42 protein-coding genes, 1 other RNA gene and 2 pseudogenes are annotated in these 43,576 nt (G+C 43.6%); 33 read left to right on the plus strand and 12 right to left on the minus strand.

The features are described from left to right. From NXS07_RS11095 to NXS07_RS22195, 4 genes and pseudogenes are all read left to right on the plus strand, one after another. Positions 1-116, plus strand: a 116-nt coding sequence (locus NXS07_RS11095; RefSeq protein ID WP_258086762.1) for a tail fiber assembly protein, incomplete at its 5' end; no start/stop codon positions are given. Between the two features lie 326 nt (positions 117-442). After that, a complete protein-coding gene (locus NXS07_RS11100) occupies positions 443-754 on the plus strand; it encodes a DUF1902 domain-containing protein (RefSeq protein ID WP_258086748.1) in 312 nt (103 codons plus the stop codon). Between the two features lie 18 nt (positions 755-772). After that, positions 773-1,063, plus strand: a complete 291-nt coding sequence (locus tag NXS07_RS11105) for a type II toxin-antitoxin system HicA family toxin (RefSeq protein ID WP_258086749.1) — start codon at positions 773-775, stop codon at positions 1,061-1,063. Between the two features lie 210 nt (positions 1,064-1,273). Then, positions 1,274-1,661 (plus strand): annotated as a pseudogene (locus tag NXS07_RS22195) (DUF2829 domain-containing protein); the annotation flags it as partial. Positions 1,662-3,193: 1,532 nt separating this feature from the next. Here NXS07_RS22195 and ssrA read toward each other — a convergent pair. Both ssrA and smpB read right to left on the minus strand, forming a co-directional pair. Continuing rightward, positions 3,194-3,557: a transfer-messenger RNA gene (ssrA, locus tag NXS07_RS11115) on the minus strand. 50 nt (positions 3,558-3,607) lie between these two features. After that, a complete protein-coding gene (smpB, locus tag NXS07_RS11120) occupies positions 3,608-4,090 on the minus strand; it encodes an SsrA-binding protein SmpB (protein ID WP_038198148.1) in 483 nt (160 codons plus the stop codon). A 157-nt stretch (positions 4,091-4,247) separates the two neighbouring features. On the opposite strand from smpB, the gene NXS07_RS11125 reads away from it, so the two are divergent. Both NXS07_RS11125 and NXS07_RS11130 read left to right on the plus strand, forming a co-directional pair. Beyond that, positions 4,248-4,682, plus strand: coding sequence for a type II toxin-antitoxin system RatA family toxin (locus NXS07_RS11125; protein WP_038187003.1), 435 nt, complete (start codon positions 4,248-4,250; stop codon positions 4,680-4,682). Further along, positions 4,675-4,968, plus strand: a complete 294-nt coding sequence (locus NXS07_RS11130; RefSeq protein ID WP_038187001.1) for an RnfH family protein — start codon at positions 4,675-4,677, stop codon at positions 4,966-4,968. Before NXS07_RS11125 ends, NXS07_RS11130 begins: the two co-directional genes overlap by 8 nt. A 64-nt stretch (positions 4,969-5,032) precedes the next feature. Here NXS07_RS11130 and bamE read toward each other — a convergent pair whose 3' ends face one another. From bamE to nadK, 3 genes are all read right to left on the minus strand, one after another. After that, a complete protein-coding gene (bamE, locus tag NXS07_RS11135) occupies positions 5,033-5,377 on the minus strand; it encodes an outer membrane protein assembly factor BamE (protein WP_038216286.1) in 345 nt (114 codons plus the stop codon). Between the two features lie 113 nt (positions 5,378-5,490). Beyond that, positions 5,491-7,164 (minus strand): DNA repair protein RecN, encoded by a 1,674-nt coding sequence (gene recN, locus NXS07_RS11140; protein ID WP_038198150.1) that lies wholly within the window; start codon positions 7,162-7,164, stop codon positions 5,491-5,493. 96 nt (positions 7,165-7,260) lie between these two features. Further along, positions 7,261-8,139: an NAD(+) kinase gene (nadK, locus tag NXS07_RS11145; RefSeq protein ID WP_155271450.1), complete on the minus strand. Its 879-nt coding sequence runs from the start codon at positions 8,137-8,139 to the stop codon at positions 7,261-7,263. 123 nt (positions 8,140-8,262) lie between these two features. On the opposite strand from nadK, the gene grpE reads away from it, so the two are divergent. Further along, on the plus strand, positions 8,263-8,844 hold the full coding sequence (gene grpE / locus NXS07_RS11150; RefSeq protein ID WP_012989541.1) for a nucleotide exchange factor GrpE: 582 nt from the start codon (positions 8,263-8,265) through the stop codon (positions 8,842-8,844). Between the two features lie 67 nt (positions 8,845-8,911). Here the strand turns inward: grpE and ung are convergent, their stop codons facing one another. Beyond that, the gene (ung, locus tag NXS07_RS11155; protein WP_038207167.1) at positions 8,912-9,592 is read right to left on the minus strand and encodes a uracil-DNA glycosylase; all 681 of its coding nucleotides are present in this window, start codon (positions 9,590-9,592) and stop codon (positions 8,912-8,914) included. Between the two features lie 318 nt (positions 9,593-9,910). Here ung and NXS07_RS11160 point away from each other — a divergent pair, with 318 nt between their 5' ends. After that, positions 9,911-11,062, plus strand: coding sequence for a Tle-like phospholipase domain-containing protein (locus NXS07_RS11160; RefSeq protein WP_258086751.1), 1,152 nt, complete (start codon positions 9,911-9,913; stop codon positions 11,060-11,062). 96 nt (positions 11,063-11,158) lie between these two features. Here the strand turns inward: NXS07_RS11160 and srmB are convergent, their stop codons facing one another. Continuing rightward, complete coding sequence (srmB, locus tag NXS07_RS11165; RefSeq protein WP_038207173.1) at positions 11,159-12,502, minus strand: ATP-dependent RNA helicase SrmB; 1,344 nt, start codon at positions 12,500-12,502, stop codon at positions 11,159-11,161. 143 nt (positions 12,503-12,645) lie between these two features. Between srmB and trmN the strand changes: the two genes are divergently transcribed. The 12 genes from trmN to acpS all read left to right on the plus strand — a co-directional run bounded on the left by trmN (position 12,646) and on the right by acpS (position 23,051). Next, the gene (trmN, locus tag NXS07_RS11170; RefSeq protein ID WP_038186987.1) at positions 12,646-13,386 is read left to right on the plus strand and encodes a tRNA(1)(Val) (adenine(37)-N(6))-methyltransferase TrmN; all 741 of its coding nucleotides are present in this window, start codon (positions 12,646-12,648) and stop codon (positions 13,384-13,386) included. A 288-nt stretch (positions 13,387-13,674) separates the two neighbouring features. After that, positions 13,675-14,250, plus strand: a complete 576-nt coding sequence (rpoE, locus tag NXS07_RS11175) for an RNA polymerase sigma factor RpoE (protein WP_038186983.1) — start codon at positions 13,675-13,677, stop codon at positions 14,248-14,250. A gap of 32 nt (positions 14,251-14,282) precedes the next feature. Then, positions 14,283-14,933 (plus strand): anti-sigma-E factor RseA, encoded by a 651-nt coding sequence (gene rseA, locus NXS07_RS11180; RefSeq protein WP_258086752.1) that lies wholly within the window; start codon positions 14,283-14,285, stop codon positions 14,931-14,933. A gap of 21 nt (positions 14,934-14,954) precedes the next feature. Beyond that, positions 14,955-15,914: a sigma-E factor regulatory protein RseB gene (rseB, locus tag NXS07_RS11185; RefSeq protein ID WP_258086753.1), complete on the plus strand. Its 960-nt coding sequence runs from the start codon at positions 14,955-14,957 to the stop codon at positions 15,912-15,914. Then, positions 15,914-16,378, plus strand: a complete 465-nt coding sequence (rseC, locus tag NXS07_RS11190; RefSeq protein WP_038205287.1) for a SoxR-reducing system protein RseC — start codon at positions 15,914-15,916, stop codon at positions 16,376-16,378. The genes rseB and rseC overlap by 1 nt, the downstream gene beginning before the upstream one ends. A gap of 191 nt (positions 16,379-16,569) precedes the next feature. Beyond that, the gene (gene lepA / locus NXS07_RS11195; protein WP_038198160.1) at positions 16,570-18,366 is read left to right on the plus strand and encodes a translation elongation factor 4; all 1,797 of its coding nucleotides are present in this window, start codon (positions 16,570-16,572) and stop codon (positions 18,364-18,366) included. Positions 18,367-18,386: 20 nt separating this feature from the next. Beyond that, positions 18,387-19,355 carry a signal peptidase I gene (gene lepB, locus NXS07_RS11200; RefSeq protein WP_038198161.1) on the plus strand — a complete coding sequence of 323 codons (969 nt, stop codon included), beginning with the start codon at positions 18,387-18,389 and terminating at the stop codon, positions 19,353-19,355. A gap of 186 nt (positions 19,356-19,541) precedes the next feature. Beyond that, positions 19,542-20,222: a ribonuclease III gene (rnc, locus tag NXS07_RS11205; protein ID WP_012989530.1), complete on the plus strand. Its 681-nt coding sequence runs from the start codon at positions 19,542-19,544 to the stop codon at positions 20,220-20,222. Further along, a complete protein-coding gene (era, locus tag NXS07_RS11210; protein WP_012989529.1) occupies positions 20,219-21,124 on the plus strand; it encodes a GTPase Era in 906 nt (301 codons plus the stop codon). Before rnc ends, era begins: the two co-directional genes overlap by 4 nt. Positions 21,125-21,133: 9 nt before the next feature. Then, a complete protein-coding gene (recO, locus tag NXS07_RS11215; RefSeq protein ID WP_258086754.1) occupies positions 21,134-21,871 on the plus strand; it encodes a DNA repair protein RecO in 738 nt (245 codons plus the stop codon). Between the two features lie 68 nt (positions 21,872-21,939). Then, positions 21,940-22,671, plus strand: coding sequence for a pyridoxine 5'-phosphate synthase (pdxJ, locus tag NXS07_RS11220; RefSeq protein ID WP_038198164.1), 732 nt, complete (start codon positions 21,940-21,942; stop codon positions 22,669-22,671). Further along, the gene (gene acpS / locus NXS07_RS11225) at positions 22,671-23,051 is read left to right on the plus strand and encodes a holo-ACP synthase (RefSeq protein WP_038216278.1); all 381 of its coding nucleotides are present in this window, start codon (positions 22,671-22,673) and stop codon (positions 23,049-23,051) included. The genes pdxJ and acpS overlap by 1 nt, the downstream gene beginning before the upstream one ends. 2 nt (positions 23,052-23,053) lie before the next feature. Here acpS and NXS07_RS11230 read toward each other — a convergent pair whose 3' ends face one another. Next, positions 23,054-23,314, minus strand: a complete 261-nt coding sequence (locus NXS07_RS11230; protein ID WP_258086755.1) for a YfhL family 4Fe-4S dicluster ferredoxin — start codon at positions 23,312-23,314, stop codon at positions 23,054-23,056. Between the two features lie 502 nt (positions 23,315-23,816). Between NXS07_RS11230 and NXS07_RS11235 the strand changes: the two genes are divergently transcribed. The 5 genes from NXS07_RS11235 to NXS07_RS11255 all read left to right on the plus strand — a co-directional run bounded on the left by NXS07_RS11235 (position 23,817) and on the right by NXS07_RS11255 (position 27,899). Next, positions 23,817-24,494, plus strand: a complete 678-nt coding sequence (locus NXS07_RS11235; RefSeq protein ID WP_258086756.1) for a hypothetical protein — start codon at positions 23,817-23,819, stop codon at positions 24,492-24,494. 367 nt (positions 24,495-24,861) lie between these two features. After that, entirely contained in the window at positions 24,862-25,548 is a 687-nt protein-coding gene (locus NXS07_RS11240) for a hypothetical protein (RefSeq protein ID WP_238099138.1), read from the plus strand. Positions 25,549-25,696: 148 nt separating this feature from the next. Then, positions 25,697-26,146 (plus strand): phage tail protein, encoded by a 450-nt coding sequence (locus NXS07_RS11245; protein ID WP_258086757.1) that lies wholly within the window; start codon positions 25,697-25,699, stop codon positions 26,144-26,146. Further along, positions 26,146-26,577 (plus strand): phage tail fiber protein, encoded by a 432-nt coding sequence (locus tag NXS07_RS11250; RefSeq protein WP_238099142.1) that lies wholly within the window; start codon positions 26,146-26,148, stop codon positions 26,575-26,577. Before NXS07_RS11245 ends, NXS07_RS11250 begins: the two co-directional genes overlap by 1 nt. Before the next feature lie 425 nt (positions 26,578-27,002). Continuing rightward, positions 27,003-27,899, plus strand: coding sequence for a DNA-3-methyladenine glycosylase family protein (locus NXS07_RS11255; protein ID WP_258086758.1), 897 nt, complete (start codon positions 27,003-27,005; stop codon positions 27,897-27,899). A gap of 10 nt (positions 27,900-27,909) precedes the next feature. Here the strand turns inward: NXS07_RS11255 and NXS07_RS22200 are convergent. Together NXS07_RS22200 and NXS07_RS22205 are read right to left on the minus strand one after the other, a co-directional pair. Continuing rightward, a pseudogene (locus NXS07_RS22200) lies at positions 27,910-28,029 on the minus strand (glutathione transferase); the annotation flags it as partial. Position 28,030: 1 nt separating this feature from the next. Beyond that, the gene (locus NXS07_RS22205) at positions 28,031-28,159 is read right to left on the minus strand and encodes a VOC family protein (protein ID WP_434474352.1); all 129 of its coding nucleotides are present in this window, start codon (positions 28,157-28,159) and stop codon (positions 28,031-28,033) included. A gap of 19 nt (positions 28,160-28,178) precedes the next feature. Here NXS07_RS22205 and NXS07_RS11265 point away from each other — a divergent pair, with 19 nt between their 5' ends. Beyond that, positions 28,179-28,823: an HD domain-containing protein gene (locus NXS07_RS11265; protein ID WP_258086759.1), complete on the plus strand. Its 645-nt coding sequence runs from the start codon at positions 28,179-28,181 to the stop codon at positions 28,821-28,823. Positions 28,824-28,901: 78 nt separating this feature from the next. After that, the gene (gene tadA, locus NXS07_RS11270) at positions 28,902-29,426 is read left to right on the plus strand and encodes a tRNA adenosine(34) deaminase TadA (RefSeq protein ID WP_038196760.1); all 525 of its coding nucleotides are present in this window, start codon (positions 28,902-28,904) and stop codon (positions 29,424-29,426) included. A 28-nt stretch (positions 29,427-29,454) separates the two neighbouring features. On the opposite strand, the gene mltF is transcribed toward tadA, so the two are convergent. Further along, on the minus strand, positions 29,455-30,951 hold the full coding sequence (gene mltF / locus NXS07_RS11275; protein WP_258086763.1) for a membrane-bound lytic murein transglycosylase MltF: 1,497 nt from the start codon (positions 30,949-30,951) through the stop codon (positions 29,455-29,457). Positions 30,952-31,215: 264 nt separating this feature from the next. Here mltF and purL point away from each other — a divergent pair, with 264 nt between their 5' ends. The 6 genes from purL to glnB all read left to right on the plus strand — a co-directional run bounded on the left by purL (position 31,216) and on the right by glnB (position 41,756). Beyond that, complete coding sequence (purL, locus tag NXS07_RS11280; protein ID WP_258086764.1) at positions 31,216-35,103, plus strand: phosphoribosylformylglycinamidine synthase; 3,888 nt, start codon at positions 31,216-31,218, stop codon at positions 35,101-35,103. A gap of 910 nt (positions 35,104-36,013) precedes the next feature. After that, a complete protein-coding gene (locus NXS07_RS11285; protein WP_038196761.1) occupies positions 36,014-37,453 on the plus strand; it encodes a sensor histidine kinase in 1,440 nt (479 codons plus the stop codon). A 32-nt stretch (positions 37,454-37,485) separates the two neighbouring features. Further along, positions 37,486-38,334, plus strand: a complete 849-nt coding sequence (gene qseG / locus NXS07_RS11290; RefSeq protein WP_258086760.1) for a two-component system QseEF-associated lipoprotein QseG — start codon at positions 37,486-37,488, stop codon at positions 38,332-38,334. A 2-nt stretch (positions 38,335-38,336) separates the two neighbouring features. After that, the gene (gene glrR / locus NXS07_RS11295) at positions 38,337-39,674 is read left to right on the plus strand and encodes a two-component system response regulator GlrR (protein WP_038196764.1); all 1,338 of its coding nucleotides are present in this window, start codon (positions 38,337-38,339) and stop codon (positions 39,672-39,674) included. Positions 39,675-39,779: 105 nt separating this feature from the next. Then, positions 39,780-41,402 carry an NAD+ synthase gene (locus NXS07_RS11300; protein WP_258086761.1) on the plus strand — a complete coding sequence of 541 codons (1,623 nt, stop codon included), beginning with the start codon at positions 39,780-39,782 and terminating at the stop codon, positions 41,400-41,402. A gap of 15 nt (positions 41,403-41,417) precedes the next feature. Beyond that, entirely contained in the window at positions 41,418-41,756 is a 339-nt protein-coding gene (gene glnB, locus NXS07_RS11305) for a nitrogen regulatory protein P-II (RefSeq protein ID WP_012989424.1), read from the plus strand. An 83-nt stretch (positions 41,757-41,839) separates the two neighbouring features. Here the strand turns inward: glnB and hmpA are convergent, their stop codons facing one another. Continuing rightward, positions 41,840-43,045: an NO-inducible flavohemoprotein gene (hmpA, locus tag NXS07_RS11310; protein WP_258086765.1), complete on the minus strand. Its 1,206-nt coding sequence runs from the start codon at positions 43,043-43,045 to the stop codon at positions 41,840-41,842. Positions 43,046-43,576: the final 531 nt, after the last annotated feature.

Here is a 43,576-nt window from a genome sequence, read left to right on the forward strand (position 1 = left end):
TGGCCACCGATAGAGAAATAGCATTATTGCGCGAATGGGAAATTTACAGCGTAAAATTGACAGAGATTGATACATCGACAGCACCCGATGTCAAATGGCCAGAGCAGCCGAAGTAAATACAGGGGGCTTGATGCCCCTATCTTCATTCAATAAATAGCCAATAGGGGAGATTAGCGGGTAGTTGGGTGGATTGGGGGCGGATGTTGGGGGGAGTTTGGGGGATGTGAGGCGGGGGGAGGTGGACAGTTTGGGGCCTTGATGAGAAAAAGCCCTCAAGGAAGGGCTAAAAACTGAAACATTTTGATACATTTTAATCATCAACGAAACAAAAGAAATACAACCTACGCTGTTGAACCTTGGGTTCAAACGGTCTAATATCACCTCAAGGCATATTTATCAATTTGATAATTGTGTTGTTGATACCCCTACAGGAGATTATAAAATGCGATTACGTTGCATGGCTTATCAACAGGGTGATGTGTATATTGCCGCCTGCTTAGATCTGTCACTGGCAGCGCAAGCTAACTCGATTGATAAAGCAATTAGTAAACTTGAGGGTCAGGTGAGTGATTATCTTGAAGAAGTCACTTCTGAACCTGAATATGCAAAGCAACTGATAAATCGAAAAGCCCCCTTATCTATGTGGCTTAAGTATTGGTATATTGCTTGTATGTTAAAAGTGAAACGTGCCTCCTCTCGAAATAAAGAAACTATTTCAGCTAGATTGTTTGATGAACAATACAAGCCAGCCTGATAAGGGATATGGCGCAACATGATTCTTTATAGATTAACACCACTCAAATATAAAGAAGTTGTAACAGCTCTGGGGGCTTTGGGTTTTGAAATAAAACCGAAGAAAGGAACCTCTCACGAGCAGTGGATCAAGAAAGAAAATGGATATAAATGGGTAGTCACAGTTGATAAGCACCATGCGCCATTTTCACGCGATCTAATCAAATCAATGGCTAAGCAGGCAGGGATGGATTATAAAAAATTCCATTCTCTGTGCAAGGGTAATATTAGTCACAAAGAAGTCCTTGCTGCTGGTCTATCGCGATACTGATAAGTCAATTTATTTCCTAACCCGCCCCGCGCGGGTTTTTCATGCAGGCAACATCCCTTAGCACTCTTCTTTCCCACTTGTACAAACTCTCACACAACCCCAATCAATTCATTCAACTATAAACATTCGTTAATATATTCGGGCTGTTACAGCGGAGGGAGGCTAACTCTTTGGGTTGCTTCCAATAATTTATAAATATAAGGAAATAGTATGTCTGATGTTATTAATCCCGAACATGAATGTCCGTTTGACCCGAAACACTATCAATGTGACTGCTTTATTGCACCGGTGGGTTCATTCTCTTGGGCTTTGATTCAATTAAAACTACGCAAGCGTGTCGCCCGTTCTGTCTGGGGTGACAAAGGGATGTATCTGGCTATTACTCCACGAGTAAATGATTTAACCGTGGAAGAAAGCAGCGCTTATGCGATTGATGGTGTAGCAGTTGGAACCAAGTACGATTACCTGACACATATCGATTTGCGCAATGAACACGGTAACTTTGTACCGTGGCAGCCAACACAAGAAGATATGATGGCGTGTGATTGGGAGTTTGTAGTAGAAGAGAAAGAGGAACCAATTAAACCCAAGCCATCTGTCGAACCTGTATATCAACTGAAAACTCGATTAACTGTCGATGAATATACTAACCCTTCAGCTGGATTAAAATATTGGGGTTATGCCAATAATGTGATGGGGGAATGGGAAGAAATTAGTAATAATGTACTGCTTACAAAAGGAATCGGCCAATTCAGTTTGATTCAGTCTGATCATGACTCTCATCGTTATTTTCTTCTTCATAGTGAAAATCCTAATGAAGCTGAAAAACAACTTAGCTCGAAAAGATTAGTCGTCAGGTACTTAAATAAAGAATATGATTTAGGAGTAGCTGAAATAGATAGTGCTACCAACCTGTTATATAGTCAACCTGAAAGCTCATCAGCACTAGAAGAATTATTTGTTGCATCAGTTGGTAAGACACTTGAACTTGAATTGGCTTTTTTTGATGCATAATCAAAATAGATAATCTATTAGTAACAAGTTATTAAAGCATTCCAAGGCTGCGCAATGCGCGGCCTTCCTTCCAACTTCTTGATATCCCTTATTTTCGGCAGAGAACCGGAATTCCTGTCCTGTGCGGTAATTAAGCAAAATCAACAAGTTACCTAAAAGCGGGATTTCCCGTCTTTAACCCCTGCATGGTGCCGGCACGCTTCCGTTTCAAACGTAGGCGTGAAATTAACTGTAGGGATTCTTTGAGGCTAAGGAATCATCAATCTCAGAGGCTCAACTACGAAATTTTCGTAGTTTATATTTTCACCAATTGGGATTTGAAAGCCCATTTAAGTGGGAATTCCCACTTTGGCAATAACTCATTGATATTTAATCAGACGCCAGATTTGGCTTCTGCTTATAATTTGAGCGCTAGTGATACTGACTCACAAACTTTGCACAACTCAATAAGAGGTGTGCCCAAAAGAGTGAGCTAGAAACAAAGGGTTAAGTCCTTTTGTCCAGCACATAAAGTAACCATTGGGATTTCCCCAATGGTTGGGTCAAAGTGAGGACCTCGGATAAATCAATGAGTTAATCAACTAGGGTGGAAATCACCATACCTTTTGTTTGTGCAGGTACCTCATATGTCAAAGGTCAGATTTCTGCCTTATAGTGACAACAGCTTCCCTTCCCACCTCTCCACAATCTCGGGACTCTTCATTTTTTGGCAAAAAGTGTACGTCAGCTAAATATCATCAAAAAATCTGAATATTTAAAAGCACTGTTTATGTGTACAGAAATGCGTCAGTTTAGAGAGGGATTTTGACGGTGAATTTTTCGAATAAAATAATGATGTCCGTTCTTCAATATGAATTTTATAGGGCGTGATCTGAGAGGTAAATCAGACCCAAAACAGGCAAAAGTGGCGTGTATTTTTGTTACACTTTTTTACAAATAGAAATACATTAGTCACAAACAAAAACACCTCAGAGGGGGAATCTGAGGTGTTTCGATTTTAACTTCACGTGCATTTTACGTGCACTTTGAAGTCCTTTTACTGTCATGGCAGTGTCCCATCAACTTTGCTAACTGACTGTTTTTCAAGTTGTTGTCCTGACACTGACCCACCAAATTTGGTGGAGCTGGCGGGAGTTGAACCCGCGTCCGAAATTCCTACATCCTCGGTACTACATGCTTAGTCTAGTCTTTACATTCGCTTGCCAGCTGCGGACAGACACGCCACTAACAAACTAGCCTGATTGGATTTAACGCTTCAACCCCAGGCAGGGCATCCACGCGATCTCTTTTGGGTTTGACCTCTCTTGATCCCCGTCCTAAGAGCGGAGGCTAGGGAGAGAGGGCTCTAAGCAGGTTATTAAGCTGCTAGTGCGTAGTTTTCGTCGTTTGCGACTATTATTTTGCGGCTTTTAACGAGGCCAACCGCCCCTCGGCATGCACCTTGGGTTTCGCGAATCCCGTCGAATCCAGAATCAGCCCCAAGTATGTTAAAAGCAAGTATATCAGAATATTGGATGATAATGCCAGTAATTAACGCCCTGAATTCTTCATTATTCTTTCTTTGTCTACTTTCCACTCACGTTCTTTGATATCTGAACGTTTATCATGCGCTTTTTTACCTTTTGCAACGCCAATTTTGATTTTGCTCCAAGCGTTCTTCCAATACATGGAAAGTGCAATGATTGTATAACCTTCGCGATTGACTCGACCATATAGTGAATCAAGTTCGCGTTTGTTAAGGAGTAATTTGCGTGACCGTGTCGGATCACAGACTATATGGGAAGAAGCGACATTCAATGGTGTGATTGTGGCACCAAAAAGATAAGCATCACCATCTTTGAGCAAAACGTAACTCTCACTGATGTTTGCCTTACCAGCGCGCAGCGATTTTACTTCCCAACCTTGTAGGGATAAGCCAGCTTCGAATTCTTCTTCGATGAAGTATTCATGGCGGGCTCGCTTATTCATGGCAATTGTTGCCGAACCGGGTTTGTGTGCTTTTTTCTTTGTCATAATGCGTTGTATTATACTGTATGCGTTAATGAAAGAAATCTCTTCTGAGTGATATTTAGCAATAAATGCATATTTATTGTTCCAAACGCCATCAGGTTTTTATTTAACCACATTTAAATGATACTATTCAGTGCTGTTACGTTTTACAGGAAATGATATGCCACAGATTAGTCGCTCTGCGTTAGTGCCTTACAGCGTGGAACAAATGTACAAATTGATTAACGATGTAAAGTCTTATCCGGATTTTTTACCAGGATGTGTGGGTAGCAGTGTAATAAGCCGTAGTAATAATGAGATGACGGCTGCTGTTGAGGTCTCCAAGGCAGGGATCAGTAAGACGTTCGTGACGCGCAATACGTTATCTGATAATAAAAGTATTAGTATGCAGCTTGTTGATGGGCCTTTTCGAAAGCTGATGGGCGGGTGGCATTTTACCCCACTTAGCGAGGATGCCTGTAAAGTTGAGCTACATCTCGACTTTGAGTTTACCAACAAGTTGATTGAGTTGGCTTTTGGTAAGGTGTTTAAGGAATTAGCTGGTAATATGGTTCAGGCTTTTACCCAACGTGCGCGTGAGGTTTACAGTGTCTGATATCAATGTCGAAGTCGTTTATGCTCTGCCTGAACGGCAATATCTGTGTAATGTGAAAGTACCTCAGGGATCGACTGTCGAACAGGCGATTGTCGCATCTGGTCTTTTGACATTACGTAGTGATATCGATTTGACTAAGAATAAAATCGGCATTTATAGTCGCCCGGCTAAATTGACCGATACGATGGTAGAAGGGGATCGTGTAGAAATTTATCGTCCCCTTCTTGCCGATCCAAAAGAAATGCGTCGTAAACGGGCTGAACGAGCTAAAAATAGCACTCAATAACATCTATTCCGATATCTATTTATTCGCCAGATGCATTACTGGCGAATAAATAAAATTCCGCGTCTTACTGATCCTCTGGCAGAGCTTTTTCATTCTTGATATCAGTCAACACACCATTATTATCAAAGGTGAGAGTCAATGTTTCTTGTGTGGCCTTCTTATGGCCTGGCTGCTCACGGAATATGTAGTACCAAATTTGACTTCCAAACGGATCGGTCAGCATTGGTGTTCCCAAAGTGTAAGCGACTTGTTGTTGAGTCATTCCTTTGTGGATTTTTGATACCGCAGCCGGTGTCAGGTAATTCCCTTGATTAATATCAGGACGATAAACAACTCGCTCAAACATGGAGCAACCCGCAGTCAGCATAACAAGTGATACGGTAGCGGCAGTCAACAATTTACAGCGCATAGTAATTACATTCCTTTAGGAGTAAGGCCGTCGATGATAATAAACATTGAAGAGATTGAAAACCTCTCAGCGTTTTACCTATGACTTCAAGTATACAAAAAAGTTGTATTAATTTATGCCGCTAATAGCTCTTTTGCGTTGGCCAGTGTGTTTTTTGTGACTTCATTACCCGCCAGAAGCCGCGCCAGCTCTTGGAGTCGGGCTTTTTTGTCCAACAATTGCATGTGGGTTTCTGTTTCTTCCCCGTCGGTTTGTTTGTTGACATAAAAGTGTTGATGCCCACATCCTGCGACTTGCGGTAAGTGTGTTACGCACATAACTTGGGTTGATTCTCCCAATTCACGCAGCAGGCGACCAACGATCGCCGCTGTTGGGCCACTGATACCGACATCCACTTCGTCGAAGATTAATGCAGGCGTTTCCATTTTTTTGGCTGTGATGACCTGAATAGCCAGTGCCATACGAGAAAGTTCACCGCCAGAAGCAACTTTTGCCAGTGATTGATGAGGCTGTCCCGGGTTTGTTGTTACGTTAAACTCAACTTTGCTGGCACCATCAATATTTAAATGCTCGGGTTCAAATGTGAGGTCAATGGTAAAACGACCATGAGGCATGGAGAGTTGATGTATGCTGTTGGTGATCAGTTGGCTTAATTCTACAGCATATTGTTGGCGAACCTGATGCAGCTTTTCTGCCACATTGAGCGCTTGTTGATAATGTAGTCTGACGAGTTCACTGAGATGGGCACAATTATCTTCCTGCTGGGAGAGCTGATGCTGCTCTTCCAAAAGTTGTTGGTGCAGGGCAGGTAGTTCTTCTGGAGCAACGTGATGTTTACGAGCCATGCTGATCTGTTGTGAAATTTTCTGTTCCAATTCAAACAGGCGGTTAGGGTCTAATTCCAGTAGATCACTGTAATGACGTAATTCATCACTGACTTCATTAATTTGAATGGCTGCTTCTTCTAGCATGTTAAGCAGTTCGTTGAATTTGTGATCCATGCTGGCCAGTTCAGTCAGTTCGTTTCGTGCATAATTCAGAAGGCTGACAATGTTCTGTTCATCATTATCATTTAAGATCTGGAGAACGTTCTGACTGACAGATAGAAACTGCCCGCAATTTGCCAGCCGCTTATATTCGCTATCCTGCTCTTGGTACTCACCCACTTGTGGTGCCAGTTCGTTTAGTTCTTTCAAGTGATATTCGAGTAACTGCTGGCGAGAGCGGCGTTCAAGAGCCTGCTGTTGAAATCGGGCGAGTGCCTGACAGCTTTGCCGCCATTGTTGGTAAGCCTGCTTCATTTCATGTTGCAGTTCAAATTGGCCAGCGTAAATGTCCAGTAAACGCCTTTGGTGACGATTTTCTAAAAGTAATTGGTGGGCATGTTGCCCATGGATTTGGATCAGATGTGAACCTAATTCACGTAGCTGGGAAAGGGGGACAGCCGTGCCATTGATAAAACCACGGGAGCGCCCATCAGCGGTAATCGTGCGCCGCAACAGGCACTCATTGTCGTCATCACGACTTTCATCAAGCTGGTGGGCTTCAAGCCATTTACGGGCAGAAGGCGCATCCGCCAGTGAAAAACGGGCACAGATGTCAGTACGGGTAGCACCAGCACGAACCATATTGGCTTCGCCTCGATTGCCAAGGCATAAGCCCAGAGCATCAATGGCGATGGATTTACCTGCGCCGGTTTCCCCTGTGATTGCTGTCATTCCTGAGCGGAAATCAATTTCCAGTTCGCGAACGATAGCAAAATTACTGATGGTTAACTGAGTCAGCATCGCGCTCCTCCTACCTTTCCTGTATATAAAAACATGTCTGTACTTTCACACAGTATAAACTGGTTCTTTATACAGTAAAGTGGGAAGCCTACGTTTTTAGAACATTTTTTTCGACCAACCCAGCTTCGTACTCAGTGTATTGAAATAGTTGTAATCTTTCGGGTGTATCAAGTGCAGGTTATATTCACTGCGTTTGATAATGACTTCTTCACTGTCCTGGATCGGTAACACGATCTGGCTATCACAGCTTACTTCATAGTCATTGCTGTTCCGGGAGAATTTCAGACGAATGCTGCTTTCGCTGCTGATAACAAGAGGGCGCGCTGAAAGCGTGTGTGGAAACATCGGTACCAGCACAATGGCGTTCAAGTTTGGTGTCAATATTGGCCCACCAGCAGACAACGAGTAGGCTGTTGAGCCTGTGGGGGTCGCAATGATTAAGCCATCTGAGCGTTGGGAAAACGCAAAACGCTCATCAATATAAACTTCGAAGTCAATCATGTGAGCGACTTTGCCCGGATGCAGCACGACTTCATTCAGCGCTGTACTGCGCCGTGATTTCTGTCCTTTTTTCGTGACTTGAGCTTCCAGTAGGAAACGTTTTTCGTCTCGATATTCTCCATTGAGTACTTCGGAAAGCTGCTGCAAGGCATTATCGGGATCTAAATCCGTCAGAAAGCCTAAATTGCCACGGTTAATGCCAATCACTTTGATGTCATAGCGTGACAATACTCTGGCAGCTCCCAGCATGTTGCCATCGCCGCCAACAACAATCACCAGATCAGCTATTTTGCCGATTTCGGTCAATCCTCCAGTCTGAACACCTTTTAAACTAATGTCTCTAGCAACTTGTCTATCCATGATGACGTAGTATCCTTTGGATACCAGCCAGTGATAAAGCATTTCATGGGTGGCCAGCGCTTCAGGGTGACGTGGACGGCCGACAATACCGATGCATTTGAATTCGTTATTCATTGCTGTTGTTTCCTTCAGCATATGGTTTTGCCCTCACAATATGATTGTTCCCTTGAATCCCTCGTTTTGATCCCCATAATAAGCGGGAGTAGCGCAAATAATACAAAATACGCGGAGATATTCATGAGTAGTAAAGACCAAAAAGTACCTGACGAGCAAGTCTCAGAAAATACAGAAAATGTATTTGAGCAACAAATGGATGCAGAAAAGGCAGACACGCCAGAGACTGAGAGCATTGTTGACCCGCGTGTTGCCGAGTTGGAAGAACAACTAAAACAGGCTCAAATTGGCGAACGCGATGCAATGCTACGTGCTCGTGCTGAAGTGGAAAATATCCGTCGTCGCACAGAACTGGATATAGAAAAAGCACATAAATTCGCACTGGAACGCTTTGCCAATGAACTTCTGCCCGTGATCGACAATCTGGAACGTGCACTGGAAGCGGTTGATCGTTCTAATGACGCGCTGTTGCCAATGATTGAAGGCGTTGAGTTAACATTGAAATCATTCACTAATGCTGTAGGTAAATTCGGCATTGAAGTGGTGGGTGACACTAATGTTCCTTTCAATCCTGAAGTACATCAGGCGATGACTATGATGGAATCCGATCAGCATGAACCCAATCACGTTATGTTAGTGATGCAGAAAGGTTATACCTTGAATGGTCGTTTATTGCGCCCTGCAATGGTTGCTGTTTCTAAATAAAAATTACGCTATCCCGTGATTACAATGCCGCCATACACAGGGCGGCATTTTTGTGGTTATTCTATTGTCACTCAGGCAGTGTGGGATACCAATCAATTGGCGCCAATCCTTGAGCTTCCAGCAGGCTGTTTGCCTGTGAAAAATGCTTGCATCCCAGAAAACCGCGATGAGCTGACAAAGGCGAAGGGTGTGGTGCTTTCAGGACATAGTGCTGTTGGGTATTGATGAAGTGTCCTTTTTTCTGGGCATGGGAACCCCAAAGTAGGAAAATGACGCCGTGACGATGTTCATTGATTGCCGCAATGACTTTGTCAGTGAAGGTTTCCCAGCCTAAATTCGCATGTGAATGTGCATTGCTACGTTCAACGGTCAGCACCGTATTGAGCAGCAATACGCCTTGCTTTGCCCAACTGACCAAGCAGCCATGATTAGGGCGGCTAAACCCAGCAATATCCGATTCCAGCTCCTTATACATATTGACAAGAGAAGGTGGTGCAGGAATACCAGGCTGTACTGAGAAGGCCAGACCGTGGGCCTGATTTGGGCCGTGGTAAGGGTCTTGCCCCAAAATCACGACTTTTACATCGGACAGTTCGGTATAGCGGAATGCATTGAAAACATCCTGCTGTGGCGGATAAATCGTCTTTCCGGCCTTACGTTCATTGGCAACATAGGTCAATGTGTCAACGAAATAGGGCTGTGTCTTTTCATGGCCAATGACTTCGTGCCATGTGAGAGATGCGGGCATCGCGAATCCCTTTCTATATGATTGTCAGATAGGCTTAAGCTTACCGATTCCCTTCGCATAGGGAAACCCTCTGATCTTCATCTGAAGCTAATTGATAGGATGAAATTCTGATTTTATAAATTATTTTTAAAATTTATAAAAATAATTTTGTGTTTTTCTCTCATAAAAAATCATTTACTGATATTCCTTTCATTATATATGGGTATTAATTTTGTTAAATAAAAATTAAATTTGTTATTAATGTGTTGCAGATCTCTGCCGATAGAGAGTTTAGGTTTGTTAATTATGCCTAACCTGAATAATCTGTAGGAGATTTTTATGACTTTATCAATAAATAGCAGTTTTTTCAGTGAATTAGGGATTTATTCATTACAGGGAAGTCCACTGCAGCTTCAATCGAGTCCCCCGGTCAAATCACCATCTGACAAGGCTGATGTGACTCACTCCACAACACAACCCACAACAGTTCCGCTTTCAGAAAATACCCAGCAAAATAATAATCTTTACCAATCATTGGTTCGCGATCGGCATCTAAGTGCCATGGCATTACCTGAATTACATGCCAATGATATTGCAGGAAAACATTCTAAACGCATCGATTATGATCTGTCACTGGTCACCCGTGATGTTTACCGTATGAATAGCATGGGAATTGGTGATTATGTGCGTCTTACGAAAGATGAAATATCAAAAGCGGGCATTGATCCTGCTATCTTGGAGGATAGTTCAACAGGATTTCAGGCAGGCGTTTATCGAAATAAGGGCTTATATATCGTGTCATTTACTGGCTCGAACGAAATACAGGATTTCATGGCAAGTATTCGTCAAGGGCTTGGATTTAAAGAAGAGCAATATGGTCAGGCTGTAAAGTTGGCACAGGCAGCGTTAAAAGGATTTGGTGAAAATGTCATTTTCACGGGTCATTCAATGGGGGGAGGATTGGCATCTGTGGCGGCGCTGACAACAGGAAAACCCGCAGTTATTTTTAATGCTGCCGGAGTGTCAGATTCGACATTGAAAAGTATGGGATTATCACCGAAAGCAAGTCGTGAAGTGGCAGAAAATGGGTTAATCCGGAATTATATTGTTGAACATGACTGGCTTGATAACCTGCAAAAAACCTTGCCAATTCCCCAGCCCATGGGAAATAAAATTCTGCTTGAATATGAGTACGAACCGGAAGGGATATTGGATTCCATTTTTGCCTATCGGTATGCTTTTCACTCATTCAAGGCGCATTTTATGGAAGCCGTGCAGGAATTGCTGACCGTCCATAAACCTTGGTTGAATAAAGCAGGTGAAATGATAGCTGCTACTGAGGACAGTATGCAAAACAAGGCTATTCCTATGCAAAAACAGGCTTTGAATACATGGGGGATGAATATGGATGAGGCCAAAATCAGCGAACAGTTAAGGGAAGAGAGTCATCAATTGGTTTCACAACAGCTTGAGAAGCATTATTCAGTATAATATTCGTACAAATGGAATGACGAGTAAGGCTGAATCCATTGTTTCTGTTTGTCAGAGATGATAAAGCGGGCTGTTTGCCCGCTTTTGCCAGTGAGATTAATCGTTGGTTGGTTCTGACGTTTCTGGTTTGGAGTCACCGGAAGGAGTGCGGCGTTTTCCAATATTTTTACTATCGCGATGACGAACTTTCACTCGTGTTTTCTTCGCTTCTTCTTCTACCTTTTTCTTCTCTTTACGTTTCTCCAGCACTTTCTTAGAAGGCTTATAGCTCTTTTTCTCACTGGGTGCTTTAGTTTGTGGACGCAGTTCATCAACAACCCGTACTTTCAATGGTTCGTTGAGATAACGGGTGACTTTGCCAAGCAGTGGATGATCGTGAGATTCAACCAGTGCAATGGCGGTTCCCTTACGGCCTGCACGGGCAGTACGACCAATCCGGTGCAGATAAACATCGGCAGTACGTGGTAAATCAAAGTTAAAGACGTGGCTGATATTTTCAATATCTAACCCGCGGGACGCAACATCAGTTGCAACCATAACGTTGACTCTGCCATCATTCAGTCGCTTGACGGCATCTGTACGTTTGGTCTGCACCATTTCACCTTCAAGAAAACAGGCCTGAATGCCTGCCTTATGTAGATAATCGACAATTTCACGCACGCGCTCGCGTTTGCGCACAAAAACAATCGATTTTGTTACATCAGGTTGCTGAAGAAGGTGACACAGTAAGGCGGTTTTATGCTCCAGATTATCGGCTCGATAATAGAATTGCTGAATTTTTTTGCGTTCACGACGAGAAGGTTCTGCATCGATCTCAACAGGATCGGTTAACAGGCGCTCTGCAAAATCACGGATGGTTTCGCCTTCTAACGTTGCGGAAAATAGCAACGTTTGTTTGCGCCAGCGTGTCTCACCGGCAATGGTCTCGACATCATTGGCAAACCCCATGTCCAGCATGCGGTCTGCTTCATCAAGGATCAGCGTTTCCACCGCACGGCAATCAAAATTTTCTTCTTTGATGTATTGCAGTAGGCGTCCTGTAGTTGCGACAACAATATCCTGATTCTCACTGAACACTTCTGCGTGATTCATGTAAGCAACACCGCCAGTGATTGTGGCGACATCCAGATTAGTATGAGCAGCAAGTGCTTGTGCCTGTTCTGCAACCTGCATTGCCAGTTCGCGGGTAGGGGTCAAAATCAAGATACGTGGTGGGCCGGATTTTTTACGTGGAAAATCCAGTAAATGCTGTAGAACTGGTAGCAGGTACGCAGCGGTTTTGCCTGTGCCAGTCGGTGCCGAGCCAAGTACGTCACGGCCATCCATGGCAGGGGGAATGGCTTCAGCCTGGATCGCTGTCGGGCGTTCGTAGCCTTTTTCGTTCAGTGCATTAAGCAGGCGTTCATCAAGTTCGAATTCGGAAAAGTTTGTCGCAGTCATCATATACCTCTATTTGGGTCGCCGATTATAAACAGGTTAGGAGTATTCTTCATCCTATAAAAATATCCTGTGGGCAGGTCGCTTTTATCCGTGGGCTATAAGATTTATGCTATGACCCATTTTAATTTCAATAGATATGATTCATGGGATTGATACATAAACCCGCTTTTCGCTGCGGTGGTTTTACATTTAAACAGTTTTTTGTTGGACATGATAAATGTGCAATGAAAGTTGGGACGGATGGCGTGTTATTAGGCGCCTGGGCTCCGGTGGATAATCGGAAAAAATGTCTGGATATCGGTTGTGGCAGCGGTTTGGTTGCCTTGATGATAGCACAGCGTACTGATGATCATTCGGTTATTGATGCCGTGGAGCTGGATACTCATGCTGCGAGACAGGCAATCGAGAATGTGCAGGAATCCCCATGGGCTGATCGTGTTAAAGTGCATCAGCAGGATATTCATGATTTTACTCAGCAAAACCACTTGCAATATGATTTGATCGTGAGTAATCCGCCCTATTTTGAACCTGCCAACGCGTGTAGGAATGAGGCACGTAGTCAGGCGCGTTACACGGGATCATTGACGCATCGTGGATTATTGGATTGTGTTGAACACTTGATTAAGGCCACAGGGCTATTTTGTGTTGTATTACCCTATAACATCGGCGAGACATTTGAGCAAATGGCGGCAGAACGGGGGTGGTTTACTCATCATCGTGTCAATATTCGTGATAGGCAGGATAAGCCGCTGCATCGCTTGTTGCTGGCATTTTCTCGACAAGGGCAGGAAACTCAGGTGAGTGAATTGACCATTCGTGTCTCAGATGGCGTATATTCAACTGAGTTTCGTCAGTTAGTAACAGATTTTTATCTTTATTATTAATAAGGTTACTATCAATGGAGTAATGATGTGGGTTTTATTACGCAATGAAATGAATCGTTCTTTTTTCTTGTCTTAAAATCGTATTCCCTGGGAAATAGAGACTATGATTTGTACTATACATAAAAGGTGAGATACGAAATAACAGGTGGTTGTAAGATAAAATTACGATCAAAGTTGAACTTCACACAAAATAGAGACTCGAAGTCATGCTTGTTCGGGAAGCAAGGCATCATGGCTGGCGTAATTAAGTATAAATGTGGAGTTTTACCTCAGGAGAGTGAGCCTCGGATGAGCGAGCAGTTAACGGATCAAATGCTGGTCGAACGGGTACAAAAGGGCGACCAGAAAGCATTTAATTTGCTGGTGATAAAATATCAGCACAAAGTGGCGAGCCTGATTGCTCGTTACGTACCTCAAGGTGACGTTCCTGATGTTGCTCAAGAGGTGTTTATTAAGACTTATCGTGCGCTTTATTCTTTCCGGGGTGATAGTGCTTTTTATACGTGGTTGTACCGTATTGCTGTTAATACTGCGAAAAACTATTTAGTTGCTCAGGGGCGTCGCCCACCATCCAATGACTTGGATGCCAACGACGCAGAAAATTATGATGCGTCAAGCTCATTAAAAGAAATTTCGAACCCTGAGAACTTAATGTTGTCTGAAGAACTAAAGGAAGTGGTTTTCCGTACCATCGAATCGCTCCCGGATGATTTGCGGGTAGCGATTACGCTCAGGGAGTTGGACGGGTTAAGCTATGAAGAAATAGCCGACATCATGGAGTGTCCTGTCGGGACTGTCCGTTCACGAATCTTCCGGGCAAGGGAAGCCATTGATAATAAAGTCCAACCGCTGATCCAACAGTAGTGGGATAAAACAATATTGAAGGGTACTTTGGCATGCAAAGAGAGAAACTTTCCGCATTAATGGATGGCGAAGCTCTTGATAGTGAAGTCGTTCGTTTGATCGCTGAAGACACTGTGATGCAGAAACAGTGGGAAAGATATCACCTCATCCGTGACACATTGCGTGGTGATGTAGGTGATGTATTACATTTGGATATCGCGAGCCGAGTCGCATTGGCGCTTGAAAAAGAGCCGATTCATATCAATCCAGCCGCTATTCCAGAATCTCAGCCAAAACCTGAAACATGGCAGAAAATGCCGTTCTGGAACAAAATTCGCCCGTGGGCGAGCCAGATGACACAAATCGGCATTGCTGCGTGTGTATCATTGGCGGTGATTATTGGAGTCCAGCAATATAACAGCGATGGCAGTGTTGACGCGGATACACAATCTGATACGCCAGTCTTCAATACATTGCCTGTTATGGGTTCCGCTTCACCTGTCGGTTTAGCTGCGCCTGTAGATGATGAAGCTTTAGGCAGTGATTTGAACATGCAAGTGCGGGAAAGCAATAAACGCATTGATGCTATGCTGCAACAGTATGAACTTTCCCGGCGCATTCATTCAGAACAAAACCAGAGGCTGCCACCGGCTGATAATACTCAGTCTGTGGGAGCAAAAATACAACAGGCTCCACAGCAATAATGAAACGTATCTGAGAAGTTAATGAAACATATTTGTTTTTTCATCTTCTTGTTGGCGGGTAGCCTGTTCAATCCTTTGAAAGCCTCGGCGCAGCAAAGCGGCACCGAGGCTTTGTTACAGGATATGGGAAATGCCGTACAAACTCTGAATTATGAGCTTGCTTTCATTAATTTAGAGCGAGAACTTCTGATCCCCCTGCGTTACCGCCATGCTATTATCGATGGTCAACCCATTGCTCAAATCATACAGATGGATGGATCGCGCCGCGAAATTATCCAACGCGGTAACCAAATCAGCTATTACGAGCCAGGCCTAGATTCTTTTAGTCTACGTGGCAACCACATTGTGGATTATTTTCCACCGATTATTTTTGCGGATTTCTCGCGATTACAGAAGTACTATCGCTTCATTGATGTGGGCAGTACCCACGTTGGTGATCATCCTGTGTACTTTGTTCGTATCATATCGAAAGATGAAACTCGTTATAATTATAACCTGTTGATTGATGCAAAAAGTCATCTTCCCTTGCTGATTGATCTGTTGGACAAGGATCATAATATTGTTATTGAGCAATTCCGCGTGGTGTCATCAACAGTGAATGACAGTATAAAAAAAGATCTGATTGCTATTGTCGATTTGAAATTACCACCAATGCTGGCTATTTCGCCGTCTGAAAAAGTGAAATTCGATTGGCAGGTGGGGAAAATGCCTGAAGGTTTCAAAGAAATTTCCCGTAATAGACTCAAACTAGCAGAAACAGAATCGTTGGAATCCATCATGTATAGTGATGGACTGTTTCAATTTTCTGTAAATGTGGCCCATGCAGGTAAAGAAGTAGTCAATAAACAACCATTTCGACAAGGTCGGCGAACGGTTTATACTTTGGTCAGAGGTAAAAATACCATTGCAATCGTTGGCGAACTGCCTTTCGCAACCGCCAAGCAGATTGTAGCAAGTGTGACGTTTACGGGAGATCATTGATGGTTAAAGAATGGGCGACGGTTGTCCGTTGGCAAAAAGGTCGCGCACTATTGCGTTATGGCTCATCTTCAGGTTGTGGCAGTTGTCAGGCCAACGCCGCCTGTGGCTCTTATTTATTGGAAAAACTGGGGCCAAAGAATATTCATCAGTTAGAACTGGAAATTTCCCAACCTCTTCAACCTGGTCAAAAAGTAGAAGTAGGTATACCTGAAAGTAGCTTACTGCGTTCAGCAATGTTAGTTTATTTGACCCCATTATTAGGGTTGTTCTTAGGGGGCTTGCTCTTCCAATATTGGGTAACTGACCAGTTATGGGTAGTTATGGGAGGCGTTATCGGCGGGGTTACTGGTTTCTTCTTTGCCCGCAAGATAGCTAAGTATTGGGATAATCAGCAAGCGTACCAGCCCGTTGTGTTACAAATTGGTTTACCTCCTGATACGATTAAGGTTCTACAGCAGGAATAATCTGCTTTACTATTAACAGCTCTCACTTTCTGGTCATACTGAAAACCACAGGCATGACTAGGTTTTCGCAGGTTTGGCATGTAGAATACGCCTCTTTGGCCAGTGGCCAAACCTATAAACTGTCGCTTTATGTCCATCTGTGTGTCCATAGGCGAATGATTCAGAAATATTAAGGCAAAAAAAGTTTAATAATGAAGCAAATACGAAATTTCTCCATTATCGCCCACATCGACCACGGTAAATCCACACTATCTGACCGGATTATTCAAATCTGTGGGGGGCTGTCCGATCGCGAAATGGCAGCACAAGTACTCGACTCAATGGATCTCGAGCGTGAACGCGGTATCACCATCAAGGCACAAAGTGTCACTCTTGATTACCAGTCAATTGACGGACAAGTCTATCAACTAAATTTTATCGACACGCCAGGCCATGTTGACTTCTCTTACGAAGTTTCCCGCTCTCTGGCTGCCTGTGAAGGGGCTTTACTCGTTGTTGATGCGGGGCAGGGTGTTGAAGCTCAGACGCTGGCTAACTGCTATACCGCCATCGAAATGGATCTGCAAGTTGTTCCTGTTCTGAACAAAATTGACTTGCCCGCCGCTGAACCAGAGCGTGTAGCTGAGGAAATCGAAGACATTGTTGGCATTGATGCGACAGATGCCGTCCGCTGCTCTGCGAAAACAGGTGTGGGTGTGCAGGATGTCATTGAACGTCTGGTTAAAGAGATCCCGCCACCAGAGGGCAATTCCGATGCACCATTGCAGGCCTTGATTATTGACTCATGGTTTGACAATTACCTTGGTGTTGTTTCGCTTGTCCGTGTTAAAAACGGTACATTGCGTAAAGGCGATAAAATTAAAGTGATGAGCACGGGACAGGTATATAACGCTGACCGTCTGGGGATCTTTACACCGAAGCGTATCGACCGTGATATATTGAACTGTGGTGAAGTAGGTTGGTTGGTCTGTGCGATCAAAGACATTCTGGGAGCGCCAGTCGGGGATACTCTGACAACTGCGCGTCAGCCAGCGGACAAAGCGCTGCCAGGTTTCCAAAAGGTTAAACCACAGGTTTATGCAGGTCTGTTCCCTATCAGTTCTGAAGACTATGAAGCCTTTCGCGACGCTTTGGGTAAATTGAGCCTAAACGATGCTTCATTATTTTACGAGCCAGAAAGTTCTACTGCACTGGGCTTTGGTTTCCGCTGTGGCTTCCTGGGCTTACTGCATATGGAAATCATTCAGGAACGTCTGGAACGTGAATATGATCTTGATCTGATTACTACTGCACCAACAGTTGTTTATGAAGTTGAGACAGTCAGTGATGATATTATTTACGTGGATAGTCCATCCAAATTACCGCCATTAAATAATATTAAAGAACTGCGTGAACCGGTTGCGGAATGTAACATGCTGTTACCGCAGGAATACCTCGGTAATGTTATAACGCTGTGTGTGGAAAAGCGTGGTGTACAGACTAATATGGTTTATCACGGTAATCAGGTTGCACTGACTTACGAAATACCCATGGCTGAAGTTGTGCTGGATTTCTTTGACCGTCTGAAATCGACTTCTCGTGGTTATGCGTCTCTGGATTATAATTTCATCCGTTTTCAACACTCAGACATGGTACGAGTGGATGTTTTGATTAACGGTGAACGTGTTGATGCGTTGGCATTGATTACTCATCGTGAGAACTCACAATATCGTGGTCGTGAGCTGGTGGACAAAATGAAGGAGTTGATCCCGCGTCAGCAATTTGACATTGCGATTCAGGCTGCCATCGGTGCTCACATTATTGCGCGTGCAACTGTCAAACAGTTACGTAAAAACGTACTTGCGAAATGTTATGGCGGTGACGTTAGCCGTAAGAAAAAATTATTGCAGAAACAGAAAGATGGTAAAAAACGTATGAAGCAGGTAGGAAACGTTGAACTACCGCAAGAAGCGTTTTTAGCAATTCTGCATGTTGGAAAAGATAACTAACAAGGTTGTAAGGAGTCTAAATGGCTAACACTTTTGCCTTGATCTTAACGTTAGCAACGTTAATCACCGGTATTATCTGGTGTATAGATCGGTTTAAATTCGCCCCTGAACGCAGGAAAAAACTTGCTCAGATTCAGGAACAGGCAGCAGGTGCGGAATCTCAGGAAGCTTTGGCTACAGAGATTAACAAACCTTCATGGGTTGAGACATTTGCATCTGTCTTTCCTGTGTTAGCCATTGTTTTGCTTCTGCGTTCTTTTGTTTATGAACCTTTCCAGATCCCTTCAGGTTCGATGATGCCAACGCTGCTGATTGGGGATTTCATCCTAGTTGAAAAATTTGCCTATGGTTTGAAAGATCCAATTACACAGACAACTTTGATTAAAACAGGTAAGCCTAAGCGTGGAGATATTGCAGTTTTTAAATATCCCGTTAATCCGAGTCTGGATTTTGTAAAGCGTGTCATTGGCTTGCCTGGAGATAAAATTGTTTACGATGACATAAATAAAGAACTTCAGGTTTTTCCTGGTTGTGGTTGGAATACGGTGTGTAAGAATTTACCTGTTACTTATCGAGATATGTTCCCAAGTGAATGGACTATCAAAGAGGATATTACTCCTGAAGGCGCACCTATGAGAGGGGTTTATCCAATTCCTATCGAAGAACAACTGGGATCAAACAGTATTCGCCAGGGGGAACGGGTTGAGCGTTTAGGTAATGTGTCACACCACATTTTGACTGTCCCTGGAGCATCAAATATCCCGTTTTTCAGTCAGCCAGGGTTGCCACTTGGAACTTGGGTTGTCCCTGAAGGTCATTATTTCATGATGGGCGATAACCGTGACAATAGTTCGGATAGCCGGGTATGGGGATTTGTGCCGGAGAAAAATCTGGTAGGGCGAGCAACAGCAATCTGGATAAGTTTTGAAAAACAGGAAGGCGAGTGGCCCACTGGCGTACGTCTGAGTCGAATTGGGGGAATTCACTAATATTTATATATTAGCGAAGCATTAATTCATCTCACAGTGTAGAATATTCTGCCAAACGAGATGACTGGCTTTCTAGAATGATGGACATTTTAGGAAGCCAGTGCAAACGCAACAGTTTTGTAGGGCCTATCCCCACAGGTCTGTTGCGTGTGCTTTTTTGATGAATTCTGACTGAATTGGTAGCACATGAACTCCATAATAATTAATAGGTTACAGCGTAAGCTGGGATATACCTTTATACAGCATGATTTGTTACTTCAGGCGCTGACTCATCGTAGTGCCAATAGTAAACATAATGAGCGTCTGGAATTTCTTGGCGACTCAATCCTGAGTTTTGTTATTGCCAATGCACTTTATCACCGTTTTCCCCGTGTTGATGAAGGGGATATGAGCCGTATGCGGGCAACACTGGTGCGAGGCAATACGCTGGCTGAACTGGCCAGAGAATTTGAGTTAGGTGAATGTCTGCGTTTGGGGCCAGGTGAGTTAAAAAGCGGTGGGCATCGCCGCGAATCTATTTTAGCAGATAGCATTGAAGCTTTGATTGGGGCTATTTTTCTGGATAGCGATATTCAGACAATTGAAAGGATTATATTGAGTTGGTATGAAACTCGCTTGAATGAAATTAGCCCGGGCGACAAGCAAAAAGATCCCAAAACACGTTTACAGGAATATCTGCAAGGGCGTCATTTGCCGTTGCCATCATATCTGGTTGTTCAGGTTCGTGGGGAAGCACACGATCAGGAATTTACAATTCACTGTCAAATCAGTGGATTTGAACAACCTGTTAGAGGAGTAGGTTCCAGCCGTCGCAAGGCAGAACAGGCGGCTGCGGAACAAGCATTAAAACAACTGGAGCTTGAATGAGCGAAGAAAAAAACTATTGCGGATTTGTGGCAATAGTCGGGCGGCCCAATGTCGGTAAATCGACTTTATTGAATCAGTTACTGGGCCAGAAGATATCTATCACTTCCCGTAAACCCCAGACGACGCGGCATCGTATTATGGGTATCCATACGGAAGGGGTTTATCAAGCCATTTATGTTGATACACCGGGGCTTCACATAGAAGAAAAGCGTGCTATTAACCGTTTGATGAACCGTGCGGCGAGCAGCTCAATTGGTGATGTGGAACTGGTTATTTTCGTTGTCGAAGGTACACACTGGACAGCAGATGACGAAATGGTTGTGAATAAACTGCGTAATTTGCATTGCCCAGTGATATTGGCCATTAATAAAGTGGACAATGTCACGGATAAAGCCATCCTTCTGCCCCATATCGGTTTTCTCAGCAAGCAGATGAATTTCCTTGATGTTGTGCCGATTAGTGCAGAAAAAGGCATGAACGTTGATACTATTGCCAAAATTGTGCGTGCTCATATCCCGGAAGCTGGACACCATTTCCCAGATGATTACATTACTGATCGCTCACAGCGTTTTATGGCATCAGAAATCATCCGTGAAAAACTGATGCGTTTTCTGGGTGATGAACTGCCTTATTCTGTGACAGTGGAAATTGAACAATTCGTTACCAATGAACGCGGTGGTTACACCATTCACGGTTTAATTCTGGTAGAGCGTGAAGGCCAGAAAAAAATGGTTATTGGTAATAAAGGCAGCAAAATCAAGACGATTGGCATAGAAGCCCGTCAGGATATGGAAAAGCTGTTTGATAATAAAGTTCATTTAGAACTGTGGGTAAAAGTGAAAGCGGGTTGGGCTGATGATGAGCGAGCGCTGCGCAGCCTCGGTTATATCGACGACTTATAAGGTTGATTTGTGGACGGCTGGCAGAGAGCTTTCGTACTTCATGGGCGCCCTTACAGCGAGACCAGTTTACTACTGGATTTCTTTACTGAAAATGAAGGGCGGGTACGTGTTTTAGCGAAAGGTGCACGCCGTCGTCGCTCTCATCTGAAAGGTTGCCTGCAACCTTTCACCCCGTTGCTTGTTCGTTGGAGTGGACGGGGTGAAATCAAAACATTGCGGGATGCTGACCCTATCTCATTAGCGCTTCCCTTGACAGGAAGTGTGCTATATAGCGGTTTATACGTAAACGAGCTATTATCCAGAGTTCTTGAACAAGGCGCGGCATATCCTGCACTTTTCTTTGATTATCTTCAATGTTTACAAATTCTTGCGGCAAGTGAATGCACGCCTGAATATGCTTTACGTCGTTTTGAACTCGCCTTGCTAACCAATATGGGATATGGAGTAGACTATCTTCATTGTGCAGGTAGTGGTGAACCTGTGTCAGATACAATGACTTATCGTTACCGTGAAGAAAAAGGCTTTATTGCCAGCCTGGTTGTTGATCACTTCAGTTTTACTGGTAATGAACTAAAAGCGTTGGCAGCCGGTGAATTTACTGATTCACTCACCTTGAAAGCAGCTAAACGATTTACTCGCATTGCGCTGAAGCCTTATTTGGGGGGGAAGCCCTTAAAAAGTCGTGAATTATTTCGCCAATTCGTACGTAAAAAAACTGATACCCCTAATCAGCAAAATGAAAATTAAAATGTGATTTTTCTTTATGATGGCAAGTGTATACTTTCTTGAATCTTATGTTATTACAGGAGTTAAAAATGGCTGAGGTATTATTAGGTATTAACATTGATCACATTGCAACGGTACGTAATGCCCGCGGGACACAGTATCCTGATCCAGTACAGGCTGCATTTGTTGCAGAGCAAGCAGGAGCTGATGGGATCACCGTTCACCTGCGTGAAGATCGCCGCCATATTACTGATAGAGATGTTCAACTATTAGCAAAAACGATTCAAACCCGTATGAACCTTGAAATGGCAGTAACCGATGAAATGATTGATATTGCTTGCCAAATCAAACCCGTTTTCTGTTGTTTGGTTCCTGAAAAGCGCCAAGAAGTGACAACGGAAGGTGGCTTGGATGTATTAGGGCAAAAAGTGCATATTGCTGCTGCCGTTAAGCGTTTATCGGAAGCAGGTATTTTTGTTTCCCTGTTTATCGATGCAGATCACCAGCAAATTGACGCTGCGGCTGAAGTGGGAGCGCCATTTATTGAGATCCACACAGGCGCGTATGCAGATGCAGAAAATGATACCCAGCAGGAACAAGAATTTCTGCGTATTAAAGAAGCTGTGACTTACGCCGCTGGTAAAGGCATCAAAGTAAATGCGGGTCATGGTTTGACATATCACAATGTACAGCGTATTGCTGCCTTACCTGAGATTTATGAATTAAATATCGGTCATGCCATCATTGGCCGTGCCGTATTCAGTGGTTTGCCTGCTGCTGTGGCCGATATGAAAACGTTGTTGCGGGAAGCGCGCCGTTAATGGCTATTGTTGGGTTAGGCACAGATATAGTTGAAATTTCTCGCGTTGAGGAAATTGTCGAGCGTTCTGGTGAACGCTTGGCAAAACGTGTTCTAAGTGACAGAGAATGGCAACAATATCAGCAGCATAATCAACCGATTCGTTTCCTTGCAAAGCGATTTGCTGTTAAGGAAGCCGCCGCAAAAGCGCTGGGAACAGGTATTCGAAATGGTCTGGCTTTCAATCAGTTTGAAGTTATTAATGATCCCTTGGGAAAACCCACATTAAAACTTCATGGTGAAGCAGAAACTCTGGCTGACAAACTGAATGTAAGATCCCTGCATGTCACATTAGCGGATGAACGGCGTTATGCCTGTGCGACGGTGATATTGGAAAGTTGATTTTAGATCTTATCTGCATGATGTAAGAGCACGAACTTATCCCACAGTTGCTCTTCAGTTTCTTGGTGGTCAGGGTTAAGGATAATAGTATTGGTGATCGGGCAGACGGACTGGCAGGTTGGTTTTTCATAGTGTCCGACGCATTCAGTGCAGCGTTCTGAGTCAATTTCATAAATTTCTACGCCCATTGTGATGGCCTGATTGGGACATTCAGGTTCACACATATCGCAATTGATGCAGCGTTTGGTAATTAATAGCGCCATTTCAGTCTCTTATATAAATTATCATTTAAAATCATACAATTAAATCACTTCTGTATTCGTTACGTTTGCCCGGTTCTTGTGTTTTTATACAGTATGGCTTACATTGAAAAACCGTATCCCGTAACACAAAACCGCAACACATACTTATTTCTGATGTCTAAAATATAGTAATGTGTGAGCTATTATATCAACGTAATGGTATTACGGAGTTCTTAATGAAAAGCGTAGTAATACAATTACCCAAATCTCATCAAAATGACGAATATTTAAGCGCTCTGGCTAGCTGGGAGTCATGCAAGCCCCTTTAGCTTATATTAATATTTATTCCGATGTATAGCAGGAACTCTTCCTTTGGCAGGATAATATAAAAACAATCAGAAATTATTAAGAATAAATTACTAGACTTACTGAGGGCGGAAATATTACATTAACTCAGAACAAAACACTAACATAAGTGAAATCTCATCACAAAAAAAATAGCATAATAATATAAGGAGAAAAAATGCCTTTTCATCAACCTTTTAGAGAAAAAGTTGCTCATGATGACCTCATTTATGGGTTAGATGGCGCCAGGATAAAATACACTCAAATGAGAAATGGGCCATTTACATTCGTTGATCTTCGCAGGGATGTGTACAAACCCAGACCTCACACCATAGATGAGTATGTCGTTCAAGGAGAGCGAGAAGCGCTTGCCAAGGCGGAAGTATTAAAACGAGATAAGATAATGAAAATGAAGACAAGACCTTTATATCAGGAAAGCTTCACATCATACCTTCAACACCATGAAAAATATCAGACTACCACACTTAGTGGACTTCCATACGATGGACGCTTATTCAGCAGAAAATGTAAAGGAGGATTAGCTTGGATTACTATGCGCAATGACAGTATAACCAAGAATATGCATGTACATTTTATTCTTGATGATATAGACATGAAATATATAGTGAAAAAACTCAGACACCCTAATGCTCGAAATCCAACCGATATCACTGCGCACGAGTTAAGATGGATTTATAGAAATAGACATCTCCCCAGTGTTCAAGAAAAAATACAATTTTGGTTGAATGGTCACCCTACCTCTCCACCTTGGGAGAATGATGAAGGAAAAAAATATGGAGACTATATACACCAAAGTCTGAAATTGAAGAGGCTTTTAACTCTGGTTCACCTATAGATTTGTTTTTCTAATGTACCCATATAGAAAAAACTTATTTGAGGGAATAATTTTGTTAAAGGATTAAACTGATTGATTTTGGTTAATGCGTAATTATACCTCAAAGTTAAGCCAGAAATAGTAGTGTTCCAGTGCTTCTTTCAGCTTATGTTAGACATGAATATTAATACGTAACCACTTGATAATGTTAATATTTACTCAGATGCATAGCACGAACCCTTCCGATAATATAAAAACAATCAGAAATTATTAAGAATAAATCACTAGACCTACTGAGGGCAGAAATATCACATTAACTCAGCACAAAACACCAACATAAGTAAAATTTCATCATCAAAAACACAAGATAATGATATAAGGATCAAAAATGCCATTCAATGCACCGTTTAGGCAAAAAATTCATCTCGGTGATCTTATTTATGGACTAAAGGATCAAAGAACAAACTACACTAAAAAATTTCCTGAATTTAAACTACTTGAACTAAAAATGAGTCAGTACAGAGTACGACCTCGAATAATAGATGAATATGTGATTCCCGTAGACGCTGAGATGAGGAGTGATGGTCAGAAACGAAAAAACCGAATGACCTTGGGGAAAAAAAAGCGTTTCCAAAGTAACTTTATGTCATATCTTGATCAGCATCCTAAATATTACACTACCCAAAAATCCTTGGCAGACATAAAAAAAGAAGAAGGAGAAGAAAGGGAAAAAATAAATGCTAACGTAACGTTACAACTCGGTAGAAAATGCAAGGGGGGATTATCTTGGATAACCATAAACGATGACGAAATGACCAAAGATATGCATGTACATTTTATTCTTGATGATATAGACATGGAATATATAGTGCAAAAAAAAGAATATCCTAGTTCTTGGGGATCATCAGATATAACTGCGAGTGAGTTAAGATGGGTTTATAGAAATAGACATCTTTTTCGGGTTCAACAAAAAATACAGTTTTGGTTGAACGGTAAACCTACTACGCCACCTTGGGAGAGCAAGGAAGGCGAGGCATTATGGAATCAATACATACCCAAAAATGAGCCATTTTGATGGTTTTATTAGCGCAGTCTCCCCTAAATAGGCTTAACCATTATATGGGTAGTCTTACCACCCTATACATAGCTACCAATGCTAGCTGTTTATTGGGAAATTATAGTTCCTCTATACTGCCATAAAATACACAGAATGAGGTTGTTTTATGGCAGATGCTCTCGCTTCCGTATCAAACGGAAAACTCTATAAAGGTCAATTACTGAACTATTACTACAGTCGCCGTGCGGAATCGGCCATCGGGGTTAACGGCCAGTTTCTGATCACCAAAGGCTGGTTCGGGATGTCATCCCTTGTCACCGCCAACCCCACCGGCGGCTGGGACATTGCCGATATTCCGCTGAATTTCGCCAATAAAGATCTGTTGAAGAAATTCGCGGAATGTTTACTGATTTGTACCGTCTCCGGCAGCACCATTTCAATCAACGCCACGCTCCCTGAATCGGATCTCCCTGAAGATACGGCTTTTGACTTCAATACACTGGCGCTGGCGGATAATAAAGGCAATATTTTCGGCGTATTGTGTTGCCAGCAAGACACGCTGCATAAGGGCAAATTATTCACCGCATTAATGACCATTGAGCAGAAGGTGGCCTAATGTCTCAGGTGATCAACGAAGCGGCCGTGCTGTCCAGTAACAGGGATGCCCTTGGTCACTACAAAATATCCTGTATCCTTGGCTATAACGCTGACGGTGCATGGGATGTTCATGGCGGTATCAGTGTTCCCCGTGACGTCAATGGTAATGAGTTAGTGTATGTCGATGATAAAGTGCTGCCGGATGGGGCTATTGAAATTAAGGTGACTCACCGACAGAACGCCCATATGCCTGCCAGATTGCAGAACAGGCGCATTAAGTCACAGGATGAGCAGACCCATTACACGGATGATGAACCCTGTGATTTACCCGCAGGAACCCGATTAGACGTCCGTGTCCAGATGCCGGAGGATTCTATCTGGAACCAGAAACAGGTATTGGTGTCTGATCCTCAGCAGGAGTATAGCGCCACGTCAGCCGTCAATAAATAGCCAATAGGGGAGATTAGCGGGTAGTTGGGTGGATTGGGTGAATTGTGGTCGGATGTTGGGGGGGTAGCAAGTGGACAAACTCAGTAGATGAAAGTAGTATTTATTTATGGTTTTTGTGTTACTCGTCCCGATCCTATCAATTTAGTGCCTCAGAAACGCACAACACAAACTATAACACATGATTTTAGTTGATTGATTTTACTTATTATATTGCATGGTTCACATATATCGCAATTGATGCAGCGTTTGGTAATTAATAGCGCCATTTCAGAAAAATATCTATTTATATCTCTGGTTCTTCAGTGTCGCGCAATGTAACACACAATCAAAAAAATCCCCAATAATTATAGGTCTTCTTCCAACTAAGTTGTTGTGAATGATTGTGATAATATCTTTCGATTCTGTGTGTCTCTGGAGTTTTTGTCATGAAACTAAGCTCTTTTACGGAAATAATATTACCGGATAATTATCACACTCAAGATTTTTTGGCTTTTCATCACAGAGATGAAAAGGGTGCTTCTGAAATAGTGCAACAAAGTCGAATGAAAAAGGGAATTATTTGGCACGGAAATCCGGCTTTACTGACTGTATCTATTGATAAACACCGGGCGCAGATCCAGCTTGAGGTTGATGGTGATGACGCACATCAATCAGAGAAGGCTTTATCCACACTAGCTTCACATATGCTGGGATTGTTGCAGCCTGTTGAAGAATTTGAATCTATGTATCAAGCTGATCCGGTTATTGGCGAGTTGGTTACCAGACAGGCGGGGTTACGAATTTATCAGTCAGCAACACCTTTTGAAGCACTCAGTTGGGCAATTATTGGTCAGCAAATTAGCTTAAATGCGGCAATTTCTATCCGTAGGCGATTTATTCAGGCTATTGGCGTTAAACATTCTTCAGGATTGTTGTGTCATCCGACTCATGAGCAAATAATTCAGTGTTCAGAACACGATCTACGCCAGTGTGGTTTTTCTGTCAGTAAAGCCAATGCGTTGCTGAATGTTAGCCAATTAATTGATTCGGGTGAGTTGAAATTAGCCATAACAGAAGGTGAAATTAAACGGCTTACGGATAATCTGCTCGCCATTAAGGGAATTGGCATGTGGACAATCAATTACGCTTTGTTGCGCGGATTTAATTATTTAAATGGTTCACTACATGGCGATGTGGCTGTAAGGCGCAACCTCCAATACTTACTCAGGCAGGGAGACAAGGTCAACGCTGATCAAACAGAAGCATGGCTGTCAGAGTTTTCTCCTTGGAAGGCACTTGTGGCTGCACATTTATGGAGGCAGCAGTCCAGTAGTGGGTATTGATGGGGAAACATCAATACCACTCTAATCCTTTGTAAGGTGTTTTACGTAATGTATTAAGGCGACTTGCAAGGGAACCAACATGGATCTCAAGTTGATGTCCGTCAGGGTCGAGAAGATAAATCGATTCTCCCTTACCAACGGACATAGGGAGTAAACCCTAACAGGTTTATATAGAAATCGAGACTGTGCTCAAGATTTGAGGTTGTCAGTGTCAGATGGTTAAGGTCTGTCAGCATGAATAGTTGTCCTTTAATTTTCATTCATTGAGAGGTTTTGGCGATGTTATTTTTTTCACCATTTGAAGATCTAGCTCAACAACTTTTGCCTATTGCAGTAGAAGGTGATGATGGCGCTCATGATATTGCCCATTTGCATAGAGTATGGCGAAACGCGAAGAGAATTTGTGAGGTTGAATCTGGAAATTTACAGTGGGTATTGGCCGCAGTTTTATTACACGATTGCGTCAGCGTTGAAAAAAATGATCCCAATCGACATCTTGCTTCTCATATGGCTGCAGAAAAAGCGGCATTGATACTGAAAAATCTAGGGTGGGGTGGAGAAGATATCGCTGCTGTTTGCCATGCCATTGAAGCTCATAGTTTCTCAGCCGGTTTAACTCCCAGAACATTAGAAGCCAAAATTGTACAAGATGCTGATCGATTGGATTCCATTGGAATGGTTGGTGTAGCTCGTTGTTTTTATACTGCCGGCCGTATGCGCTCTGCACTGTATGATTTTCACGATCCTCTGGCAAAACACCGTGAATATAATGACACTGGCTACACGCTTGATCATTTTTATACCAAGCTATTCAAAATAGAATCTGGCTTTCAAACGGAAACGGGCAGGCAAATGGCTCGTGAGAGGACAGAACGCATGGAACACTTTCTTGAGGCTTTTTTGAATGAAATTCAGGTTACATAAGCAAATTGAGATGAGTGAATCAATATTAATGACTAATAGTTATAATTAGCGAGATTTTCATAAGTAAGAGAACCTGTAGTGACAGAGATATATAGTGCAGAAATATATAGTGATGAATACTGGATGCGTCGGGCAATGGAGCTGGCAATGCAGGCACAATCTCATGGCGAAATTCCCGTCGGGGCTGTACTGGTTGCCGATAATAAAATTATTGCAGAAGGCTATAATCATCCGATTACCGAGCATGATCCTACTGCCCACGCAGAAATCATTGCTCTGCGGCGTGGTGGAATCGAATTGCAGAATTACCGTCTGTTGAATACGACCCTATACGTCACTCTGGAACCCTGTGTTATGTGTGCAGGCGCGATGGTGCATAGCCGGATACAGCGGCTGGTATATGGTGCAAGTGATATGAAAACCGGCGCAGCCGGGTCATTGATTGATATCCTACGGCATCCGGGCATGAATCATCAGATTGAAATCACTGGTGGCGTACTGGCGCAAGAATGTGCCACGATGTTGAGTACGTTCTTTAAACAACGCAGAGAACAGCATAAAGCATTGAAAAAATTAAAAATACAACAGCAGGAAACGCCATAATCGGTTATTGCTAAGGAACTTTTTGAGATCACGTCGGTGTTTTGACTTCCGGCGTTTTTTCATTAACCACGGCTTTATTCCCTTCTCCATCTGAAAGAGGCACGATGACCTTATCTATTGGTGTTTCATGCTCCGCTTTCTTGCTGCGTTTATTTTTTGCTCGCAAGTACCCTTCCAGACTCTGATAATAACGCCGAATGTTTTCGACATAGCGATACGCTTCATAGCCACGGGCATAGCCGTATGTTGTGTTGGTATAGAACTTTTTCTTGCTTAACAGATCAAGGCGAGATTTGATATCCAGCCAACGGTCAGGATTACCTTTTTGTTCTGCCGTGAGTTTTCGGACATCGAGAATATGCCCATAACCCATGTTATAAGCGGCTAGGGCGAACCAGATACGTTCATCTTCAGGAATGGTTTTCGGCAACCGCTCCATCAGATAATGCAGATAAGCCATACCCCCTTTTACACTTTCTTCCGGATCAAGTCGATCACTGATCTTGACCCATTCTGCGGTCGGGCGAGTAAGCATCATCATACCGCGAACGCCTGTGGGTGAGGTTGCCTGCGGGTTCCAATGTGACTCTTGCCATGCGATGGCTGCAACTAACTGCCAGTCAAGTGAGCCAGCGTATTTCTCAAAAATAGGCTGATATATCGGTAATGTACTATTGATAGCGCGAATGAATGAAATAGTATCAAAATAATCGAATTGGTAGATATGACTGAAATATTTTTCTTCCAGCTGTGGTATCACATCGTTTTCTGACATCTGATTGAAAAAATCGAGCATGGCAGAGTAAAGGCTATAGTCATCACTGCGCTTCAAATACCAAGTCAGAGGGCGTTCCCCATTCACTTCAAAAGCAAAGGCCAAATTAGGATGAATACGCTGTTGCAGGGAAAAACTGATCGAATCGCTGATCGTATAGTCAATTTTACCTTCGGACACCTGCTCAAGTAATTCTCGTGTATTATCGCGTGATGTATCTTCCCAAGTTAAATTGGGATAAGACTCTTCTTTATATTTTTTTAGCTCTCTGGCATGGGCAGATCCCTCAGTGACAACCAGTGTGCCGTTTAAATCGCCAAACGTGCGTGGGCGGGGTGTACCCTTACGGTAAATCAGTTGCTGTGAGACTGAGTAGTAGGCAGGGCCAGTGCGTGCCTGATCTAGCCGTTCCTCATTATAGATAAGGCCAGCAGCCAGAAAATCTGCGTTATCGTTGTCTAAGTCATCAAAAATCTGGTTAATATTAGTGCGAAAATGAATGACAAGTTTTACGCCTAGATATTCAGCAAATCGTTTGGCTAATTCATAGTCGAATCCCGTTGCTTCATTTTTGCTGTTTGCAGAAATCAGAGGGGAACTGATGGTACTAATCCGAAGCTCTCCCCGTGCCAGGATCCTGTTTATCTGCTCCTGCTGTTTGTTGGGCCAATTGATATTGAGGCCAATGATTGCGGCAGAGAGGAGCGCGATAATGACGATGACAAAATAATTTATCTTGATATTGCTCAAATAGTTATCTCTTGTCAGTGCGGTAGGTTCCGTATGAAATGTGAAATATAGCATGGTTAAATTTCCAGTAATTGAGCATTTTGCGTAACAAAACTGGGATGTGCAACCTTATTGAATCAATTTTGAAATTCTACTAATTGTATTATTCGATTGAATAACCGTCACGCAAACGGTTTCGTCAAAGGAAACATTCCTCTATAATGTCGGCGTTTCCCCCTGCGGCATCAGTCAGGCTTTGCTTCTAAGATGAGAGAACCTATTACTATGGAAATTCTGCGTGGATCGCCCGCTTTATCAGCGTTTCGTATTACTAAGCTCCTTTCCCAGTGCCAAGATCAGCAGCTTCCCGTTACAGAGATTTATGCAGAATATGTGCATTTTGCAGAAATTCATTCGCCTATCATAGGAAATGAGCGGGAGAAATTAAATCGGTTATTAAAATATGGCCCCTCTTTGGATGAACATGAACCTAAAGGTCAACTATTGCTGGTGACTCCTCGTCCGGGCACGATATCTCCCTGGTCATCAAAAGCGACAGAGATTGTGCACAATTGTGGCCTGAAACAGATTGCCCGTTTGGAAAGGGGAATTGCCTATTATATCCAGAGTGATGAAATGAGCGATGGGCAGTGGCAGGAGCTGTCTGCGTTACTGCATGATCGAATGATGGAAAGTGTGTTCACTCAACCTGAACAGGCTGAAGCCCTGTTTTCTCACCAAGAGCCTGCACCACTGAAACAGATCAATATCTTGCAGTCAGGGCGTGCTGCATTGGAATCAGCCAATATTGAATTAGGATTGGCTTTGGCAGCCGATGAAATTGATTATCTGATGAGAGCCTTTCGGACGTTAGGGCGCAACCCGACCGATGTTGAACTCTACATGTTTGCGCAGGCGAACTCTGAGCATTGCCGCCACAAAATTTTCAACGCAGATTGGGTTATTGATGGTCAGGAACAACCTAATTCACTGTTCAAGATGATCAAAAACACGTTTGAACAGACGCCGGATTATGTTTTCTCTGCTTATAAAGACAATGCAGCCGTGATGGAAGGTTCGCCGGTTGGGCGCTTTTTCCCCAATCGTGAAAGTGGTGTGTATGATTACCACCAAGAGCCTGCCCACATATTGATGAAAGTTGAAACTCATAACCATCCAACCGCCATTTCTCCTTGGCCCGGTGCGGCAACGGGATCAGGCGGGGAAATTCGGGATGAAGGTGCAACAGGGCGAGGTGCAAAACCCAAGGCCGGATTGGTCGGTTTTTCGGTATCTAATCTGAAAATTCCCGGATTTGAACAACCGTGGGAAGAAGATTTCGGTAAGCCTGATCGGATTGTCAGTGCGCTGGATATCATGCTGGAAGGCCCGTTGGGAGGTGCTGCGTTTAACAATGAATTTGGGCGTCCAGCGTTGCTAGGGTATTTCAGAACTTATGAAGAAAAGGTGAATTCCCATAATGGCGCAGAATTGCGTGGTTATCACAAGCCCATCATGTTGGCGGGTGGGATCGGGAATATCCGTGAAGAACATATTCAGAAAGGCGATATTTCTATTGGCGCGAAGTTGATCGTACTGGGTGGCCCAAGCATGAATATCGGTTTGGGTGGCGGTGCGGCTTCCTCAATGACATCAGGCCAATCTGATGCGGAACTGGATTTTGCATCAGTGCAGCGTGACAACGCAGAAATGGAGCGCCGTTGCCAGGAAGTGATCGATAGCTGTTGGCAATTGGGGGATAAAAATCCGATCCTGTTCATTCATGATGTGGGGGCGGGTGGGTTGTCAAATGCGATGCCTGAGTTAGTCAGCGATGGCGGCCGGGGTGGTCGCTTTGAGTTGCGTAACATTCTCAATGATGAGCTGGGGATGAGTCCATTGCAGGTATGGTGCAATGAGTCTCAGGAACGTTATGTCATGGCAGTGGCACCAGAACAACTTGCACTGTTTGAGGACATTTGTCGTCGTGAACGTGCTCCGTATGCAGTGATTGGAGAGGCGACAGAAGAACGTCATTTGCTACTGAATGACAATCATTTCGATAATCAACCCATCGATATGCCGCTGGATGTTTTACTCGGCAAGACGCCAAAAATGCTGAAAAATGTGGTGACACTGAAAGCGCAGGGTCATAATTTGGAACGCAGAGGTATTGATTTAGCTGAAGCGGTAAAACGAGTCCTGCACTTACCGGCAGTGGCAGAGAAAACATTCCTGATTACGATTGGCGATCGTTCAATCACTGGGATGGTTGCTCGTGATCAAATGATTGGCCCGTGGCAAATTCCAGTGGCGGATTGCGCTGTCACTACGGCTAGTTTGGACAGCTATTATGGTGAAGCGATGTCAATAGGTGAACGTGCGCCTATCGCTCTGTTGAATTTTGCAGCATCGGCGCGTATGGCGGTCGGGGAAGCGCTGACCAATATCGCCTCTGCTTATGTACAAGATCTGAAACGGGTGAAATTATCGGCTAACTGGATGTCAGCATCAGGCCATGCCGGGGAAGATGCCGGATTATATGCTGCGGTAAAAGCGGTGGGCGAAGAACTGTGTCCGGCGCTGGGATTAACAATTCCTGTCGGCAAAGATTCCATGTCGATGAAAACTTGCTGGAACCAAAACGGTGAAGAGCGTGAAATGACTGCACCGCTTTCATTGGTTATCACTGCATTTGCACGGGTGGAGGATGTTCGTTACACCGTGACACCAGAGTTATCTACCGATGATGACAACGCGCTGCTGCTGATTGATCTGGGGCAAGGGCAAAATGCATTAGGAGGGACGGCACTGGCGCAAGTTTATCGTCAGCTTGGTGACAAAACCGCAGATGTTCGCAGTACTGAGCAACTCGCAGGTTTCTTTAATGCGATTCAGCAATTAGTTTCAGAACAAAAGCTGCTGGCCTATCACGATCGCTCCGATGGTGGCTTGTTGGTGACACTGGCAGAAATGGCTTTTGCGGGTCATTGTGGGCTGCGTGCTGATATCAGTGCATTCGATGAAGATATTTTGGCAGCACTGTTTAGCGAAGAATTGGGCGCAGTGATTCAAATTCGTCAGACCGACAGAGAACAGGTTGAAAAACTGCTGGCTGATTATGGCCTGAGCGAATGCGTACACTATTTGGGGCAGGCTCAGGCGGGAGAGGATTTCGTGATCTCCAGCAACGATATGGACGTCTATCGTCAAAATCGCAGCACATTGCGCTTATGGTGGGCGGAAACGACGTGGCAGATGCAGCGCCTGCGTGACAACCCAGAGTGTGCTGACCAAGAGCATCAGGCGAAACAGGATTTGAACGATCCCGGTTTGAATGTGAAGTTAACCTTCGATCCGGCAGAAGATATTGCTGCTTGCTATATTTCGAAACAAGTGCGTCCGAGAGTTGCAGTATTGCGCGAACAAGGTGTGAACTCCCATGTCGAAATGGCGGCTGCATTCCATCGTGCGGGTTTTGACGCTGTGGACGTTCATATGAGTGACTTGCTGAGTGGGCGGATTACGCTGGATCAATTCCAGACATTGGTTGCTTGTGGTGGCTTCTCATACGGTGATGTACTGGGTGCGGGCGAAGGTTGGGCAAAATCCATTCTATTTAATTCACAAGTACGGGATGATTTTGCGAACTTTTTTGCAAGACCGGATACTTTAACCCTTGGTGTGTGTAACGGCTGCCAGATGATCTCCAACTTACATGAGTTGATTCCGGGAACTGAGCACTGGCCGCGTTTTGTACGTAATCGTTCAGAACGCTATGAAGCACGTTTCAGTTTAGTGGAAGTGGCAGATAGCCCTTCACTGTTTTTGCAAGGAATGGCGGGTTCTCGTTTACCAATTGCGGTTGCTCATGGTGAAGGGCAGGTGGAATTCAGAAATAGCCAGAGTTTGACTGAATTGGAAAAACACCAGCAGGTTGCATTACGTTTTGTCGATAACTATGGTCTGGCGACAGAAAACTATCCTGCTAACCCGAATGGCTCTGTGAACGGTATTACTGCAGTGACTAGCCTTGATGGACGAGTGACGGCGATGATGCCGCATCCTGAAAGGGTATTCCGTACTGTCAGCCATTCTTGGCATCCCAAAGAGTGGGGGGAAGACGGCCCATGGATGCGTATTTTCCGTAATGCGCGCAAACAGTTGGGCTAATTTCTTTCGTTATCATTCTTCCTTTGGTATTAGTCCCTGAAGATTTACCAGGGTTTTAAGCTAAGAATCACAAGACCTGCTTTACGCGGGTTTTGTGATTTAGCAATGAGGAGTGTTGCTCACGAATGTTTCGTAAGCCCTCACCGCGCCAGTTCTGCAAAAGAACGCTGAGGATATGGTACTCACTATGTGAACTCACATAATCATCTATCGTGCGTGCCAATAGAAACTGGAGTTGATGCAATTCAATTGAAATGTCTCCATATTGCGACAATGGCCTCTTAATCTGTCTCAAATAAGAGACATTTAATGATATGATTTTATTGATAAAATAATTTTATATGGTTAAGTGTCATAAATTGGCGACAAAAATAGATAATTGATATCAAAAAATATTCATCACAAAGCAGAGTGTATGAGGATGTTATTTTTATTTTCAATAAAATCAATTTGTTAATGTTTTTATTTGAAAGTTGGCATGCAATATGCTTAATAAAGGGCAGTTGCTCATTCAACTTTTTATGTCGGCCCACAATTAGGTGGAAATATGCCACATAAGCCCAGAATGATGCCGAAGTAAGGTGCCTACCGTCCAACTTAATGATACTCGCCTTCGGGCCTTATCAAACTACGGGCGACACGTGGAGTGAGGCACCACCTACATGCTCATCAAGCAGTATGAAGGGTTCTCACTGGCGGGATAGTAGATAAGATACTATCCCGCCGTCATTATTACAGATAACTCCTGTCCATCGTGTTCATGTAGGCATCCGTTTGTATATGCACCCGCATAGCTCTCAACAATCCACTATTTTCAAAAACTAGAAAAAGTAACAATAGAATTCATCATCTGGTAGGCTTTTTTCTCCGCCTCATGTCGGTTAGCATCAATGTAATTACAGGTTATGAGATGATTTCTTTGAATAAATGGCGTTTATTTCCCCGTTCATTGCGCCAATTGGTGTTAATGGCTTTCTGGCTGGTGCTATTGCCACTCTTAGTACTGGCTTATCAGGCTTATCAAAGTCTTGATCAACTCAGTACTCAAGCTGCCGAAATTAACCGCACGACTTTGGCAGATGCCCGCCGTAGCGAAGCGATGATAGGCGTAGCCCTTGAAATGGAACGGAGCTACCGCCAGTATTGTGTATTGGGGGATGCCAGGCTTGAAAAGCTCTATCAACGTCAATACCGACAGTACCTCAACATGCTTGGCAATCAGATGATGATGCTGGCTAATAAGGAATATACCGAGAGGTTTAATCAATTACTGTCCGGTCTTGCCAAAATTTCCTGTAGTAATGGCATGCCAGAACCGGCGGCAAACAAGCGGCTTGAACAATTTTCCACAGCCAATAATCTCTTGGTGCAAGAAACCCGTAATATCATCTTCATTCGTGGTGAACAACTACAAAAAGATATTGCAGACAAAGGGCAGTTATTTGGCTGGCAGAGCCTAATTTTATTCCTGTTGAGTGCTTTTTTGATCACCCTTTTTACCCGTATGATTATCGGACCGGTGAAAGGGATCGAAAGTATGATTAATCGGCTGGGGGCGGGGCAAACACTGGATAATCAGATTGAATCCTTCCAAGGGCCACGGGAATTGCGATCACTGGCGCAGCGTATTATCTGGCTGAGTGAACGTCTGTCTTGGCTTGAATCTCAGCGGCACGAATTTTTACGTCATATCTCCCACGAATTAAAAACGCCTCTTGCGAGTATGCGTGAAGGCACAGAATTACTGGCAGATGAAATAGCAGGGCCACTGACGGCAGATCAAAAGGAAGTGGTGAGTATTCTGGACAGCAGCAGTAAACATTTACAACAACTCATTGAACAGCTGCTCGAATATAACCGCAAATTGGCAGATAGCTCTGTCGAGCATCAGAATGTATCTTTAAAAGAAATTGTCGATAGCGTCGTATTGTCACATCAGCTACCAGCACGTGCAAAAAATATTAATACTGAAATTCAATTGGATACATCTTTTTGTTGGGCAGAGCCTAAACTATTGATGCGAGTGATTGATAATCTCTACTCCAATGCAGTGCACTATGGTGCTGAATCCGGTAACATCTGGATTTCCAGTCGGCAAGTAGGTAAAAATATTCAGATTGACATTGCTAATACGGGGACGCCTATCCCTGAATTAGAGAAAAGCATGATTTTCGAGCCATTTTATCAAGGAAAGCTGCAACGCAAAGGCGCGGTCAAAGGAAGTGGTCTTGGCTTGAGTATTGCGCAAGATTGTATTAAACAGATGGGGGGAGAACTGCATCTGATAGAACCCGAATTTGCTGACGTATGTTTTCGAATTGAACTGCCATTAACCGCAGAGAATGACTAAATAATATGTATAACAGGTTTACTTACCGTTTTATGACGAAGACGGAGCAGCAGAATATTGTGATTCAACCGATGAAAAAACCTGCTGTCATGCAGCATTTTCTTGAGCGGGCTTCAGCCCTGCGTTTCCGTGCCATAATACTATTGTTTATTCCCTACTTGCTGGCAGGATGCGCCGAAACTACCGGAAATGATGAGTTATTGACAATAGCCCAAGCTATTATGCCAGAACAGCGGGTTACGGATTACCGGCTTAAGGGGTGTGATGGAATATGGGATATTGTCAAACCAGCGGCAATGGAAAACGGTCTTTATTGGTTGAAGGTGATGGATTGCACGGATCGATTATCCTCGCTGGAAGCTCGCGATACTGCCAAACGTTTTACGCCGACTGCACCGACTGATTGGGGGCACGTTTTCAAACAGAGTATCTTGATGAGTCGAGCCACTCCTACGCTGACTGAACGTCGCAAAATTGTAGAAAACCTCAACCGATATAGTCCACAATTTCCGTCCGCATTGCGGCCACTACTGCAATTGTGGCGCGAACAGCAATATTTGAAAATTAACCTTGCAGAAGAAAGGTTGAAATTCCAGCGACTGCAGTTTGATAGTGACAGTAAAATTGATCGACTGAAAGAAATACGGGCACGTTTGGAGCATGATCTTCGTTCAATCTCCCGCAAACTGGAAAACTTGACTGATATTGAACGCCAGCTTTCCTCACGCAAACAAGATCAGAGCAGTGTTGCCACATCGGGTGAAACCGAGCATTTAGGTAACGTAGAAGCCTCTGAGCAATTAAAGCCGGAAGCCAAGCCAGAAATGAACCAGAAAACCGAATCAGAAGCCAATCTCCCAGAAGAAAAAGGAGCTGAATAATAATGACCGTGCGCAATCCCGCCCGTCTTCTTTTAGTTGACGATGATCCAGGCATACTAAAACTATTGGGAATGCGTCTGACCAGCGAAGGGTTTCGTGTCACGACGGCAGAGAGTGGTCATGAAGCGTTGCGTCTATTGGCGAAAGAAAAAGCGGATTTAGTCATCAGTGACTTACGCATGGACGAGATGGATGGCATGGCATTGTTTGCGGAGATTCAGAAGCAGCACCCCGGTATGCCAGTGATTATTCTGACCGCTCACGGTTCTATTCCCGATGCTGTTGCGGCGACACAGCAAGGTGTATTTAGTTTCTTGACTAAACCCGTTGATCGTGACGCCCTTTATAAAGCCATCGATGCTGCGTTGGAACTGTCAAAACCGGCCATAGATGGGCAGTGGTGTGAACAGATTGTAACGCGGAGCCCCTTAATGCTGCGTTTGCTGGAACAGGCAAAAATGGTCGCTCAATCAGATGTCAGCGTCCTGATTAATGGGCAAAGTGGAACGGGTAAAGAAGTGTTGGCTCAAGCTATTCATCGGGTAAGCCCCAGAGTGAAGAAACCTTTTATTGCGATCAACTGTGGCGCTTTGCCTGAGCAATTGCTGGAGTCTGAATTATTCGGCCATGCCAAAGGCGCATTTACTGGTGCGGTCAGCAGTCGAGAAGGGTTGTTTCTGGCGGCGCAGGGAGGAACGTTATTCCTCGATGAAATTGGTGACATGCCACTGGCACTGCAAGTCAAACTCTTGAGAGTTTTGCAGGAACGCAAAATTCGTCCATTGGGGAGTAACCGTGATATAGACATTGATGTCAGAATTATTTCCGCCACTCACCGTGACTTACCAAAGGCGATGCAGCGCAATGAGTTCCGCGAAGATCTCTACTATCGACTGAATGTCGTTAACATGAAAATTCCTGCGCTGAATGAACGGGCTGAAGATATCCCTTTATTGGCTAATCACCTGTTACGTGCATCCGCCAAACGCCATAAACCTTTTGTCCGCAGTTTCTCTACTAATGCGATGAAATGCCTGATGGCAGCAAGCTGGCCGGGTAATGTACGTCAGTTGGTCAACGTTATCGAGCAGTGTGTCGCACTGACGACCGCACCGGTGATTAGTGATGCACTAGTCATGCAGGCGCTGGAAGGGGAAAACACAGCATTGCCGACATTTGTGGAAGCTCGTGGCCAATTTGAACTGCATTATCTGCGTAAACTGCTGCAAATGACCAAAGGCAACGTCACCCATGCTGCCCGTATGGCAGGACGTAACCGGACGGAATTTTATAAATTGCTGGCTCGTCACGAATTGGATGCCAACGATTTTAAGGAATAACTTTTCTGCCACTCCAGAAGTTCTTACACTGGATATAAATTATATAGAGATACACTGTCTTGATAAGACAGAGAGATGAATTATGGCCCAGGAGAGCCGCAATCTATGAGTCGTACTCTTAATATCGTTCTTGCCCAGCTAAATTGGCTGGTGGGAGACATTGAAGGTAACAGCAAACGTATGTTGCAGACAGTACAGGAACAGCAGGAAAAAGGTGCTGATCTGGTTATGTTTTCTGAATTGGCGCTGTCAGGCTATTTTCCTGAAGATCTACTGTTCCGTGCTGATCTGCATCAACGTTGCCGTGAACAATTGGTACGTTTGCAGGAGGCAAGCTCTCAGGTCGCTATTCTGGTTGGTCATCCGTGGCAACAGGACGGTAAGACTTACAACGCACTTTCTCTGTTTTGGAAAGGCGAAGTTATTGCTCGTTATTTCAAACAATTACTGCCTAACTATGGCGTTTTTGATGAAGAGCGTTATTTCAAAGCGGGTGATCAAAGCTGTGTTGTACCATTCAAAGGCTATAATCTTGGTTTATTAATCTGCGAAGATTTGTGGTTTGATGCACCAATTGACGCGTTGAAACAAGCAGGAGCGGATATCATTCTTTCCCTTAACGCTTCGCCTTATAACCGGGAAAAACCGAATATTCGTAGCACATTGATTCAATCGCACTGTCAGCGAACTCAATTGCCAATCATCTATCTCAATCAGGTGGGGGGACAAGATCAGCTGATCTTTGACGGTTGCTCGAAAGTCTTTGATGCAAATGGCAAAATTACCCATCGGATGGCGGCTTTTGAAGAGCAGGTTGAGCAGTGCCATTTCAATGAGATGAATATTGAGCCAATGGCAAATTTGATCCCTCAATTGTCGCCGCTTGCGCAAATCTACAAGGCACTGGTGCTTTCTGTTCGTGACTATGTGCAGAAAAATGGTTTTAAAGGTGCATTGCTGGGTTTATCAGGCGGAATTGACTCTGGCCTGACACTGGCGATTGCGGTGGATGCCTTGGGTAAAGATCACGTACAGGCTGTGATGATGCCATTCCGCTATACCTCCGAAATGAGTATTCATGATGCCAGAGAACAAGCGGAATTATTGGGTGTTGAATTTGATGTGGTATCCATTGAGCCGATGTTTGATGCGTTTATGACGCAACTCGAACCGATGTTTGCGGGGACTGAAAAAGACACGACAGAAGAGAATTTGCAGGCACGCTGCCGTGCAGTCATTCTGATGGCGATGTCGAACAAACGCCGCCGTCTGGTACTGACGACCAGTAATAAGAGTGAATCGGCAGTAGGGTATTCGACCCTGTATGGCGATATGGCGGGTGGTTTTAATGCATTGAAAGACGTCCCTAAAACTATGGTATTTGCACTGTCGAAATACCGTAATACAGTATCCCCTGCCATTCCTCAACGTGTGATTGATCGACCACCATCTGCAGAACTGGCACCCGATCAACTCGATCAGGATAGCTTGCCGCCATATGACATGTTGGACGCTATTCTTGAAGGATATGTAGAAAAAGATAAATCCGTGGCTGACTTAGTTGCAGAAGGTTTTGACGAAGCCATTGTTCGTAAGGTGATCCGGTTGGTTGATATCAACGAGTATAAACGCCGGCAGGCACCTATCGGCCCACGTATTACAGAGCGTGATTTTGGTAAAGACAGGCGCTACCCGATTACTTCTGGTTTCGGGCGTAAAAACTGGTAATAACAGGAAAACTTCATGAAAAAGATTGATGCAATTATCAAACCTTTCAAGCTGGATGATGTGCGTGAAGCTCTGGCAGAAGTGGGTATCACTGGTATGACTGTGACAGAAGTGAAAGGATTTGGTCGCCAGAAAGGGCATACTGAACTATATCGCGGTGCAGAATATATGGTGGATTTTCTGCCAAAGGTCAAAATAGAAATTGTGGTACCGGATGATATTGTTGATACCTGCGTCGAAACTATCATTCAGACTGCGCAAACGGGCAAAATCGGCGATGGTAAAATTTTCGTCTTTGATGTTGCTCGTGTTGTGCGTATTCGTACTGGTGAACAGGACGAAGAAGCGATTTAACAAAAACGGCTGAAGTGATAACGGGCGTATGCAGTAAAGATACGCCCTGAATGGTTTATCACTTAATCGAGTATAACACCGCGTTAAAGTACTTTATGTGGGCCAAAACATTCATAATGAATATGTTGTTTATCAATGCCGATTGCCAAGAGCTGTTGGGCGATATATTGCATGAATACGACGGGACCACAGAAATAGAATTGCATTCCTTCCTCAGTGATTGAATCTTTCACGACAGATAAATCCATGAGTCCCATATGCTGGTAATCTGCGCCTTGTTGATCTTCGTTTCTTGGCTCACGATACCAAACTTGAGTATGCAGATTGGGCATAGATTGAGTAATCGCATTAACTTTATCTGCGAAAGCATGATAACCACCATGTTCTGCGGCATGGAACCAATTCACTGTACCAACATGGTGTTGATTATGCAGATGTTGCAGCATACTCATCATCGGAGTCAGCCCAACACCAGCAGAAATCAGTGTAACGGGTGTATCTGGTTGGACATCAAGGAAAAAGTCACCGCGTGGTGCTGCCAGTAATATGGTATCGCCTTCCTGCACATTATCATGCATATAGTTTGATACCTTGCCTTGTGCTTCACGTTTAATAGCGATTTGGTAGCTGTGGCTGTTTGGTGCTGTTGTCAGTGAATACTGACGTATTTCCCGGTTTTCAAAAGCGGGAGTGTCCAGGTAGATGCCTAAATATTGTCCTGCTTTGTAATCTATGACCTTACCCCCATCAGCGGGCACAAACTCGAAGCTGGTAATAACGTCACTCTGTGGTTGCTTCTTGTTGACACGGAATTGACGTAATCCACGCCAGCCGCCTTCCTCAGATTCACCTCTTTGATAAATCTCTTCTTCTCGATTGATAAAGACATTTGCCAATACCCCGTAAGCCTTACCCCATGCATTCAGGACTTCATCGCCTGGATGAAACATTTCATCAAGTGTTGCCAGCAGGTGAGTGCCAACAATCTGATAATGCTCAGGCTGAATATTCAGGCTGGTATGTTTATGAGCAATTTTTTCTACGGCAGGTAATAGCGCCTGTAAATTATCGATATTGGAAGCGTAGGCACAAAGGGCATTGAAAAGTGCTTCACGCTGAGCACCGTTTAGCTGGTTACTCATGTTGAAAATATCTTTTAATTCAGGGTTGTGTTTGAACATACGTTCATAAAAATGTGCGGTCAGTTTTGGGCCGGTAGAAACGATCAGTGGGATGGTGGATTTTATGGTAGCGATAACTTGGCTATCCAGCATAGGAAGCTCCTGAATTTTTCTCAAATAGCGTTGAATTTTATAACATGTATTTTAAATACAACTTATAGCTTTTGGCGTTTTTTGTAAATAGAAAAGAGAGGGGATGTTTTGATTTATGTCATAGAAAGGGTGATTTGTATCATCTCAAGGTTGGACCAATTCCCTAAAAAAGCTATATGTTGAAATATGGTGAGATGTGTGATAAGTCTAAAAGTAAAAATTTTATTTCTATTATGTTAATTATCATGATAGAGATAGGGTGTTTGAATTATTTTAAACTCCATGTTTTAGACTAATATTGTGTAATATGGCGATAATATGACACTCTTTCTTTCTGCCAACTATTAATATTTTATGATAGGATGACCGTAGTATTAATTCTATTGTCCAATGAGTTATTATATTAATTTTCAAATTTTAATTAATTATTTATCTTATTTGTGAGTGTGTTATTAATATTTAAATATAGAATATAGAATATAGAATATAGAATATAGAATATAGAATATAGAATATAGAATATAGAATATAGAATATAGAATATAG

Origin of the sequence: Xenorhabdus bovienii, assembly GCF_024721015.1 — a bacterium.
GTDB lineage: Bacteria > Pseudomonadota > Gammaproteobacteria > Enterobacterales > Enterobacteriaceae > Xenorhabdus > Xenorhabdus bovienii.

Bases quoted from the DNA above. Each gene is read 5' to 3' on its own strand.
- bamE (WP_038216286.1), bottom strand. From the start codon at position 5,377: ATGCGCTGTAAATTGTTGACTGCCGCTACCGTATCACTTGTTATGCTG.
- NXS07_RS11160 (WP_258086751.1), top strand. From the start codon at position 9,911: ATGACTTTATCAATAAATAGCAGTTTTTTCAGTGAATTAGGGATTTAT.
- NXS07_RS11240 (WP_238099138.1), top strand. From the start codon at position 24,862: ATGCCATTCAATGCACCGTTTAGGCAAAAAATTCATCTCGGTGATCTT.
- rseC (WP_038205287.1), top strand. From the start codon at position 15,914: ATGGTTAAAGAATGGGCGACGGTTGTCCGTTGGCAAAAAGGTCGCGCA.
- purL (WP_258086764.1), top strand. From the start codon at position 31,216: ATGGAAATTCTGCGTGGATCGCCCGCTTTATCAGCGTTTCGTATTACT.
- NXS07_RS11255 (WP_258086758.1), top strand. From the start codon at position 27,003: ATGAAACTAAGCTCTTTTACGGAAATAATATTACCGGATAATTATCAC.
- NXS07_RS11125 (WP_038187003.1), top strand. From the start codon at position 4,248: ATGCCACAGATTAGTCGCTCTGCGTTAGTGCCTTACAGCGTGGAACAA.
- rseA (WP_258086752.1), top strand. From the start codon at position 14,283: ATGCAAAGAGAGAAACTTTCCGCATTAATGGATGGCGAAGCTCTTGAT.
- NXS07_RS11100 (WP_258086748.1), top strand. From the start codon at position 443: ATGCGATTACGTTGCATGGCTTATCAACAGGGTGATGTGTATATTGCC.
- rnc (WP_012989530.1), top strand. From the start codon at position 19,542: ATGAACTCCATAATAATTAATAGGTTACAGCGTAAGCTGGGATATACC.
- lepA (WP_038198160.1), top strand. From the start codon at position 16,570: ATGAAGCAAATACGAAATTTCTCCATTATCGCCCACATCGACCACGGT.
- rseB (WP_258086753.1), top strand. From the start codon at position 14,955: ATGAAACATATTTGTTTTTTCATCTTCTTGTTGGCGGGTAGCCTGTTC.
- rpoE (WP_038186983.1), top strand. From the start codon at position 13,675: ATGAGCGAGCAGTTAACGGATCAAATGCTGGTCGAACGGGTACAAAAG.
- NXS07_RS11250 (WP_238099142.1), top strand. From the start codon at position 26,146: ATGTCTCAGGTGATCAACGAAGCGGCCGTGCTGTCCAGTAACAGGGAT.
- recN (WP_038198150.1), bottom strand. From the start codon at position 7,164: ATGCTGACTCAGTTAACCATCAGTAATTTTGCTATCGTTCGCGAACTG.
- NXS07_RS11235 (WP_258086756.1), top strand. From the start codon at position 23,817: ATGCCTTTTCATCAACCTTTTAGAGAAAAAGTTGCTCATGATGACCTC.
- glnB (WP_012989424.1), top strand. From the start codon at position 41,418: ATGAAAAAGATTGATGCAATTATCAAACCTTTCAAGCTGGATGATGTG.
- smpB (WP_038198148.1), bottom strand. From the start codon at position 4,090: ATGACAAAGAAAAAAGCACACAAACCCGGTTCGGCAACAATTGCCATG.
- qseG (WP_258086760.1), top strand. From the start codon at position 37,486: ATGACGAAGACGGAGCAGCAGAATATTGTGATTCAACCGATGAAAAAA.
- NXS07_RS11245 (WP_258086757.1), top strand. From the start codon at position 25,697: ATGGCAGATGCTCTCGCTTCCGTATCAAACGGAAAACTCTATAAAGGT.
- trmN (WP_038186987.1), top strand. From the start codon at position 12,646: ATGGGATTGATACATAAACCCGCTTTTCGCTGCGGTGGTTTTACATTT.
- ung (WP_038207167.1), bottom strand. From the start codon at position 9,592: ATGCCCGCATCTCTCACATGGCACGAAGTCATTGGCCATGAAAAGACA.
- NXS07_RS22205 (WP_434474352.1), bottom strand. From the start codon at position 28,159: ATGAAAATTAAAGGACAACTATTCATGCTGACAGACCTTAACCATCTG.
- era (WP_012989529.1), top strand. From the start codon at position 20,219: ATGAGCGAAGAAAAAAACTATTGCGGATTTGTGGCAATAGTCGGGCGG.
- glrR (WP_038196764.1), top strand. From the start codon at position 38,337: ATGACCGTGCGCAATCCCGCCCGTCTTCTTTTAGTTGACGATGATCCA.
- acpS (WP_038216278.1), top strand. From the start codon at position 22,671: ATGGCTATTGTTGGGTTAGGCACAGATATAGTTGAAATTTCTCGCGTT.
- NXS07_RS11300 (WP_258086761.1), top strand. From the start codon at position 39,780: ATGAGTCGTACTCTTAATATCGTTCTTGCCCAGCTAAATTGGCTGGTG.
- lepB (WP_038198161.1), top strand. From the start codon at position 18,387: ATGGCTAACACTTTTGCCTTGATCTTAACGTTAGCAACGTTAATCACC.
- NXS07_RS11265 (WP_258086759.1), top strand. From the start codon at position 28,179: ATGTTATTTTTTTCACCATTTGAAGATCTAGCTCAACAACTTTTGCCT.
- NXS07_RS11105 (WP_258086749.1), top strand. From the start codon at position 773: ATGATTCTTTATAGATTAACACCACTCAAATATAAAGAAGTTGTAACA.
- pdxJ (WP_038198164.1), top strand. From the start codon at position 21,940: ATGGCTGAGGTATTATTAGGTATTAACATTGATCACATTGCAACGGTA.
- grpE (WP_012989541.1), top strand. From the start codon at position 8,263: ATGAGTAGTAAAGACCAAAAAGTACCTGACGAGCAAGTCTCAGAAAAT.
- NXS07_RS11230 (WP_258086755.1), bottom strand. From the start codon at position 23,314: ATGGCGCTATTAATTACCAAACGCTGCATCAATTGCGATATGTGTGAA.
- srmB (WP_038207173.1), bottom strand. From the start codon at position 12,502: ATGACTGCGACAAACTTTTCCGAATTCGAACTTGATGAACGCCTGCTT.
- NXS07_RS11285 (WP_038196761.1), top strand. From the start codon at position 36,014: ATGATTTCTTTGAATAAATGGCGTTTATTTCCCCGTTCATTGCGCCAA.
- nadK (WP_155271450.1), bottom strand. From the start codon at position 8,139: ATGAATAACGAATTCAAATGCATCGGTATTGTCGGCCGTCCACGTCAC.